Here is a 57,671-nt window from a genome sequence, read left to right as displayed (position 1 = left end):
AAGGTTGGCTTGCCGCCACTGCTCTTCGGCAAACTGTTATGTGATGGGTCGAACTTTGGTACACCGTGGTAGCCGATAGGATCTTTTTCTGCTGGCTCATAACCTTTACCTTTCTTGGTCATGATGTGCAGGAATTGTGGACCTTTCAACTCACGCATGTTTTTCAATGTCTTGACGAGCTCGTTGACATCGTGACCATCGATAGGACCGATGTAGTTGAAGCCAAGCTCTTCGAATAACGTACCAGGAACGACCATGCCTTTTAGGTGTTCTTCTGTACGACGCACCAACTCTTTGATCGGTGGGACGCCGGACAGCACTTTCTTGCCGCCTTCACGGATAGAAGTGTACAAGCTGCCAGAAAGGACTTTTGCAAGGTGATTGTTCAGCGCACCTACGTTCTCTGAAATCGACATTTCGTTGTCGTTTAGAATCACTAGCATGTCAGGGTGAACGTCACCAGCGTGGTTCATTGCTTCAAAAGCCATACCAGCCGTAATGGCACCATCACCGATTACGCTGACCACTTTACGACCTTGACCTTCTTTTTCTGCGCTAATGGCCATACCGAGACCAGCACTGATAGAAGTCGATGAGTGACCAACAGATAAAGTGTCGTACTCGCTCTCTTCGCGCCAAGGGAATGGGTGAAGCCCGTCTTTTTGACGGATAGTAGGCATTTGGTCACGACGACCTGTCAGAATCTTATGTGGGTAAGCCTGATGACCCACATCCCAGATTAACTGGTCAACAGGTGTGTTATATACATAGTGCAGAGCGACCGTTAGCTCTACTGTGCCTAAGCCAGACGCTAAATGTCCGCTAGACTGACTCACTGAATTTAGCAGATACGTGCGTAGTTCATCGCACAATGTCGGCAATGTTTCTTTCGGAAGAAGACGCAACTCCTCCGGTGTATTTGCTAACGCCAGTGTCGGGTATTTTGAAATATCAAGAGTCATATAAATGCGCGCTTATAGTTTAGTTCTTGCGCTCGATGACATATCGGGCGAACTCTTCGAGTAACTGAGTATTGTATGGGATTGCTTCCAATGCTTGAAGTGCTTCCTGTAACAGAGTGTGAGCTTTCTCCATTGCTCCCTCCAAACCCAGTAGAGATGGATAAGTGCTCTTGTTCAGCTCTTGGTCTGAGCCTTGAGGCTTACCCAGTGTTTCTGTGTCACTAATGATATCAAGAATATCGTCTTGAACCTGAAACGCCAGACCGATCGCTTTTGAGTAGCGTTCTAGGTGTGGCAATACTTCCAGGCCTTTTTCGCCTGCGGCTAACGCACCAAGTTTGACCGCACAGTTAATCAGTGCACCAGTTTTATTGCGATGAATTTCTTCTAAATCTGCGAGAGAAACTCGACGATTCTCTGCACCTAAATCTAACGCTTGACCAAGACACATGCCACTTGCACCAGAAGCTTGCGCTAGTGCTTGTACCATCTTTATACGCTGGCTTTCCGCGTTCGGATTCAGTTTACCTTCAGCAAGAATCGTGAATGCCAATGTTTGTAGAGCATCACCAGTCAAGATTGCTGTGGCTTCATCAAACTTAATGTGGCAAGTCGGTTGACCGCGACGCAGCGCATCGTCGTCCATTGCAGGTAGATCATCGTGAATCAGAGAGTAGGCGTGAATACACTCAATAGCAGACGCTGGCGTGTCGAGATCTTCTGGCTTACAACCCAGCATTTGACCAGTGATGTAAACAAGGAAAGGACGAACACGTTTGCCGCCTAGCAGCAGACCATATTTCATCGCTTGAATCAGCGGCTGTTCTTGGTGAGGCAATTGCTCAAGCCACAGATTGAGTTGTTGGTTGTTTCGTTGTTGATAAGACGTCAATGTCTCTTGCATCACATTGCTCACTACTGATTATTATTCTGACTCAGGGTTGAAGTCACTCAGTGGTGCTTCATCATCTTCGCTAAGAAGAATGCTTACGCGCTGTTCGGCGTCGCTCAGTTTTGTTTGACCAGCACGAGCCAGTGCAATGCCACGTTCAAATTTACGTAGGGCATCATCAAGGGCAAGATCGCCATTCTCTAATTGATCAACTAAGCTATCTAGCTCTTCAATTGTTGCTTCGAAGGTCATATTTTCTGGTTTCTTGACCGCCATCTTTTATCTGCCTTAATAGAGCCTCTAATAGAATGCACGCAAGTTACCTTAGCCTACTAAGTTGGTCAAATTTAACCTTATATAATTGTCACAAAATTAGCGTTAGACAGGTCTGATAAGACGATATTGATCATAGACTTCGGAGCTAAACGATCTTTTTGTGACGTATTGACCAAGATTTTTCTAAAAAAACTGTTCTAGTTGTCGATACAAGTAATAATTCGCCTGACTAGGCAATATTTAAGTATAGCGAGAGGAGTGCTTTGTGGATTTAGCAACCCTAATAGGTTTGATCGGTGGTTTTGCATTCGTCATCATGGCGATGGTGCTAGGCGGCAGCATCGGTATGTTCGTAGACGTTACCTCAATCCTAATCGTAGTTGGTGGCTCTGCATTTGTTGTGTTGATGAAGTTCACCATGGGGCAGTTCTTCGGTGCGACAAAGATCGCAGGTAAAGCGTTCATGTTTAAAGCCGATGAGCCAGAAGATCTGATCGCTAAGATTGTTGAAATGGCAGACGCGGCACGTAAAGGTGGTTTCCTCGCTCTTGAAGAGATGGAAATCAACAACAGCTTTATGCAGAAAGGCATCGATTTACTGGTTGATGGACATGATGCCGACGTTGTACGTGCAGCACTACAGAAAGACATTGCACTTACCGATGAGCGCCATACGCAAGGTACAGGCGTGTTTCGTGCATTTGGTGACGTAGCCCCTGCGATGGGGATGATCGGTACACTGGTTGGTCTGGTAGCCATGCTTTCAAACATGGATGACCCAAAAGCGATCGGTCCTGCGATGGCGGTAGCGCTTTTGACCACACTATACGGTGCGGTGCTTTCTAACATGGTGTTTTTCCCAATTGCAGACAAGCTTTCATTACGTCGCGATCAAGAAACGTTAAACCGTCGTTTGATTATGGATGGTGTTTTGGCGATCCAAGATGGTCAAAACCCTCGTGTTATCGATAGTTACTTGAAGAACTACCTCAACGAGGGTAAACGCGCTCTCGAGATAGACGAGTAATCCGGAGGTCATCTGATGGATGAAGATAACAAATGTGATTGTCCGCCACCCGGTCTCCCGCTGTGGATGGGGACATTCGCTGACTTGATGTCACTGCTGATGTGTTTCTTCGTACTGCTGCTTTCGTTTTCGGAAATGGACGTATTGAAGTTCAAACAAATTGCGGGCTCGATGAAGTTCGCTTTTGGTGTACAAAACCAACTTGAAGTGAAGGACATCCCAAAAGGTACCAGCATCATCGCTCAGGAATTTCGACCGGGTCGCCCTGAGCCGACGCCAATTGATGTCATCATGCAGCAAACCATGGACATCACTCAGCAGACGTTGGAATTCCATGAAGGGGAATCTGACCGAGCAGGTGGTACTAAACGTGACCAAGGTAAACTGACGGGGGGACAATCACCAGAAACTTCAACGCAAAACAATCAATCGGCAGAAGCAGACATGCAACAACAGCAGTCTGAACAAACGTCGCAAGAGATGGAAACCTTGATGGAAAGCATCAAGAAAGCGTTGGAGCGAGAGATTGAGCAAGGCGCTATTGAAGTAGAAAACCTCGGTCAGCAAATTGTGATTCGAATGCGAGAGAAAGGCGCGTTCCCTGAAGGGTCGGCGTTCTTACAGCCGAAATTCAGACCACTAGTACGCCAGATTGCCGAACTGGTGAAAGACGTACCGGGTATTGTTCGAGTGTCTGGACATACGGACAACCAACCGCTGGATTCTGAGCTGTATCGTTCTAACTGGGACTTGTCTTCGCAACGAGCTGTGTCGGTTGCCCAAGAGATGGAGAAAGTAAGAGGCTTCTCGCACCAACGCTTACGAGTGCGAGGCATGGCTGATACTGAGCCATTAGCGCCAAACGATTCTGATGCAAACCGCGCACTTAACCGCCGTGTTGAAATCAGCATCATGCAAGGTGAACCACTTTACAGCGAAGAAGTGCCCGTAATTCAATAAGCGGATATTTGCTCTTATACTAAAAGCGAGCGTTAGCTCGCTTTTTTTGTCATTCCATTTCGCTTAGGTGTATAATCTTGCGCCTTTGAAGTGAGCTCAGGCTACCTTTTATGACCAAAACGCACTTTTGCTGCGTATGAAGCATCGAGGTGGAGTATCACTCATTGTTGATTGCGAAACTAACCTGCGAACTAGACTATGAAATTTATTGTAAAGCCCCATCCAGAAATTTTTGTAAAAAGTGAATCTGTGCGTAAGCGCTTCACAAAGATTTTAGAGTGCAACATTCGTAACATCGTTAAGAGCCGTACGGAGTCTGTCGCGGTATTCAACCGTCGTGATCACATTGAAGTGACCTCTGAGAGTGACGAGTTCCACGCTGAAGTTTTAGAAATCCTGACGCACACGCCAGGTATTCACCATATTCTTGAAGTAAAACAAACTGAATTCAAAGACTTGCACGATATCTACGAGCAAGTGTTGGAGCTAAGCGGTTCACTGATCGAAGGCAAGACTTTCGTAGTGCGTGCTAAGCGTCGTGGTAAACACGAATTTACTTCTATTGAGTTAGAGCGTTACGTAGGTGGCGGTCTTAACCAAGCGGTAGAAAGCGCTCGAGTTAAGCTAAGTAAGCCAGACGTAACGATCAACGTTGAAGTGACTAACGACAAGCTAAACCAAGTGTTGGCACGTCACAAAGGTCTAGGTGGTTTCCCTCTAGGTACACAAGAAGACGTACTAAGCCTGATCTCGGGTGGTTTCGACTCTGGTGTTTCTAGCTACCTACATATCAAACGTGGCTCAAAAGTACATTACTGTTTCTTTAACCTAGGTGGTCCAGCACATGAAATCGGCGTTAAGCAGGTTTCTCACTACCTATGGAACAAATACGGTTCTTCAGCAAAAGTACGTTTCATCTCAGTTGATTTCGAGCCTGTAGTTGCAGAAATCCTAGAGAAAGTCGATGACGGCCAAATGGGCGTGATCCTGAAGCGTATGTTCATGCGTGCGGCAGGTATGATTGCTCAGAAGATGAAGATCGAAGCATTGGTAACAGGTGAAGCGCTGGGTCAGGTATCGAGCCAGACGCTGACTAACCTACGCCATATCGATAACGTAACAGATACTCTGATTCTGCGTCCGCTGATCAACTGGGATAAAGAAGATATCATCAACCTAGCGCGTGAAATCGGCACAGAAGACTTTGCGAAGACGATGCCAGAATACTGTGGTGTTATCTCTAAGAAGCCAACTGTTAAAGCGGTGAAAGGTAAGCTAGAAGCAGAAGAAGAGAAATTCGATTTCAGCATCCTTGAGCAAGTGGTTCAAGAAGCTCGTATGATGGACATCCGTGATATCGCAAAAGAGTCACAGGAAGCAGCACCAGAAGTTGAGCAAGTACAAGCAGTAGAAGAAAACGCAATCGTATTGGATATCCGTAGCCCTGAAGAGGAAGACGATAACCCACTAGAAATCGATGGTGTTGATGTTAAACATATTCCATTCTACAAACTGGGTACTCAGTTTGGTGATCTAGACCAAGCTAAGACATACCTACTGTACTGTGACCGTGGTGTGATGAGCCGTCTGCAAGCACTTTACTTGCAAGAGCAAGGTTTCAACAACGTGAAGGTTTACCGCCCATAATCGCGTTGTAATGCTGACAATCACAAAAGCGCAAATTGAGAAATCAGTTTGCGCTTTTTTCGTTTTAGCACGCGCAAAATTTTCCCTAATGAAGTGATAAGATTGAGCTCAATCGCACGCTTCGGGATTTGTATTGATATAACGATAATTAATCCGAAATCAGGATGAAAAGGTGATGTTGATACCAATTTCTGAAGAAGAGGGACAGTGGGATTTTTTAGATAAAAAAACACCGCCTAATAAGGCGGTGCAAGAAATTTGACAGACAGGTCAAAATAAATACAGGAAGTATCTGTTTTGTCACAGGGAGTGTGGACAAAACATATGGTAGAAATCTACCTAACTCGAAATACGAGTTTGCAAACACAACATCGCAACAACGAAGCCAATTGATTCACAAAAGGAATCAAGCCGTTCAGGCTCGTGTTGCGGGATGAAATATAGAATTTATCTGGCTGTTCGGCAACGGACATTTTATAATGTTTCAGATAAAAAAAACTAATCCTACTTGAGGTCCCATAATGTCTCGCAGATTGCCTCCGTTGAATTCACTTCGCGTTTTTGAAGCGGCTGCTCGCCATCTCAGTTTTACCCGTGCTGCTGAAGAGTTGTTTGTTACTCAAGCGGCAGTGAGCCACCAAATTAAAGCGTTAGAAGAGTTCTTATCTTTGAAACTTTTCCGTCGTCGCAACCGCTCTTTGTTGCTAACGGAAGAGGGGCAAAGTTACTTTCTAGACATCAAAGATATCTTCACTTCGATTTCAGAAGCGACCGATAAGGTATTGGAACGTAGTGAAAAAGGTGCGTTGACCATCAGTTTGCCACCAAGTTTTGCAATCCAATGGCTGGTACCTCGCTTGGCGGATTTTAATGCCCAAGAACCGGACATCGATGTGCGTATTAAAGCGGTTGATATGGACGAAGGTTCACTGACTGATGATGTTGATGTAGCTATCTATTATGGTCGTGGTAACTGGCCTGGTTTGCGTGCCGATAAACTCTACCAAGAGTTTTTGATCCCACTTTGTTCACCTTCGTTACTTTTAGGTAACAAACCATTAGAATCTCTAAGTGACCTTAAATTACATACCTTGTTACATGATACCTCTCGTAAAGATTGGAAGCAGTTCGCTCGCCAGCAGAATATCGAAGGCATCAATGTGAACCATGGTCCTATTTTCAGCCACTCGACCATGGTGCTTCAAGCTGCTGCGCACGGGCAAGGTGTCGCTCTAGGTAACAACGTGCTAGCCAAACCTGAAATGGAAGCGGGACGCTTAATCGCGCCATTTGATGAGGTATTGGTGTCGAAGAATGCCTTCTATGTGGTGTGTCACGAACAGCAAGCGGATATGGGACGTATCGCGACGTTTAGGGACTGGATGTTGGCAACCGCAAGAAAAGAACAAGAGGAAGTATTGGATGAGCCATTGGATAGCTGAGGGACCTGAAAACGGACCGCTGTTTATTTTTGCTCACGGCGCAGGGGCAGGCATGGAACACGATTTCATGACAGCCGTCGCCAAAGGATTAGTTGAGCAGGGTATACGCGTGGTGCGTTTTAACTTCCCTTACATGGTTAAGCGAGCGGAAGATGGCAAGAGGCGTCCGCCAGATCGTGCGCCAAAACTTCTTGAAGCTTATGAAGAAGTGATCGCTCACTTTACTTCTCAACCTATTGTGATTGGCGGTAAGTCGATGGGGGGGCGTATGTCGAGCTTACTCGCCGATAATGCGCTGGTGGCGGGTGTTGCCTGTTTAGGTTTCCCTTTTCATCCTCCCGGTAAACCAGAGAAATACAAAGGCGAGCATTTAGCGAGTATCGAAAAGCCAACTTTAATCCTGCAAGGTGAGCGCGATACATTCGGCAAGCGCGAAGAGTTCGAAGGCTTTGCATTATCAGAGCAGGTCACAGTGAGCTTTCTGCCAGACGGTGACCACAGCTTTAAGCCACGCAAGAGCTCTGGCTATACAGAGGCAGGTAACATTGCTTCAACAGTGGAGCAGTTAGCGACATTTATTAAAGAGGTGTCCTGTGAAAAGTAAGTGGTTACTCTCATTTACTGGTCTTTCTGGCTTAACATCAGTGGCGCTAGGTGCATTTGCTGCACATGGTTTGAAAGCAAAGTTATCGCCTTATTTACTGGGCGTCTTTGAAACCGGCGTTTTGTATCAGTTCATCCATACTTTGGCTATCGCATTTTGTGCGATTTTGCTGTTGCTCAATTTGGGACAAAAAGCACAAAAGTATTTTTTCATCGCGGCGATTTGCTTTATCATCGGCATCTTTTGTTTTAGCGGCAGTCTTTACGCGCTGGCGCTGACGGGCATTAAGTGGTTTGGACCAATTACTCCTATGGGAGGATTCTTGTTCATGATCGGTTGGTGTCTGTTCTTTTTTGCTGCGTTTAATATCAAAGAGGTCTCCAAGTGAAACAACTAATGCTCTATTGCCGTTCTGGCTTTGAGAAAGAGTGTGCTGGTGAAATTCAGGACAAAGCAACACAATTGGAAGTGTATGGCTTCCCTCGTGTGAAGAAAAACTCAGGTTATGTTGTCTTCGAATGTTACCAAGATGGAGACGCAGATAAGCTAGCAAAAGGCTTAGATTTTAGCGCACTGATTTTTGCACGTCAGATGTTTGCTGTGGCAGCCGAGTTTGAAGCGCTACCAAGCGATGACCGTATCAGCCCAATTCTTGCTGAATTGTCTGAAATCGAAGCATTCCCACGTTGTGGCGATCTGCGTATTGAAACTCCCGATACTAACGAAGCGAAAGAGTTATTGAAGTTTTGCCGCAAGTTCACGGTACCAATGCGTCAGGCGATGCGTGGTAAAGGTCTGATGTGGAACAAAGACAACGCGAAGAAGCCAGTACTGCATATTTGCTTTGTGGCTCCGGGTCATTGTTACGTGGGTTACTCATACCCAGGCAACAACTCGCAGTTCTTCATGGGTATTCCTCGCCTTAAGTTCCCTTCAGATGCACCAAGCCGCTCTACGCTGAAATTAGAAGAAGCATTCCACGTCTTCATTCCGCGTGAGGAATGGGATGAGCGTTTGGCTCCAGGCATGTGGGGTGTCGACCTAGGTGCTTGTCCGGGCGGTTGGACTTACCAATTGGTGAAACGTTCGATGTTTGTTCACTGTGTGGATAACGGCATGATGGCGGATAGCCTAATGGAAACGGGTCAAATTAAACACCACATGGTAGATGGCTTTAAATTTGAACCAGACCGTAAGAACGTTACTTGGATTGTATGTGACATGGTTGAGAAGCCAGCACGCGTTGCGCACCTTATGGGGCAATGGCTGCTAAAAGGTTGGGCGAAAGAAGCGATTTTCAACCTTAAGCTTCCAATGAAAGGTCGTTACGATGAAGTGCTGCAAGATCTTGAAAACCTAAAAATGTTCCTGATTGAGAACAAGGTGAAATTCAAGCTGCAAGCGAAGCACCTATACCATGACCGCGAAGAGATCACGATTCACATTCAATGTCTGTCTAATATCTCACCACACTAAGCTATCGTTTCTATGTGGTTGAACATTTTCAAAAAAGCGCCTAATGCAGGCGCTTTTTTATTGCGGTTTAAGAACCATGACCATTACTTAGTTGCTGGTAGGCCACATCTCTTCCCATTTTACTGATTCCATGTTGTCTTCGATGCTATCTGGCGTTTGAGCAAAAAAGTCTAATCCAGTTTGACGTTCAACTTCGTCAATGGTGGTAATAAAGTTAGCTAACTCAGAGCTTGAAACATCACGATGCGGGACAATGAACGCAATGGCTTCATCAAAGCTTGGATCAAGAATGACTTTGTAAAACGCACTCGGGATCACCACACCATTACCGATTGTTCCTTCGTTGCCTTGGTAAATCGGTCCAGTCACCACATAAAGTTCGTTGTATTCATTGGCGAGATCACGAACATGTTCTTCTAGAACGCGCCAACCAACTCGGTTAAACCCCGGAAGTTGAGGCGACATGTTGCTCATCAAAAAGCTTTGCTTCATTGACTCTCGGGTGAAGTCCATTGTCGCTGATGGCGCAAGGTGTCCTCTGTCGTAACCTGAGCCTTTGTAGTCCGCTAGGGTAGAGCGCGCGTAATCCGGCATTTCAGTGTCTTCTTTGAAGGAGTTACTGCGTTTGTTGGTGATATTCACGCTTTCAGCGGTAATGTGGTAAGCAACCCAGTCTGCGTTTTTGGTGTCGTAGTTGTACCCAACCGCATAGCCATCTCGGCAGAGGAACTGATCGCTGTTGGTTGAAGGCATACCTTTATCAAGGTGTTGACCGCAAGTTTCAGCAAGAGTAGGGAAGGATAGGAGCGTGACTAAAGATACTAAGATGATGTTTTTCATTATTTTTCTCCGTTATTGGGAGATTTGAAAATAATGAAATTACTCACTAAGACTGTGAATTAGCTTATAAACTAATCAGTATCTTGTAGGTTAATGATGAGGTAAATATCATTGCTGTGAATGTAAAGGGTTACACAACAGATTTTATAAACGTGTTGTCTAACCCAAAACTAGCAGCGTAAAAGAGATGCACTTACTCGGCTTTATTTGGTCCGGTAAAGCGAATGTCTTGCAGGTTAAAGCCGAGCTCGATGTCGCATTTCAACGCTGCTACTCGTTTGCATAGACGTGCAGATTCAATGTGTTCATCCAGCTTCTTACGATATTTCGGTACCAGCTCTTCACTTGCGTATGCCGCTTCAATGTCCTCAAACTGAGTGAGAATTTCCTTAGCGGCTTTTGGACCAACACCGGGTACACCCGGTACTTGGCTTGAGCTAATCCCTGTTAAACCCCAGTAGTCGGCAAGCTGAGTGGGTTTCACGCCAAACTCTTTTTCGATAAACGGCTCATCCAACCAACGATGTTGGAAGTAGTCTCGGATTTGCAAAGTTGGGGACAACAATTGGCAATAACCTTTGTCGGTGGAGACGATGGTGACTTTCTCTCCGTGACTTGCGACTTTAGTGGCGAGGGTTGCAACTAAGTCATCCGCTTCATCACCTTCAGATAGCAGTGAGTCGATGCCTTGCTCCCACCACGCTTGTTGAATTGCGTCTAAACCTTGCATCAGGGGCTCTGGCATAGGTTTGCGGTTTTGTTTGTAGTCTGGAAGGATTTCCGCGCGCCAACCTCGGTCTTGCTCGTGGTGATCGAATACCGCGATGATGTGCGTAGGTTGTGCCTCAGATAGGATGCGAGTCAGCGTTCTGCCTGTCGTTGTGATGGTTCTTGCTATGTCAGTTGGATCGGGTTGCGCTGAGTGCACGCGGCGGATCAGGTTTAGGGCATCAATGATAACAAGATGAATAGACATAATGACTTAGCAATAAAAAAGGGGCGGAATGCCCCTAGTGTAACGAAAGCTGAGTTATCTATCGACCACCATTTTCTCGATGGGCAATACGGTAGCATGGTTCATACGCAGTGCCACCCGGCAGTTTCATGCGGTGCTGCTCTACGAAGTCTTTCAACAGCTTGTCGAGTTTTTTCATCAAGACTGGATCGCCATTGATGGTAAACGGACCTTTGCGTTCGATTTCTCGAATCCCTTCCGCTTTAACGTTACCAGCAACAATACCTGAGAAGGCTTGGCGCAGGCTTGCAGCCAGAACTTGAGGCTGTTGGTTCAAATGCAAATCTAGGCTTGCCATCGCATCATGAGTTGGTTCAAACGGAAGTTGGAACTCTGGCTCAATTTTTAGCGACCAGTTAAAGCTGTACGCGTCGCCTTTTTCTTTACGATGCTGACGAACCTCGTCCATTGAGCGTTTCATAATACGGGCAACTTCTGCCGGATCATCGATCACGATTTGGTAGTGCTTCTGACCTTCTTCGCCCAATGTATCGGCAATAAAGGCATCGATTGAGCGGAAGTAGGCTTCACTCTCTTTAGGACCTGTAAGTACGATAGGCATTGGTTGGTCGGCATTTTCTGGGTGCATCATGATACCCAAGATGTACAGCAACTCTTCGGCGGTACCCGGACCGCCAGGGAAGATAACGATGCCGTGCGCCATGCGAACAAAGGCTTCGAGACGTTTCTCGATGTCTGGCATGATCACCAACTCGTTCACGATTGGGTTTGGTGGCTCAGCCGCAATGATTGAAGGCTCTGTCAAGCCAAGGTAACGCTGCTCGGTATAACGCTGTTTGGCGTGACCAATCGCTGCGCCTTTCATTGGACCTTCCATCGCACCAGGACCACAGCCCGTACAGATGTTCAGTTCACGTAGACCCAACTCGTTACCCACTTCGCGAGTGTATTGGTACTCTGTCGCGTTGATTGAGTGACCACCCCAACAAACCACAAGGTTCGGCTCAATGCCGGGCGTCAACGTACCAGCATTACGCAAGATGCCAAATACAAGGTTGGTGATGTGCGTGGCATTGGTGAGGTTAAGACGTTGGTTGTCCGCCAAATGCATGTTTACGTACACGATGTCACGTAAAACAGAGAATAAGTGCTCTTGAATGCCCTTGATGATCTCTCCGTCAACGAACGCATGTTCTGGCGGGTTGGCAAGCTCAAGCTTGATGCCGCGTTCGCGTCGAACTACGTTCACATCAAACGATAGGTATTTATCTAACAGCTCTTTTGAGTTGTCGGTATGGCTACCAGAGTTGAGGACCGCGAGCGTACAATTGCGATAGAGCTGGTAAAGCTCACTTGATGCGGTTTTCTTAAGACGTTCAACTTCCAGTTGTGATAGCAAATCCATGCTACCTGCGGGGCTTATATGGGTAATCATAAGGCCTCCTTGCTAGTGCTTTCTTTGAGGGAAGAAACCAACTCACCTACTTAGCTTATACGTGTCGTTCTACTCAGTGGTTGGCAGACTTTGTTTATAGCGTTTAAACAGCTTAGCAGACTGGAAGAGGAGAAACGTGATAACTCGTTGAAAATTTGAGGCAATATGACAAAACAGCACGTAAAAAGTGTTCGTTTGATTGTTTTTTGAACGCTTTTTAGTTCCAGTTGACTTGGTTGTTACCACGCTGTTTGGCGTCTTTTAGCATGTTACCAAGACGGTCGAGGACGTATTCTGGGTTGTCTGCTTCTTTAAATGATGTAGAAACCGCAGTTAAGGTGATCATGATGTTTTGTTCACGGAACTTGAATGGTAATTTGCTGATGTCACGTTGAATGTTTTTCATCAATTCAAGCGTGTATTCTTCTGATTGTTCCGGGATCAGCAAGATGAACTCTTCACCACCAAAACGCGCTACGGTTTCCGTATCTGCAATCCGCTTGTTCATCGTGCGGGCAATGATTTTTAGCGCCTTGTCACCAGCTGTGTAACCGTAGCTATCATTAACCGCTTTGAAGTTATCCACGTCAAACAGCACCACGCGCAAGTTTTGCTGTGAGCGAATCCAACGACGATATTCGAGCTCTAAACGATCGTTAAAAGCCGTGCGATTGTAGACCTTTGTAAGAGGATCAAGCAGCATACGCTGAGCTTGGTCTTCCAAGCGGCGACGGTAATCTTGTGTCGTTTCGAACACTGCTTCCAATTGATTTTTGCTGTAGCTTAGGCGTTCTTGAAGTGCTTGCTCACGCTCTTCTGTCATTCTCAAGCGCTCAGTCAGTGATGCCATTTTTGCCAGCAGTGGCGAAACTTCGCCTTTTAACTCGTCTAAGTCTTGAGCTTGCTCAAGAGACTCTTGGCTGCGTTCAACCAAAGTGGTCATCTCAGCGTTCAGCTCTTGACGATGCTCAAAGTAAGTTTGGTGCTGGTCAACATTCTGATGAACGGTTTTGAGATTGCTAGACAGTGACGTGTTTAACTGTTCTAGGAACTGTTCTGATGATTTACGCTCGTACTTGGTCGCTTCCACGACCAGTTTTAATGTGTGTAGCGTTAATTCAATCAGAGATTCAGCATTGACACCTAAAAGTAACTTAGCGCGAATATCCAACAGTTGATCGCCAGACTCACCTTCAAAATCGAGTTCCGTGATGGTGTGTTGTAGATCGCTTGCAAGGCATTCCAGTTGTGACTTATCAGGACCGTGTTCTAGCTCGCCTAGGTTAAGGCGTGAATTAGAGGTGATTATCTTGAGTGCGCGCTCGTAGATGCTCAGTAGCTTAGTGGCTTGATCGACTTTCTTACCAGCATGGACTTCCGAGAAGCTCATCAGGTTACGCAATTCACGTTTTAACTGCGCAGGCAAGCCGGTGATACGTTGAAGCGTTTCACCACTGTGTTTGATTTGTTCGTCGAGATAACCGTTTTGTTTTTCCATCGTCTTAGATTGCTGTTTGAGCATTCTTTCTAGCACTGCTAAGCGAGGGATCAGCGTACTTACATCTTTATGATGTTCAAGCTCTTGCTGAATTTCGCGCAGGTAGTTGGATACTTGAGAGTTTGAACCCTGACAAGCAGAAGACAATGATGCCACAACTCGCTTAAGAACTTGCTGCTCACGTTGAAATTTGAGCGAAGTATCACGATGAGTCAGCCTGAGTTGGTCAAGTTGACAACTCAGCTGATGAAGCTGCGACTGAATATCGGATTCCAAGATTCCCATGAAGTGACTACGGTTAAGTCCATGTACTACTGACGATTATTTGATAATAACAAAAAACTTTATAGCGTCATCACTGATCACGCTCAACCGTTGTTTAATTATCCGTTTTTTAATATTTTTTTGATGTCGTCCTCATTCTTGTACGAAGAATGAATCTTTATTAGCCCTTGATTGATGGCATGTTGGCAAGCTGTCCTTATGTCACCGGTTGCAAAGCTCGCGGCAGGTGCATTATCAATGGCCTTTAAGAATACCCAATGACTGTGCTTATCTTTCAAACTAACTTCACGTGCAATGTGTGTCGCAAGCAATAGTAGATCGAGCAGTTCTTCATCGTTAATCGCGGTGTAAGCACGCGGCAAGAATGGGTAATCACTGATGCCCATACGAATGATGCGATTGACGTTGTGCTGTGCTGCGAACTCGTCCACCCAGCCTTGGAATTTATCAAAGGTGGCTTCTGCGGAGGCATCGCGATCGGCATTTGGCTCAATGTACAACAAGTTTGCATCTGAGAAATGGTACAAACGTGTTGGCTTCTGAATGCGTTCTGCTAGGAACTCACCAAATGCACGTTCTAACTCTAAGCCAGCTTTGTAACCATGTTGAACGTACATGCTGCGCAAGAATGGCAAATCGATCATCACAAAGCGTAAGCGGTCATTCAACGGCTCGTGGATAAGTTCACCCATTTGCCATTGTTCGAATGTGTCGCTCGACTTCTTCAATGAACGCGATAGCTTGACGTTGAGCATACGTAAGTTACGCAGGCGTGAGCGAGAGTGAGTGAACAGATCATTACGCAGCTTTTCAATCTCAGCTGTTTGACGTTGGTTGATAACACCACGACGCATGATGAATAAGAACATCACCAAAACGGTAATAAACAGTGCGAACGAGATCTTTTGGAATTTACGATGCTCCATTTCAACTTGAGCTAGCTTGTCTGCCTGACCTACATAGTGGATGCTTTGCTCAGCAAACTCTTTTTGTTGGCGGAAGGCATCTTCACTGATTTGGTTAAGCTGCTTTTGCTCTAGGCGCACTAGGCTGATGTATTTTTTGTACGCTTGAAGGGATAACTGGTATTCGCCAGCTTGCTCATACCCCAAACCCAGTAAGCGATAGCTTTGCTGTTTAATGAAGCCCGTATCTTCTGGTGCTTTCTCTATCAGGTCTAGCGCTCTCTTGGCATTGACGATCACATCTTTACTGTCATTTTGATGGTATGCCAGACCTGATTTAAGCAGTGCAGCTTTGGCTTCTAGCTGAGGTAAATCAGCGTATTCCAATAAGTCTTTGGAACGGTCTAGGTACTGCTCTGCTAACGCATAGTTGTAAAGCTGAAGGTAAGTGGCAGCTAGGCTCAAACGTATTTTAATGATGCGGTTGATATTCTTACTGGTGCTGTCGTGATCAAGTACATTGAAGTAATGCACTAGCGCGAGGTTAAACTTACCTTGGTAGAAGTAGATATCGCCCATCTGTTCTAGCACGTCAGCCAAAATTGGGGAGCTTGGGTAACTGTCGTAAAAGTCTGCCGCCTGAGAGAGGTATTCAATTGCTTTGTCGTAAACGCGGCGCTCTTGGAATAGTCGAGCTAATAGACGGTTTACCTTCGCTAGTCTGGCTCCACTGTCGCTCTCGATAGATTGCCAGTAACCGTAAAGCAGTTCTGAAAGCGCAAGGTTGTATTTCTTGTTGTTGAGGTAAAATTCGCCTACCGCTGTGTGGTAGTCAATCAGAGTCAGGTCTGAGCGATTGTCTTCCAACATGGTTTTAGCTTTAGCATACAAACGCTCAGCGTTTACGGAGTCACCGCTGTTTGCTGCGAGCAAGGCTCGTTGCATCACTAAGCGGTAACGAACGCTGTCGGTACGCTGTAAAACCGGATTTGCTTCTTCAATCTGCTTTTCGATCTGGTCGAGTTTTTGTTCTGCTGCGGTGTAGTTTTTGTCGTACATCCAAATCATTTGGTTGCGCATCAGTTGCACATCCAAATTCATGTACGGCAATTGGTATTCTTTGGCTAGACGTTCTGCTTCATCAAGGTTGTTGATGGCAGAGCGAATGTTGCCCATTGCATAATCGGCTTGTGCAATGATTTTGTGCGCCTCAATCGTGCTGCTCGGGGTGCGGATACTGCGGTCGGTCTCTTCACGAGACATCGCGGAAGGGCTGCCATTCTCTTGGCGTTCAATCAGCTCGCGTTGCAAAAGGTAGTTTTTGGCCGCTTGTTTTGCTTGTGAAGGTTCGATCTCAGCCAATTGCTGAGCTTCATTGAGCAAAGCGGAAGATAAAATGGTCGCGTGAAGTGGCTGTGCTAACAATAAGCAAAGAAAGCCAATCAGCCTTAATAGACGCGAACTGTCCCAAAACATCCTTTTCGTTCCCTCGAACTGTGTCGTTTTTGAATAAACAATATTAGAGAAAAACGCCCAGCAATCCAACAGATAGCTGGGCGTTTTTGAGTATTTAAGCAATGAGTGTTGAGTATTTAGCTCATTCGCTTTTGATTAAGTACTCAGATTATTGACGAGCCATGCGATTATTGTGCGCTGGCTTGTCTTGTTCCGTTGAGCGGTAAGGGTTGATATCCAAACCACCACGACGCGTGTAACGTGCGAATACGGTTAGTTTCGTTGGTTGGCAGTACTTCATCAAGTCAGTGAAGATACGTTCAACACATTGCTCGTGGAACTCATTGTGTTCACGGAATGAAACTAAGTAGCGAAGCAGCTTCTCACGATCAAGCTTAGCGCCTTGGTAGCGAATTTCTACGCTGCCCCAATCTGGCTGGTTGGTGATCAAACAGTTTGATTTTAGTAAATGGCTGTGAAGTACTTCTTCCACTTGCTCGTTACCTGCAGCGCCGTCTAGAAGCGCTGCATCAAAGTCGTAGCTAGTGATTTCGATGTCTTGATCGTCAATGCATTCACCTTCCATCGTGACAATAGGTTGGTTGGTGTAGTGACTAACTGGATTCACTTCCACAAGTACTTTCTCGCCAGCGCATGCTGATAAATCTTGCGCTAAACGCTCAGTGACTTCTTCCCAAGTAGCAAAACGCGTTTGGTTGTAGCTGTTTAGGTACAACTTGAACGACTTTGACTCAATTAAGTTTGCGCTGGTTGCTGGGATGTAGACTTCGCCAACGGCAACTTGAGGCAAGCCTTTACTGTTTAGCCAAGATAGCTCGTACAGCGTCCAAATATCGTGACCCATAAACGGTAGGCTGTCGCCAAGTTCAAGGTCATCACGGTTTAGGCTGCGAGGTACAGGTTGCAGCAAGCTTGCGTCGTATTGATTTGCGTACTCGGTCTTTTTACCCAGAGTTAGGCCAGCAAGCTCTTTAGCGTCAGAATATTTGCTCATACTTTGTGGTCATTTTCGATTAGAATGGCGAGAATTTTACTGAATCCGCTGATTAATTGCCATCCGGCAGACACCGCGACCTGATAAAAACTAACCAGGAGACCTTCATGACCCAAACCGTTACTCAGGCTCTACAGGACTTTAGCCTGCGCTACCAACAAGCTTGGCAAGACGAGCATAACGAACTGCCACGCAGTGAAGAGCTTGCTGATCTTGTTTCTCCATGTGTAGAAGAGAAACGCGACGGGGCCGTATTGTGGAAAGCATTCCCACGTGAAGAAATGGCGGATTTCACTAACGTTGAGAACGCAATTGAGCTGACGCTGCATGAAGACATCAAAACCTTTTACGGTTCTCAGTACAGCGCTGATATGGACGCAACTTGGCAAGGTAACGAACTGACGTTGCTGCAAGTATGGAGTGATGATGACTTTACTCGTCTGCAAGAAAATATTCTTGGTCATCTAGTCACTCAGCGCCGTCTAAAACTAAAGCCGACGGTATTTATCGCAGCGACAGATGCAGAGTTGGATGTTATTTCTATCTGTAACTTAACCGGTAATGTGATTCTTGAGCGCTTAGGCTCAGACAAACGCGACGTACTGGCTGAGACGCTCACCGAGTTTCTAAGCAAACTAGAGGCTGCAGTGTAAGCATGTACGTTGTTGAGTTGCAGTTTGAGTGTTTTGATAACACTACCGTAAGCGCGGTTGATAAAGCGATTAATGGTCTGATGGACGCATTGCGCTACAACGGTCAGGTGCTTGGTCGTGAGTTTCCTATCGTGATGGGTGATGGCGAGTTTTATGTTCGCGTGGTTTGCCCAGAGCAAAACAGTTTGCACCCTCGTTACCATTCTGATTTCGTCAAAGTGTGCATGAATCGTTTGTCGGAAGCCTCGTTGCTTGCGCCGAAAATGCGCATGTTGGGTCGTGATTTGAACTCAGAAGAAGCGGCGGAAGAAGAGACGCCTAGCTGGCAAGTGCTGTACACCACGTACGTTCATACTTGTTCTCCACTGCGCAGCGGCGAGACACTGTTACCAATTCCGCTTTACCGTAATGGTGCTACGTTGAATGGTGACCACAAAGCGGTGGTGAAATGGCAAACCGAATGGCAAGCGTGTGATGAAATCCAAATGGCAGGTGGCTGTCGTGCTGAACACGCTGCGCTGCATGAAATTTGCGACGCTGACAGTGTGCTGTTCCGTCGAGGTTGGGATTTGCGTGGTCGTATTGAATACATCACCAAGATCCCGACTTATTACTACCAATACCGAGTTGGTGGTGAGTCACTGGAAGCGGAAAAAGCGCGCAAGTGTCCCAAATGTGGTGGTGACTGGTTACTAGACGAACCGCTACACGACATCTTCTACTTTAAGTGTGACGATTGCCGAATTGTCTCCAATATCTCTTGGGATCACATCAAGTAGTCTATTTTTAAAAAGCTGGCGTCTATGCCAGCTTTTTTCTATCGCTATAAATGAATCAGGGTTGATTGGTAAAATTTTTTATTATTTATTTTATCAATACATTGATTCGAAAAGCATTTTCATTGACCATTTCTCTCATCCCCTTGATTGTGATCTTTGTTCATGTTCAAAGAAAAATGTAACTTAGTTGCATGGTTTATAAGCATTGAAACGTTTGCTTCTCAAAAATTTCAAATAATATCCATATCCTTTTTGAGGTTTTGGGAAGAGGGCCCCTTCCGAAAATATATATAAAAAAATAATCTGGAAGGAATTGAGATGACTTTATTTAAACGAAGCCTAATCTGTATTGCAGTTGTCGGCTTGATGGCTGGTTGTAACGATGATGAAACCAAATACGTAGAGGTACCATCAGATTACAGTCCAGTGGTCGCAGAGGGTAAAACGCTAACTAACACACCTGACGTCGTCGTCAAAGGTGAAGCAACGCAAGCTGACGAAGTCACTATTGCTATCGCGGCGACATCGGATTTACATGGTCGCTTGTTTGGTTTTGACTATGCGCTAAATGCCGTAGACGATGACGCTGGTATTACCCGCATCGCAACCTTGCTTGCTGGCCAAAAAGCGGCACATCCAAATATGATCCTGATTGATATCGGTGATACGGTTCAGGGCAACTCCGCGCAGTTATTCAACGATGACCCAACTCACCCTGTGGTTGAGAGCATGAACTCTCTTGGCTTTGATGTTTGGGTACCAGGCAACCATGAATTTAACTTTGAGCGTTCGTTTGTCGATCGCAACCTCGATCATTTTAATGGTGCGGTCCTGTCTTCTAACATCAAGTGGGAAAGTAACGATGTGAACTACATTCGCGCGTTCCAAATGTTTGAAGTGGAAGGTGTGAAAGTGGCGATCGTTGGTCTAACGCCATCGAACGTGCCGAACTGGGAAGCCTCAGCTCCGGATCACTTCAAAGGTTTGAAGTTTGAGAACGAATTGGACGCAACCAAAGAAGCGGTTGATCAACTGGTGTCTAAGTACAATCCAGATGTGATCGTGGGTGCGCTTCACCTTGGTCGCCAAGAAGACGGTGGTGTGGGCGTTTATGAAATTGCGTCTGCAATGGCGGATAAATTCGACGTTATTCTAGCGGGTCACGAACACGCGAACTACATCGAGCAAGTGAATGCGGACGGCACAGTCACACCAATCAGCAAATCAACATCAGAAATCGGCGGCGAAAATACGTTGATTGAAGATAAAGCCAAGTCTGGCGAATACACTCAAGATAACCGAGCACAAAGCGTGAAAATCATTGAGCCAGGTAAGTGGGGTGCTTACCTTGCCAAAGCTGAGATTCAACTGAAGAAAGTCGATGGTAAGTGGACAATGGAAGATACCACGTTAACCAACATCGGCACGAAGAAGGTCAAAGAAGAGCAGGCTCTACAAGCGAAATTCCAATACGTGCATGATATTTCGGTTGAAGACGCGACGCGCGAGCTTGGTCGTGTAACGGGCAACTTCACACCAAGCGCAACAGGCTTCCCAGATGAAGCGACCGCGACGGATTACAACTACACCGCAGAGCGTCTGTACTCGACGATTCACCTTGCGAAAGTGGTTGATACACCATTGATGGATGTGATTAACCAAATCCAAATACAGCAAATCGAAGCGGCGATGGGTAAAGGTAACGGCGCGATAGTCTCTGCAGCATCTCTGTTCTCTGATCAATCTAACTTAATAGACAACGAAGTGTACACCAAAGGTAAGTCGACTAACTTGTATAAATACGACAACACCTTGCTTGGTGTGGAGATGACAGGTGCCAACCTAAAACGCTTCATCGAATGGTCTTACTCTTACTTCAACCAATACCAACCGGGTGACATTACCGTTTCGTTCAAGAAAGGCGCTCCTGCTTACCTATACGACCAATTTGATGGTGATATCGAATTTACTGTGGATCTGAGTAAGCCGTCTCTTGAGTTGGATGAAAACAATACAGTGACGAATGAAGGCAGCCGCGTCAACATCATTAGCATTGGCGGTGAACAGTTCGATCCTAATGCAACTTACAAAGTGGCAATGAACAGCTACCGCTTTGGTTCGCAAATCCAGAAGTTTGGTTGGGCGAGCAAAGATGACGTGTTCTACGACTCAGTGAATGAGCCGGTATACGCAATCCGCGATATGTTGACGGCTTATGTTGAGAAGAACAAAGGCATCAACGTGGCAGATTTTAATGGCAACGTTGGTAACTGGTCGTTCACGCAATACCTGCCAAGTGGTGAAATTACGACACTAAGAGAAGGTAAAGGCAAGGCGCTGTGGGATCAATTGAAGAACATGGAAATCTGTGTCTCGATTGATTTGGAAAACCCAAAATACCCTGCAATTGTTAAGTCTGTGAACATCAATGATTCGTCTAGTTATGTTGATAATCCTAACAAAGACGCGGCGACGCTTGATGAGAAAGTCGCAGGTTGTAACCCAACTCATTAATCCTGCATATGGGCGCGGTAAGTATTACCGCGCCTAATTTTACTCGCTTGAGGTAAAGACTGTTTGAGTGAGTGATGTAGAAGAGCGCTTCATGATCAAAAGAATTTATAACCGATGGGGTTTTACCCTACTGATTACCCTTATTTCCACGCTTATCTTTCAGTTTTCGTCGTCGTGGAGTGAAGATTTCCGTCCTAAATCTCGTCAGCAACAAGAGTTTGTTGAAGCGACCGTCACTCGTTCGATTTCAAACCATGTTGCGCCTGATCCGCTTGTGCCGGATGTGATGACTGGTAAGCAAGTCTTCATGGCAAAAATCCTTGAGGGAGAGAGCAAAGGTTTAGAGGTGGAAGTCACCAACCCTCTTAGTCGCCAGCACAATGTGTACGTTGGTGAAGGCGATACTTTCATTATGATGATCCGCGAAACCACCAATGGCACCGTTTATTGGGCGTATAACCACAAACGCTCAGACGCGATTTACCTGATGCTTGTGCTGTTCTGTGCGCTGTTACTGAGCTTTGGCAAGAAAGAGGGCATCAATTCCATGGTCGCGCTCTATTTTACTGCGGCATTGATCGTTGGCGTGTTGGTGCCGAGTATTTTTGCGGGTTGGAATCCGATGTTGGTCAGCATCTTATTGATGGTGGTGATCATTGTAGTCAGCTTTATTCTCGTCTCTGGCTATAACCGTAAGAGTTTATGTGCCATGGGCGGCACATTATTGGGTGTGATCGCCGCGGGTGTAATGGCGCAGTGGTTCGGTGAAATGGCGCACTTGTCGGGCATTTACCTCGACAAGGGCGAAGACGTGATTTACCTAACGTCGGTAAAGATGGGCATCCGTTGGTTGATGTTCGTGACGATTGTCGTTGCTGCACTTGGCGCTGTTATGGACGTTGCGATTTCGATTGCATCGGCGTATGCGGAGCTGCAACAAACCGACCCGAAACTCAAACCAAAGCAGTTGGTTAGAGCGTCGATGAACATTGGTCGAGACATCATGGGCACCATGACTAACACCTTGATTTTGGCGTTTGCTGGTGGCTCATTGACGACTATCATGATGGTGTGGGGTCTTAACATGCCAGCGAGCCAGTTTATGAATATGCCGCTGGTGGGACTTGCAGTGGTGAATGCGTTAGCGGGCAGTGTAGGCATTGTGCTTACTATCCCGTTTACTGCGTTTTTAGCGCCTTATGTGTTTAAACATCCGCAAGTGGATACGCAGCAAGAACAGGAGCAAAAGAAGCTTGAGCAAGACGAAGTTCAGCTGTTCTAGCGATATAAAACCGCAATGAAAACAAATGCAAAAAGGGCGCTCCGATGAGCGCCCTTTTTAAGTTTCAAGTGTTGTAGAAAGAGGGGATTACCAACCTTTCACTACACCACCTTTGAAGATGTCTTTCGCTGCTTCGTAAACTTCATCTGTTTGGTATGCTTTCACGAAGTTTTGTACGTTAGCTGCTTGAACGTTGTCTTCACGAGCAACGATAAGGTTTACGTATGGAGACTCTTTGTCTTCTACGAAGATACCGTCACGCTCAGGTGTTAGGTCAATTGAACTTGCGTAAGTTGTGTTGATGATAGAAACCGCAACGTCATCAAGAGAACGTGGAAGCTGTGCTGCGTCTAGTTCAACGATAGTGATGTTTTTCGGGTTACCTACGATGTCACGTACTGTTGCCAGGAGACCAACGCCATCGCGCAGTTCGATCAGACCTTGTTGCTCAAGAAGTAGAAGAGAACGACCTAGGTTAGTTGGATCGTTTGGAACCGCGATGCGAGCACCATCTTCGATTTCATCCACTGATTTCACTTGCTTAGAGTAACCAGCGATAGGGTATACGAAAGAGTTGCCTGCAGTTACTAGCTTGTAGCCACGATCTTTTACTTGCTGATCTAGGTATGGCTTGTGTTGGAACGCGTTTGCGTCGATTGAGCCATCATCTAGTGCTGCGTTTGGTGTTACGTAATCGGTAAAGGTAACCAACTCAACATCCAGGTTATATTTCTCTTTAGCAACTTTTGCTGCAACTTCCGCAACTTGAGCTTCAGCACCTGCCATTACGCCAACTTTTACTTTGTTCACGTCAACTTCTTTGTCACCACAACCAGCAAGAACCAGTGCAGAAGCGGCAGTTGCAACAGTCAAAAGACTCTTAAGGCTAAATTTCATCGTTATCTCCTTATAATTGGTATTTTCAATTCTTATCTGTGGTCTACACGGCGTACGATTGCATCACCGATAGACTGAATAATTTGTACTAGAACAATCAGCATCACGACCGTTACTGCCATGATGACTACGTCGTAACGGTGGAAGCCATAACGGATAGCTACGTCACCAAGACCGCCGCCGCCTACCGTACCCGCCATTGCTGAGTAGCTTACAAGTGTTACTAGGGTAATCGTTACTGAGTTAACAATAGTCGGCATTGCTTCAGGAAGCAGAACTTTTGTGATGATTTGTGTTGGTGTTGCGCCCATAGATTGTGCAGCCTCAACCAAACCTGATGGTACTTCCAGCAGTGCACCTTCAATGAGACGCGCCACAAATGGGATTGCACCGATAGTCAAAGGAACAATCGCTGCTGTTGTACCGATAAAGGTGCCAACCAACAGTTTGGTTACTGGAATAATCGCAACCATCAGCACTAGGAAAGGAACCGAGCGACCAATGTTAACGATGGCGCCAAGCACGCGATTAAGTTTAGTGTTCTCCAGCAAGCCACCTTTTTTAGTGGTGTGCAAAATTACGCCTAGTGGAATACCAACAGCAAAACCAACGATGCCAGCAACCGCAACCATGTATAGGGTTTCCCATGTTGCGCCCAAAAGTAGGTTGCTGTTTAGGCTCAGCCATTCAGAAATCGTATTAAAGGACATAGCCAAGTACCTCTACTTTCACGTTGTGCTCACGCAGGAACTCAATCGCTGCGTTATCGTCTTCTTCGTTACCAAACAGCTCTGCGACCATCATGCCGAACTTCACGCCGCCAGCGTAATCCAGATCAGAGCTTAGAATGCTCACGTCGATGTTGTACTTACGAGCGATCTGCGTCATCAGAGGGGCATCCACGGTTGCGCCAGTAAATTCTAAGCGAATCAATGGGTAGCTGCTTTCTACGCGCGTAGTTTGTAAGCGTGCTTGGTAATCTTCTGGGATAGAAAGATCCAAAGTAGAGCGAATGAACTCATGCGCCAGTGCAGTCTTCGGATGCGCGAAGATTTCACCAACGGTGCCTTTTTCCACTAGCTCACCATCACCGATGATCGCCACTTCGTGACAGATGCTCTTAACCACTTCCATTTCGTGAGTGATCAGAAGAATGGTGATTTCGAGCTTGCGGTTGATTTCTTTTAGTAGTTCTAAGATGGACTGAGTCGTTGCTGGATCCAGCGCACTGGTTGCTTCGTCACACAGCAGAACGCTAGGGTCTGATGCCAGTGCACGAGCAATCGCCACGCGTTGCTTCTGACCACCACTTAGGTTTGCTGGGTAGCTTTCATGCTTGTCTGAAAGACCAACGAGTTTAAGTAGCTCAGTCACTTTTGTTGTGATTTGTGCTTTGTCTTTGCCTGCTAGCTCAAGAGGGAGTGCGACATTGTCGAAAACGGTGCGAGACGACAGCAGGTTAAAGTGTTGGAAGATCATCCCGATGTTACGGCGAGTTTCTCCCAATTGCTTTTTGCTTAATTTGGTTAGATCAACGCCATCTACGATGATGGAACCCGATGTCGGGGCTTCCAGCATGTTCACACAGCGGATTAGGGTACTTTTACCCGCGCCCGATGAGCCAATAACACCGAAGATGGTGCCCTTCGCGATATCTAGATTAATGTCCTTAAGGGCAAGAATTTCCTTACTGCCTTGGTAGAACACTTTATTGACGTTTTTTATTTCTATCATGTTTCAACCTGCAAAGAGATACTGGGAACTTCGCTGTTAAAAACGGCTTTTAACAGGAGTAAATTTTGAACTCTATCTCAATTCTCAGTTGATGCTATGGGTTAAGTAGTATTAAGTCAATAGATATTTTTACGTCTAGACGTCTAAATGTATGGATGTTCTGTTGGGAAAGGAAAACAGAGAATGTTTGGCGGAAGGGCATATATAAGAGGGATACTCAAGATTTACCGATTCTCGGGCGACAAATCAACTGTTTTGTCGCCCACTCACACCAATTAGATAGTGTGAGTGCTTATAAGGTATGTAATAATCTGATAAAACCGAGTAAATAGAGAAATACGTTTTGGCAAAACCTGCTGTTTTTATCGACCGTGACGGCGTGATCAACGTTGACCACGGCTACGTTCATGACGAACATGATTTTGAGTACATTGACGGTGTCTTTGAAGCGACAAAAGCGCTGAAAGATAAAGGCTACCTGCTGGTGCTTGTGACCAATCAATCTGGCATTGCACGTGGTAAATTCAGCGAAGACCGTTTCTTGTCTCTGACTCAATGGATGGACTGGAACTTCGCTGATAATGGCGTTGAGTTCGACGGCATCTACTACTGCCCGCATCATCCGGAGCATGGCATTGGCGAGTACAAGCAAGATTGTGATTGTCGTAAGCCAAAACCAGGTATGTTTATTTCTGCGCGTGACTTCTTGAAGATCGACATGGAGAAATCTGTGATGATCGGCGACAAAGCCGAAGACATGATGGCAGCAGAAGCGGCAGGCGTTGGCACTAAGATTTTGGTTCGCACTGGTAAGCCAGTAACAGAACAAGGCGAAGCGATTGCAACGGTAGTATTAGATAGCATTGCAGACGTGCCTGCGTACCTAAACAAGTAATCTTCATTACTGACTGAGATAAGGGAAGCCGCTGCTTCCCTTTTGTTTGATTCCTTCTTTTAGTCTGAACACTTATGAGCAAAAAACTCACCATTCTTGATATCGCGAAACTGGCTGGCGTAGGCAAGTCGACGGTCAGTCGTGTGCTTACCAATGATCCCAAGGTAAAACCGCAAACGCGTGAGAAGGTAGAGCAAATCATTCGTGAATCAGGTTATGTGCCCTCAAAATCGGCTCAGTCGATGCGTGGCGGCAGCCAAAAGGTGATCGGTGTGATCATCTCTCGTCTGGATTCACCATCAGAAAACCGCGCTGTTGGGACCATGCTCAACGCTTTGTACTCAGCCGGATACGATGTCGTGATCATGGAGAGCCAGTTCGATCGTGATAAAACCAATGAGCATTTGGATGTGCTTAAACGTCGCAATGTCGATGGGGTGATCGTGTTTGGCTTTACTGGATGTGATGAGCAAGCGTTAGCGGAGTGGGGCAATCGCATTGTCGTGATCGCGATGGACACACAAATGGTTTCCTCGATCAACTACGACAACCAAGGCGTTATCGATATGGCGCTCTCCCACCTGGAACAACAATCTATTTCTCGTATTGCCTACATTGGTGTTGATCCAGAAGACCGCACTACAGGTCTCGCTCGCCTAAATGCTTACCAAGCTTGGTGTGAGAAAAAGCGCATCGAACCATGTTTTAAAACTGGCAAGCTTAGCCACGAAAGTGCGTATCAGCTGGTGGATCACGTTCTTCAATCCGATACACAAGCCATTGTTTGTGCCAGTGATACCATCGCTCTAGGTGTGATTAAACGTCTGCAAGAAGTGGGACGTGAAGATGTGGTGGTTACCGGTGTCGGTGGTAACGAATTGCTTTCTTTTCTCTTCCCGAAGGTCTTTAGCGTGGATCCAGGCTACGCTCATGCTGGTGAAAAAGCCGCTAACATGCTGATAAATCAATTAAATGGTGATGAGTCTGTGGTGCATTTTACCCAGCAACCTATCCGTCATTAATCCTCCTTTCGATGATCTGCTCTAAAATTATACTGTGATCATTCTCAATTTATGGGACTGTTCCCATTTTGTTTTTGAATGCGAGATGGCACTATTAAAATCATCAAATGGGAATGTTCCCATTATAAAAATAAAACGATGAATTGAATGTATCCAATACAGGGTGGACAAAGTTATGAGTAAGATTGCGCGTCAAGATGTACAGCGTCTTATTGAGCTGGTCGGGGGATCGGACAATATTGCCAGTGTAAGCCACTGCTTAACTCGCTTGCGTTTCGTGTTGAATGACACTGACAAAGCCGATACAAAACAGTTAGATGCACTGCCTATGGTGAAGGGCTGCTTTACCAATGCCGGTCAATTTCAGGTCGTTATCGGCACTGAAGTTGATGAGGTTTACAAAGTACTGATCGAGCTTAGCGGCAAAAGTGAATCGAGCAAAGATGAATCTAAGAACGCTGCTCGTCAAAATATGAACATCGTTGAGCGTGGTATTTCCCACCTTGCTGAAATCTTTGTACCACTGCTACCAGCGATCATCACCGGTGGTTTGATTCTTGGTTTCCGTAACGTGATTGGCGACATCAAGATGTTTGATGGTCAAACGCTAACGGAAATCAGCCAGTTTTGGGCAACGGTACACTCTTTCCTATGGCTAATTGGTGAGGCGATCTTCTTCTTCCTACCGGTGGGCGTGTGTTGGTCGACAGTGAAAAAGCTTGGCGGTACTCCGATTCTGGGTATCACATTGGGCGTGACGCTGGTTTCGCCACAGTTAATGAATGCCTATTTAATTGGTAAGCAAGTGCCTGAAGTATGGGACTTTGGCTTATTCGCCATCGAGAAAGTAGGCTATCAAGCGCAAGTGATTCCAGCGATGCTTGCTGGTATGGCTCTGGCGTTTATTGAAACCAACTTAAAACGCATCATTCCTTCTTACCTCTACCTAGTGGTCGTGCCGTTTGTTTCTATCATCGTGTCTGTGATTCTTGCGCACTCTATCATTGGTCCATTTGGTCGTATGTTGGGTGACGGCGTTGCTTTCGCAGCAAAAGCAGCCATGACGGGTGACTTCGCAATGATTGGCTCAACCATCTTCGGTTTCCTATATGCGCCATTGGTAATTACCGGTATTCACCACACCACCAACGCGGTTGATCTTCAACTGATGCAAGAGCTAGGTGGCACGCCAATTTGGCCTTTGATTGCACTTTCAAATATTGCTCAAGCGTCTGCAGTAGTCGGCATCATTATCATCAGTAAAAAACACGGTGAGCGTGATATCTCGGTGCCTGCGGCTATCTCTGCTTACCTTGGTGTGACTGAGCCAGCGATGTACGGCATCAACTTGAAATACAAATTCCCAATGCTGAGCGCGATGATCGGTAGTGCGATTGCCGCTGCTATCTGTGGTAGTGCAGGTGTGATGGCGAACGGCATCGGTGTGGGCGGTTTGCCGGGCATCTTGTCTATCCAACCGCAGTTCTGGGGCGTATTTGCTCTGGCGATGTTGGTGGCGATTGTCGTCCCAGTAGCGCTGACGCTTGTGTTGTATAAGCGCGCACAGATGAAAGGCGAGTTAGAAACCGCTAACGCGTAATTCAAACTGAGGCCGCGATTTGGCTGCCTCGTTTATCTCCTCTATTTTTTTAAGATTTTTAAGTTTCCGTTTAATGGTAAGTGAGCGTTAGAAATGGCAATGACCAAGCATGATGAGAGCTGGTGGAAAACCGCAACCATCTACCAAATTTACCCAAAAAGCTTTTGTGACAGTGGAAGTAAAGGCACGGGCGATATTAAAGGGATCATTTCTAAGCTGGATTATCTAAAACACCTTGGTGTGGATGCGATTTGGCTGACGCCGGTTTATCAATCACCAATGATCGACAACGGTTATGACATTTCCGATTACTATGCGATCAACCCAGATTTCGGCACTATGCAAGATTTCGATACCCTGTTGGCTGAGGCTCACCAGCTGGGTATTCGAATCATCATGGATATCGTGGTGAATCATACTTCGACAGAACACAAATGGTTCCAATCGGCATTGGGTGATAAAAACAGCCCATACCGTGATTACTACATCTGGAAAGATCCGGTTGATGGCGCAGAGCCAAACAACTGGCAATCTAAGTTTGGTGGCAACGCTTGGGCGTTGGATGAAAAAACGGGTCAGTACTATTTGCACCTTTTTGCTAAAGAGCAAGCGGACCTAAACTGGGAAAACCCGGTAGTGCGTGAAGAAGTGAAAGAAGTCATCAGCTTCTGGGCAGAAAAAGGTGTCGATGGTTTCCGTCTTGACGTTATCAACCTGATTTCCAAGCAGCAAGATTTCCCAAGTGATGATATTGGTGATGGTCGCCGTTTCTACACTGACGGTCCTCGTGTACATGAATACCTTCAAGAGATTAGTGAAGCCGTGTTCCAAAAATATGGCAGCGTGACGGTGGGTGAAATGTCTTCCACCACGCTAGAGCATTGTCAGCAGTATTCAGCGCAAGATGGTAAAGAGCTATCAATGGTGTTCAACTTCCACCACCTAAAAGTTGATTACCCAAATGGTGATAAGTGGACGAAAGCGCCGTTTGATTTCATCCAACTGAAACAGATCTTCAACCATTGGCAAACTGGCTTAAATGGCAAAGGGTGGGGCGCGCTATTTTGGTGTAACCACGACCAACCACGCGTTGTGAGCCGATTAGGTAACGACGAACAATACCGTGTTGAATCTGCCAAAATGCTTGCGGCATCGGTACACATGATGCAAGGCACACCTTATGTTTATCAAGGTGAAGAGATCGGCATGACCAACCCGGGCTACACCGAAATCAGCCAATATCGCGATGTTGAAAGCACTAACATGTACGAAATCATGGTTAATCGCGATGGTGTATCTCACGACGATATGATGGCGATTTTGGCGCAGAAGTCGCGTGATAATTCACGTACCCCAATGCAATGGAACAGCGCGAAACATGCGGGTTTTACTGAAGGCACGCCGTGGCTAGAGGTGGCTCAGAACTATTCTGCAATCAACGCGGAAGCGGCGATTGCTGATTTGAACTCGGTGTTCTACTTCTACAAACGTCTGATTGAACTGCGTAAACAGGTTCAAGTAATCACTGATGGTCGTTACGAGGACTTGCTGCCAGAGCACAAACGTATTTTTGCTTACGCACGTCAGAACGATAAGCAAACGCTGCTATGTATCAACAACTACTACGGTGAAGAAGTGGAGTGCGTACTACCAGATCGTTTTGATATGAGTAAAGCCAAGAACCTGCTTTCCAACTATCAAAATGCGACCAGCGCGATTGCTTCTAGTCATCAGGTATTGCGTCCTTACGAAACTCGCATCTTGCTGATTGAAGAGTAAAAATTAAGCTTCCCCTAAGGATTTCGGTCCTAAACAAAAGGCTTTGGAGTGCTCCCCAAAGCCTTTGCTTTTTATCTAAATAAGATTTGATGGCTGAATTAAGCTTTTTCGATCTTATTCAAAGTTACTTTCGTTTCTCTCACTTGAATCTGTTCACTCTTTAGCAGTTCTACTTGCTCAATGAATCCTAGAGTTGGGTTAAACCAGCGTTCAGCAGAACTCTCAAACTCTTTTGAATCGATCAATTCCATACCGTCACATACAAGGTTATAAGTATTTTTCTCGGTTAGGTATGCCGCTTCAACCGATTTACCGGAGACATTAAACGTCTTACGGGCACCTGTTTCCCCAACTTGTTGGCTCCAAGTGGTTTTACACTGAGCGTTATCAGCTAACGCGTTTACCCAAGGATTATCATCAAAGGAATCAAGCATGCGTTTCACTTGCTCTCCTGGCAAATCTACGATTACAGATACAAGATGTTTGCTGATATTAATGTTTGGATCCTTCTCTTTCACCGTTGACCCCTCTAACCGAAATAGAGGACTGCTGTTCATCATCATGACGTTGGATAGAGAGTCAATGAGATAAAGGTCGGTAACTTCATGCAGCGCACCGTCAATACCAGCGAAGTAAATGGTATTACCTTCTTGCTCGCTACTGTCTAGGTAGAACTGTGTAATGCCGTTGTTTTCCAGAAGTTGGATAACGGGAATAAAAGGGTCATCTTGCTGGGTGTCGCGTAGTCGGTCGATGAGCTTTTGAACAGCCATTGGCTCAAAGCTTATCGTTATAGGTTCGCCCTGTTGACCGTCAGCAGAAGTGACGTAGTGAAGCTTTGTACTTGCTTCAGGTTTGAAAGATGAGTTTTGGATTGGGTAGTCGAAGCTTGATTGTGGACCTTTGCTTTCGCTTGTAGAACCAGAAGAAGAACCGCCCCCTCCACAGCCGTAAAGTGCGATCGTAGCTGCTGTGAGAAGTGTCATTTTTTTAAGCATGAGTTTACATTCCTAATTTTAGAAGGCTGATAAATCGAGCCGTTATTTGAATGTCGCCATGCTAAGTTTTGAGTGAGAAAAAGGGCAAAAAACAAAAACTAATAGAGTTAAATGAAAGCTTAATTTTATATTTAGGTCTTTGTTTTTTCTGGGTTAATATCTTCTTCGATATTGGTGCAGTATTCTTCAATTAATGCCTTCCAGCGCATCACAATTTCCTTTTCTTTAATACTGACACGCAACTTCTTCCAAGGCTGTAAGCAGGTTTCTTTCGATTCCGGCTGAGACAAACGACTGAATAACTCTTCAGAAGGCATAACACGTAAAAGAGCTACGAGCGATTCCATGTAATTTAAGCGGAACTGATCAAGTTTATTTTGCTTGTAGGCAATATGAGATACAAAAGTGTAAATCAGGGCATTCTGAATTAATGAGTCTCCCGCCGGTGTCGTCAATAAGGTTTTCGCCTTATCAAGATTGCCGAGTTTGTAATTGAGGATACCCATCCATAAGTTAAGCTCATCGGGTAAGGCATCGAACTCGGACTGTACTTGATAAAGAAACCCTTCGAGTTTGGTTTGATTTTGTTCGTACAACGCGAGATGGCGAGCTATCGTGATGGCAGTAAACTCATCCATGTTTTTAATACCATCCATTGAGAATTGCTCATCCAGTAGCATTTTCTTGTGTGCATCGGTTAACTGCCAATTGCTCTGAGAAGGTGCAGGCAAATTAAAGTATTGAGCGATATCTGCATGCATACGAAAGATATCTGATTGTAGATGGCTGATACGGAGCTCGTATTGATTACGAAACGCCAATTTGCCCGTCGCTGGGTAAATTAGGTTCATTTGTGCTTTGAGTCCCCCTTCTGTGGAGTCATCTTTTAGCTCAATGTTGAGCTGATAATCGCTGGTTTGCATGTTTCGTGCGCCAGGGAAATAAGGGGTTTCATTAATTGGATCGAGAAAGTAGCTCGGCGCATCTTGGTTAGCGATATCGGTATAAGGATACTCGACTTGTTGCTGCAGCAAGATCGCTTTCACTAGAGTTCGGTACTCACGAGCAGTGGTGCCTATAGCATCAACACGGTTCAGCAACAATTCTACTTTAGGGATTAAGAGTTGGTTTCGAGTTTGCTGAGTTGAAATGCCTTGCTGCTGCCACAGCGTCACCCCAAGCCCAATACTCATTAGCGCAAGTGCGGCGCATAAGCCATAAACAAGTTTGAATTTGTGAGACGCAGGGGCAAGGTTGCTCTTAGCAGGTTCTTTGGTTTGCTGAGCCTTCTGGGCTGGAGGTAGCAATTGAATATTGGCTGGATTAAGGAAGTAACCTTTACGTGGGTAGGTGACCAACAATTTGGCTGCATCGTGCTCCGGCAAGTGTTCTTGAAGCAAAGCTCTGAGTGTACTGATTCGGTTGGTTAGGACATTCTTTGAAATGAACTTACTTTGCCAAATGGTCTCGATGATAGTTTCAGCAGAGAGTGGGTGTCCAACACTGGTGAGCAACAGCTCCAGTAACTCGACGGTACGCGGCTCAAGATCGATACTGACTGCTTGTTTATGCAGAGTTTGAGTCTCTGGATTGTAGATAAGCTCGCCAATAGCAATCTGACTTTTGGTTTGTTTGGCTTGTTGTAGAAAGTCTCGCATACCATCATGAGTGATTAGTGAATGGCGAGATATTATATAGTCATTGGAGCGCAAAATCTTATAAATTGCGCTCCAATCATCATGGAAAGGCTATGAACCGTAGCTCACCGAATAGCGATGCGGTTTATGGTTCATCGCAAGCACGAGGTTCAGTGCGAAGGCTCCAAGTATCGACAACCCAATAACCCAAGGCGTGACGAAGAAGAAAGACGCAAACAAGATACATGCGTCAATTGCCATCTGGGATTTACCTACAGAAATACCGAACTTATCTTGGATGAATAAGCACAATACGTTAAAGCCGCCCAAGCTTGAACGATGACGGAATAGGATCAACATACCCAAGCCCATCAGCAAGCCACCCGCTACCGCGCAGTAAATTTCGTTGATTGATTCCAATGAAATCAGTAAATACAGGTGATCAGCAAAGATAGAAACCAAAGCGCCAGAAATTGCACTGTTAATGGCAAAGTGACGACCGAAGCGTTTCCATGCGAGCAAGTAAAAAGGACAGTTGGCTAAAAAGTAAAGCACACCAAACGTAAAAGGTGTAAATTGGCTAATAAGCAGAGCCAATCCGGTTGTGCCTCCGGTTAAGAGGTTCGCGGATTGGAGAAAGAAAACGCCTTGAGCTACCAAAAAGGTACCTGTAAGAATTGCCATCCAGTCTTCTTTTCTTGAGTGTTTTTCCATCTAATATGCAGTCGTTTGTGATAATTCGGGCGTGCATAGTAGTAAAAAGATGATCTTTTCGGTAGCTAGAGGGTAAAATTTGCGGTAAACCTATGTAATTGTTGTTTTACAGGGTGTAAAGCACAAAATTGACAGTCAGGGAATCATGGTTAAACGATTGCAACATCGTCATGATATTTCTTGCTTGTCACCATGAAAAAACTGCATGAGAAAAATTGTAAATTTCTCTTTATGACCTAGATCAAATTATGTAGAATGCGCGCCATTAGGTCGACGAAAACGTTTGCGTTAGGTCGTTATTCAGTTTTTTTGCAACTTTCAGTACCAATCTGAGTCAGGAGATACAGATGCTTAAGCGTGATATGAACATCGCAGATTACGATGCGGAACTGTTCGCAGCTATCCAGGAAGAGACTCTTCGCCAGGAAGAACACATTGAACTTATCGCTTCTGAAAACTACACAAGTCCACGTGTAATGGAAGCTCAAGGTTCTCAGCTAACGAACAAATACGCTGAAGGCTACCCAGGCAAGCGTTACTACGGCGGTTGTGAGTACGTAGATAAAGCTGAAGCACTAGCAATCGATCGTGCATGCCAACTATTTGGTTGTGAGTACGCGAACGTACAGCCTCACTCAGGTTCTCAAGCAAACAGCGCAGTTTACATGGCGCTTCTAAACCCAGGCGACACAGTTCTAGGTATGAGCCTAGCGCACGGTGGTCACCTAACTCACGGTTCACCAGTAAACTTCTCTGGTAAGCACTACAACGTTATTCCTTACGGTATCGACGAAGCAGGTCAAATCAACTACGACGAGATGGAACAGCTAGCGCTTGAGCACAAGCCTAAGATGATCATCGGTGGTTTTTCTGCTTACTCGCAAATCGTTGATTGGAAACGCATGCGTGAAATCGCAGACAAAGTTGATGCTTACCTATTCGTAGACATGGCGCACGTTGCTGGTCTAATCGCAGCAGGCGAGTACCCGACTCCAGTTCCACACGCTCACGTTGTGACAACAACGACGCACAAAACGCTAGCGGGTCCTCGTGGCGGTCTTATCCTTTCTAACGAAGGTGAAGAGCTGTACAAGAAGCTGAACTCAGCAGTATTCCCTGGCGGTCAAGGTGGTCCTCTAATGCACGTTATCGCTGGTAAAGCTGTAGCGTTCAAAGAAGCGATGGAGCCTGAATTCAAAGCTTACCAAGCTAACGTAGTGAAAAACGCGAAAGCAATGGTTGGTCAATTCCAAGAGCGTGGCTACAAGATCGTTTCTAACGGTACAGAGAACCACCTATTCCTAGTTGACCTAATCGACAAAGACATTACAGGTAAAGATGCAGATGCAGCACTAGGTGCAGCAAACATCACAGTAAACAAGAACTCGGTTCCAAACGACCCACGCAGCCCATTCGTAACGTCTGGTATCCGTGTTGGTACGCCAGCAATTACTCGCCGCGGCTTCACTGAAGATGACGCGAAAGAGCTAGCAAACTGGATGTGTGACGTTCTAGATAACATCGGCAACGAGGAAGTTATCGAAGCGACGAAGCAGAAAGTTCTAGAGATCTGCAAGCGTCTACCAGTTTACGCATAGTTCTCTGTGTAAATTCGCTTTCTTTGCAAAGTAGTACAGGCTGACTCGTTCTACTTCTGCGATTCAGTGTGATAATTTGATTGATGAAAGGTCCTCGTTTGAGGACCTTTTTGTTTTTCTAGCGTATGGAAATATCAGCTTAGGCTTTTCGAAATAGCGTGCTTTGGTCTCTGAGAAACAAGTTGTTATGTGGAGGCTTGGGAGTATTTGAGTTGAAAACGAAAGAAGTTATTAGGTTCTGAATATACTTTTGATTTGCTCAGGAACCCAACGTCGTCACTCCCTACAAGCGAGGAACGAGCGGGATAGGGAATCTCTAATTATCGTTGTTACTTAGAGCGTGTTGAAACAAGATATCCTGATATCTCGTAGGTTCTTCGAAATAGCGAGTTTGGTTTTAACCAGTAGGGTTATTGTTCGAACGACGATGCTTTATGTTCTATGGAGACAAAAAAGGTTGGCACAGAGCCAACCTTTTCTTATCAAAACAAGCGAGAGCTTATTTCACTTCAATACCTTGAGCCTGCATATCAGCATGGTAAGAAGAGCGAACAAATGGACCACACGCCGCGTGGGTGAAGCCAAGTTCTAGTGCAATCTCTTTTAGCTCATCAAACTCTGAAGGTGGAACGTAACGTTCTACTGGCAAGTGGTGACGGCTTGGTGCTAGGTACTGACCAAGTGTCAGCATAGTTACGCCATGTGCACGAAGATCTTTTAGTACTTCGACGATCTCTTCTTTGGTTTCACCAAGACCCATCATTAGACCTGATTTCGTCGGTACATTTGGATGCTGCTCTTTGAATTTTTGCAGCAATTGCAATGACCACTTGTAGTTCGCGCCTGGGCGAGCTTTACGGTAAAGACGAGGGGCGGTTTCTAGGTTGTGGTTGAAGACATCCGGCGGGTTGTCTTTCATAAGATCAAGTGCCACGTCCATACGACCACGGAAGTCAGGAACCAGAGTTTCAATCTTGATGTGCGGGTTTAGTTCGCGGATTTCGCGGTTACAGTTAGCAAAATGCTCTGCACCACCATCACGCAAATCATCACGGTCAACAGAAGTGATTACAACGTACTTCAGTTTCATGTCTGCGATGGTTTTCGCAAGTTTCTTTGGTTCTTCAGCTTCAACAGCAAGCGGACGACCATGGGCAACGTCACAGAAAGGACAACGGCGAGTACAGATCGCACCAAGGATCATGAAAGTTGCCGTACCGTGGTTAAAACACTCAGCTAAGTTAGGGCAAGACGCTTCTTCACATACAGAGTGAAGGTTGTTCTTACGCATTGCTGATTTGATGTCTTGAATACGTTGGCTGTCGGCTGGTAGCTTGATCTTCATCCAATCAGGCTTACGTAGCACTTCTTTCTGCTCTGTTGGCATGTTCTTTACGGGAATCAATGCCATCTTGTCGGCGTCGCGGTATTTAACGCCTTTTTCCATCTGGATTGGTTTGCTCATGCTTTGTTACCTTGAGAAGGTGCTTCTGTGCTGAAATCTACTTGCTCGTAATCAAGCAAAGTAACGAGTTCTTGTATTAGTTGTTTTTCCACGGCTTCGATCTCTTCAGGACCGCCAACTTGGCTGACTTGAACCATCTCCATTCCTTCGTAGCCACATGGGTTAATACGTAAAAAAGGACCTAAGTCCATATTAACGTTCAACGCTAGACCGTGGAATGAGCACCCTTTTCGAATGCGAAGTCCGAGAGAACATATTTTTTTACCGCCGACATAAACGCCAGGGGCATCAGGTCGTGCAGCAGAATCGATATTGTATGCCTTAAGAGTGTTAATAACGAGGTTCTCGATGTGCGTAACGAGATCTCGCACTCCTAATTTTTTGCGACGTAGGTTGATCAAGAAGTACGCGACTAATTGACCCGGACCATGATAAGTCACCTGACCGCCACGATCGCTTTGAACAACAGGAATATCTCCGGTATTAATCAGGTGCTCGGCTTTACCTGCCTGACCTTGAGTGAATACTGGGTTATGTTCTACCAACCAAACTTCATCAGGCGTGTCGTCTGTGCGTTGGTCAGTAAACTCATGCATCGCCTTCCATACAGGCTCATAATCTTGGCGTCCAAGTCGTTTCACAACAAGTTGGTGTTGCATGGGAATTCCTGTCGATAATATATAAAGTTTTTGGATTATAAACCGGATGACCCTGATGCTCTACAGCTGAGTAACAGATTTTTAACTGAAAGTTCGAGTGGTTTGTATTATCTGTATGATAAATAAAAAGAAAGCAGCCGAAGCTGCTTTCAAAAAAAATTTAATTTATCAAAAAATTATAGAACCATGCGTACGATGTCGATTTCACCCAGTTCTTTGTATAGGGTTTCAACCTGCTCGATAGACGTTGCAGTGATGTTGATAGACACCGAGTGGTAGTTGCCCTTAGCACTTGGTTTTACTGTTGGGCTGTAGTCACCTGGAGCATGGCGCTGGATAACTTCTAGAACTAGCTCTGGAAGCTCAGGCTTTGCATGACCCATTACCTTGTAAGTAAATGAACAAGGGAACTCAAGCAGGTCTTTCAATTTTGCATCAGAGTTGATGGTTAGCATATCGGTAACTCCAGTTGGTATTCGTTGCGGTGCGAAATAGTACAGTCAAATTAGGGTGAACTCAAGATTAACAAAGCCGCCCTAGTTGGCGGCTTTGTAGACTTGTTTGTTGGTCAGAAGCGACTGTTAGAAGAAGCTCTTAAACAACAATACGATGTAGTCCCACATGCGGCTAAATAGGCTGCCTTGGTCTACTGTTTCCAGTGCCATTAGTGGGTACTCAGCAATATCTTCACCATCAATTTGATAGTATAGCTTACCAACTACATCACCTTTCTTAATTGGGGCTTCAAGTTCTTTTTCAAGTACGAAGCTTGCTTTTAGGTTCTTTGCTTCGCCGCGAGGTAGGGTTACGTAGGTATCTTGGTCAAGACCCAGAGCAATGGTGTCTTTGTTACCCATCCAGATTTTTTCTTCTACGAAAGTTTCACCCGCTTTATGAGGTGCCACTGTTTCGAAGAAACGGAAACCGTAGCTCAGAAGCTTTTTGCTTTCTGATTTACGTGCATTCGCATCTTTTGTACCCATCACAACCGCAACTAGGCGCATTTGACCTTCTGTTGCAGAGCTTACTAGGCTGTAACCAGCATTGCTTGTGTGACCCGTTTTGATACCGTCAACATTCATGCTCTTATCCCACAGTAGACCGTTACGGTTGTACTGAGTGATGCCGTTGTAAGTGAATTTCTTTTGAGAGTAAATACGGTACTCGTCTGGTACGTCACGGATCAGTGCTTTACCAAGCAGTGCCATATCGTAAGGTGTTGAGTATAGGTTAGGGTTGTCTAGACCGTGAACGTTCGCAAAGTGCGTGTTCGTCATACCGATCGTATCCGCCCAAGCATTCATTAGATCAACGAATGCGTCTTCTGAACCAGCAATGTGTTCAGCCATTGCCACACACGCATCGTTACCAGATTGGATGATGATGCCACGGTTCAGGTCTTTTACTTTTACCGTCGTGCCAACTTCAATGAACATTTTTGAAGAGTCAGGGAAGTTTTTCGCCCAAGCATTCTTACTGATGGTTACATCATCGTCTTCTGAAATATTACCACGCGCTAGCTCTTGGCCAATTACGTAGCTGGTCATCATTTTTGTCAGACTAGCAGGAGACAATTTTGTGTTCATCTCTTTCTCAGCCAGAACTTTACCTGAGTTGTAATCCATAAGTACGTAGCCTTTGGCTGCGATTTGAGGAGCATCTGGGACAACAACTGGTGAAGCAAAAGCAGATTGAGCGATGGTTGCTGATAGTGCAACCGAAGAAACGAGAATAGATTTCACAAACTTATTTTTATTCATGGTAATTCAAATTTTTTGGTTAACTGCCGACATCTTAACAGAATCCCCACTTATGTAAGAGGGGCTCTGCATAGAAAATCATGACACCAAGGTCATTTGCCAGTTTTGTGTTTTTTAATAAATGCGGACGAATAGCCGAGCAACTTTACTTTATCCAGTGTGGCTTGCGTCAGAGAATAGTCAGTATATGGACCTAACAACAAGCGATACGAACCTTCCGTGGACTCCAAGAAAGTTTCCGTATCCAGCTTTTGACCAAGCTCTTGGCCTAAAGTTCGCGCTCGATCTTCATATTTTGAAGAAGCAACCTGAATGACGTACTTAGGATGGGCCGCTAACGACTTTTCATCGGTCGGTTTATCCACCATGATGACTTCGATCTCTACGTTCGCCGTCCCAGTTTTCACTACGTCAAGCTTGTAAGCTGCCGCGTAGCTCAAATCAATGATGCGACCCTCATGGAAAGGACCTCGGTCGTTAACTCGCACAACCGTGGATTTACCATTGTCGGTATTGGTGACTTTCACGTAGCTCGGTAATGGCAGCGTTTTGTGCGCAGCAGTCATCGAGTACATGTCGTAAATCTCGCCATTCGAGGTTAAATGACCTTGGAACTTCTTGCCGTACCAAGAGGCACGACCTTTTTCCGTAAAGCCTTTTGCATCACGAACGATTTTGTAGTCTGAACCTCGAAGGTTGTAATCGCTGTTACCACCTAAGCTGTATGGTTCGTATTTTGGGTGCGCATCCTCAATGTGCTCGACTGATAATGGCTTTTCTGGAGCTACATCAGATTCAAGTTCATAACGTCCTTCCTGCGTTTTTTGATCGGTGGATGAACAACCCGCCAAAATCAAAGCAGAAAAAACTAAGGAATATAAAGCGCGTTTTTGCATGGTCTAGGTCGCCTTAGAGAATGCTTTTCGGTGTGTATGGATCGACATAAGAATGCCAAAACCAGCCATCAGTGTCACCATTGAAGTACCACCATAACTGATCAACGGTAAAGGTACGCCTACTACAGGTAGGATGCCACTTACCATGCCGATATTTACAAAAATATACACGAAGAAGCTGAGTACAATACTGCCCGCCATCATTCGACCAAACGCTGTTTGTGCTTGGCTTGCGAGGTAGAGACCTCGACCGATAATAAATAGGTAGATGGCTAATAGGCAAAGGAAGCCAATCATACCCCATTCCTCAGCGATTACTGCAAAGATAAAGTCAGTGTGTCGCTCTGGAAGAAATTCTAATTGAGATTGTGTACCTTGCAGCCAACCTTTGCCTGAAATACCACCAGAGCCGATTGCTATCTTACTTTGGATAATGTGATAGCCGGCACCAAGAGGGTCTGACTCTGGATTAAATAGAGTGCGCACACGTACCTTTTGGTATTCGCGCATCAGGAAGAACCACAAAATAGGAATAAAACCACCCAGAGCAATGGCGGCTGCGGCAATGATTTTCCAACTAATACCCGCAAGGAAGATAACGAAAATACCAGAAGCGGCGATCAGAATTGAAGTACCAAGGTCTGGCTGTTTTGCAATAAGAATGGTTGGTAGACAAACCATGATTAGTGCAACAATGAGCGTTTTGAACGTCGGAGGAAGTGGTTGACGACCGATGTAGCGCGCCACCATTAAAGGTACGGCAAGCTTAAGGAGCTCTGAGGGCTGGAAACGAACAAAGCCAAGATTGAGCCAGCGTTGGGCGCCTTTGGAGGCTTCACCAAAGAAGAGCACGCCAAACAACAGAATAACGCCACCAACAAACATTAATGGAGCAAGGCTCTCATAGGTTCTGGGCGAGATTTGTGCCAATACGATCATGACAACCAGTGATAGCACCATGCGCATTGCTTGACGATCCATCATCGCCAAACTTTGACCACTGGCACTGTACATGATGACAAGACCAAAGCCCATCAAAGCAAAGATGCCGAGTAACAACGGCAAGTCGATATGGAAGCGTTCAAACAGAGCACGGTTTTTGCCTGTAGAGGGATCCATTTTCATCACTGCGCTACCTCTTTCTTCGCATTGTTTTGTTCTTCATCTGGCTCGATTTTTTCAGGACCAAGGATGACACGGTCGAAGATCTTTCTCACAACAGGCGCGCCGTTACTCGAACCACCACCTGCGTTTTCCAGTACCACTGATACGACAACTTTTGGATCATCGAATGGCGCAAAACCGGTAAACAACGCGTGGTCACGTAAGTGTTCTGCGACTTCATCTGCGTTGTACTCTTCGTCTTCTGCAAGACCAAATACCTGAGCGGTCCCTGACTTACCACCAGTTTGGTAATCCATATTATAGAAAGAGCGACGAGCAGTACCTTTTGGACCGTGGTTAACCAAACGCATGCCTTCCTTCGCCATATTCCAGTATTTGTCTGGCACATTTTGGATAGGAGGGTAGGTTTCGTATTCAGAGCTTTCTTGCTCCTCAAAGTCGCCACCGTTGTCGATGGTTGCTTTTAGCAAGTGAGGTGCTGTTACAGCGCCTTCGTTAACCAATACTGAGGTCGCTTTCGCTATCTGCATTGGTGTTGCTGTCCAGTAACCTTGCCCAATACCAACAGGGATAGTGTCGCCCTTGTACCAAGGTGTTTTATGACGAGCCATTTTCCATTCACGAGTTGGCATATTTGCCTTACTTTCTTCGTAAATGTCGATGCCCGTATAATCGCCAAAACCAAACATCATCATCCAATTCGATAGGCGATCAATGCCCATGTCGTAGGCAATTTGGTAGAAGAAGGTATCGACGGATTCTTCAATTGATTTGATGATGTCGACGCGACCATGACCCCAACGTAGCCAGTCACGGAATGGACGAGTATCTGAATTTGGAATTCGCCAGTAACCAGGATCGTTTCGGGTGGTTTTCGGTGTCACAACACCTTCTTCCAGAGCCGCTACAGCAATGAAGGGTTTGATGGTTGAAGCTGGTGGGTAAATGCCAAGCGTTGTGCGGTTCACCAATGGACGGTTTTTATCGTTTAATAGTGCTCGGTATGCTTTACCTGAGATCCCGTGTACGAACGCATTTGGATCGTAGCTTGGGCTAGAAACCATAGCCAATACACCATTGTCTCGAGGGTCGAGCACTACCGCGCTACCACGACGTCCATCTAATAACTGATGCACATAGAGCTGTAGGTTGATATCGAGGTTTAAGACGATGTCTTTACCTGGCACAGGTGGAACGTATTTCAAAGTACGAATGACACGTCCGCGGCTGTTTACTTCCACTTCTTGGTAACCCGCCGTACCGTGCAATAGGTCCTCGTAGTACTTCTCGATACCTAACTTACCGATGTCACGAGTTGCTTGGTAGTTGGCGTCTTTTTCTTCGCGCACTAAGCGCTGCATGTCGCGGTCGTTAATACGAGAAACATAGCCAATCACATGGGTCAGTACTTCGCTGAATGGGTAGTAACGCTTTAGCGTAGCGCTAATCTCAACGCCCGGGAAACGGTATTGATTGACAGAGAAAATAGCAACTTGGTTTTCATCCAATTGAGTCAACAACGGAACTGACTTGAAGCGACGAGTACGCTTACGCTCACGTTGGAAGCGTTCGATTTGCTCTGGTGTGATTTCAAGGATGGTTTGTAGCTCTTTGATGGTGCCGTCAATGTCTTTGATTTTTTCTGGGGTCAGTTCCAGGTTAAAGACGGGGCGGTTTTCAGCGAGCAGAACACCATTGCGGTCGTAGATCAAACCACGGTTTGGTGCAATAGGAACCACTTTAATGCGATTGTCATTAGAACGGGTTTTATAGTCTTGGAACTGGTTTACCTGAATGTTGTACATGTTGGCAACCAGCAAGCCCATCAAAATTACGATACCTATAAATGCAACAATAGCGCGACTAGAAAATAGACGCGCTTCTGCTTGGTAATCTCGAATTTGACTGCGGCGTTTACGAATCATTAACGCTTGTCTCTACAGCTAAGTAGCGATTATTCGCGGTGGTAAGGGTGGTTAGCAGTAATGCTCCACGCTCGGTATAAACTCTCTGCCATCACGATACGCACAAGTGGGTGTGGTAGTGTCAGTGCTGACAGTGACCAACTTTGATCTGCTGCGGCTTTACAAGCTGGCGCTAAGCCTTCAGGACCACCGATTAGGATCGACACGTCACGACCATCTAGTTTCCATGCTTCTAGCTGTTCTGCTAGCTGTGGGGTATCCCACTTTTTCCCTGGAATATCGAGAGTGACGATACGCGCACCTTTAGGTACCGCAGCCAACATCGCTTCGCCTTCTTTTTGTAAGATGCGTGCGATGTCTGCATTTTTGCCACGTTTGCCCGCAGGGATTTCAACCAACTCAAGTGGCATATCATGTGGGAAGCGACGACGGTATTCTTGAAAACCTTCTTCGACCCATTTTGGCATTTTGGTGCCAACGGCAATTAGTTGAATTTTCAAAAGATTAACCCCAGAGTTTTTCTAGTTGGTATAGCTCGCGATGCTCTTCTTGCATCACGTGAAGCATTGCGTCGCCCATGTCTAGGACAACCCATTCACCTTCATTTTCGCCTTCCATACCTAGTGGCTCTAGACCAGCTTTCTTCACTTCAGATGCAACGTGATCAGCGATAGATGAAACGTGACGCTTCGACGTGCCAGTACAAATGATCATGTAATCTGTCACGCTTGATTTGCCTTCAACATTCAGAATAACAATCTCTTCCGCTTTCATGTCGTCGGCTTTATCGGCTAAAAAGTCTTTAAGTTCTTCGCGAAGCACTCGGTTTTCCTCGGTATTTTCTTTTTTGTCTGTGGGCGTTTTAATCTCGTTGAGTTAAAACTGGTCGCGCACTATATCACGCTTTGAAAGCTAAATTGCCAGCTTAATATCAGGAGAGCAGGTTTCTAGGCTCAATTGATGGATAGTTGGCCACACAGATTCATCGTATTGGGTTTTGGCTTTTATCTCAGCATGTGTGAGCAAGGATAAAAGGGCACAAATTCTTGAGGCTGACAGGCGAGTCAGCGCAGCATTATAGAATGGGCGTTTATTTTGCCACACTCGATGCTTTTCAAACACCTGACTCATGCCCATTTGGGTAAGGTCTCGATGCATGTTAAGTAATTGGTTGAACTCTTTCTGTACACTACGGATAAGGATGACTGTCTCTGTGCCTTCGGCTTCAAGCTGGCGCAAAATGCGTTGTGCTCGGTTGGCTTTCCCAGCAAGGAGAGCGTCAATCCAATGGAAAGTCGTAAAGTGGTTGTGTCGGCTCAAGGCTTCTTCAAGACGCACAACCGTCAGTTCGCCATCTGGGTAGAGTAAAGCGAGCTTCTCTAAGCTTTGTGAGAGCGCGAACAAGTTCCCTTCATGCCACTGTGCCAACATTTGCAGTGATTGCTGATCTGCTTTGAGCCCTAATGTGCGGCAACGAGCCTGTACGAACATCGGCAAACGTTGCAGATCTGGTGTTTGGCAGCTTACCCAATCACCTTTTGCACTCAGCGCTTTAAACCATTTTGCGTTTTCTTGGGCTTTTGTCAGTTTACTGCCCACGATCACCAGCATAATGTCGTCGTGTAGCATTTCACATAGGGTTTGCAGTTCTTTACTAACTGTTGTCGTTACGCCGCTTTCTGGTAGCTCAAGTTCAATTAGTTGGCGACTGGAAAATAGGCTTAGTGCTTGGAAACAATCATATATTTGGTTCCAATCTAAACTAGCGTCAACCGCGAAACGGTGTCTTTCTTCAAAACCTTGCTGGTGCGCCATTGTTTGGATCGCTTGGCGACTTTCTTGAATAAGCAGAGGTTCATTACCAAAAATCAGGTAAACTTGTTTGATGTGTTTCGCTAGATGGTCAGCCAGCTTGTCGGCAAAAATTCGCATTCTGATTAAGAGTTAGTGTTCGTAGAGTTAGTCTTCATCACATCAGGGGTAGGTTGACCTTGTTCGTATTCCGCACGAACTCGACCTAGCTGACGCATCATTTGACTCGCCGCTTGTTGACGCATTTCGTCTTCGATAACGTCACGTTCTACCGACTTCGCCAATGCTGTTAATGGGTTATCAAGGTAGTTGCGGTTTACGGTTGTTTTGAAGTCTTTTGCACCGAAGCCAGGAATGGTCACACGGTATTTCACTACATAAGTCAGTTCTTTCTCTGCCGCACGACTGTTTTGGTACAGCGATAGTGTACGTTCGTCGATAGTCGCTTCGATCAGGTGCAGATTTGGTGTACTTGAAGATGGTTGTACTAAATCTACTTTGTTCAATTCAAGTTGAGCGCGAATATAACGCGTCAATGGGCTGTATTCATCGTAGCTAGTGAAAGACATGGTATGCAGTTCTTCCGGAACCGAGTATTCGCCACGAAGGTGGAAACCACAGGCAGAAAGAAGCCCCGCTAATACCAATACCACTGGTAGTTTAATCAAAGAGAAAAAGCGCATTGATTGTATTCATCCTAAATTGAAGGGGTTATTTACCTTAAACCACTCAGCATGAATGGCTTGAGGTAAATAAACAGGGTAGCGAACTACCCTGTTTAATGACTCTTTACAGGCGAATAAGTTCGCTCTGCTTTGAGTTATTGCTATCTACGTATCGTTTGTCGTGAAAGACTAGTTAGCAACGATGTTCAACAGTTTACCTGGTACGTAAATTACTTTACGGATTGTTAGACCATCTGTGAACTTAGTAACGTTTTCGTCATTTAGACCAAGCTCTTCAACTTGTTCTTTCGTTGCGTCAGCCGCTACAGTCAGTTTCGCACGCAGTTTACCGTTAACTTGAACAACGATAGTCTTCTCGTCTTCAACAAGTGCTTTCTCGTCGAACGTTGGCCATACAGCATTGTCGATGTCTGCTTCACCTAGCGCAGCCCATAGTTCGTATGAGATGTGCGGAGTGATTGGGTAAAGCATTGCAACAACAGCTTTTAGAGCCTCATCAAGGATTGCACGATCTTGCGCAGATTCTTGAGGCGCTTTCGCTAGCTTGTTCATCAGTTCCATGATTGCAGCGATTGCTGTGTTGAACGTTTGACGACGAGCAATATCATCAGTCACTTTCGCGATAGTTTTGTGAACGTCACGACGAAGAGCTTTTTGGTCACCAGAAAGTGCTGCTGCATCTACTGCTTCTGCTGCACCTTTTGATGTGTGTTCGTTTACTAGTTTCCAAACACGTTTCAGGAAGCGGTTAGCACCTTCTACGCCAGACTCTTGCCACTCAAGTGTCATGTCTGCTGGAGACGCGAACATCATGAATAGACGTACTGTGTCTGCGCCGTACTTGTCTACCATCTCTTGAGGGTCAATACCGTTGTTCTTAGACTTAGACATTTTGATCATGCCTGAGTGTTCAACGTTGCGACCTTCGTTATCCGTGGCAGAAGTGATGCGACCTTTACCGTCACGTTCAACTTTAACGTCAGTTGGTGCAACCCACTCTTTACCGCCTTTCTCGTTCTCGAAGTAGAACGCGTCCGCTAGTACCATGCCTTGACACAGTAGTTGCTTGAACGGCTCGTCAGACGTTACGTAGCCTGCATCACGCAGCAGTTTGTGGAAGAAGCGAGAGTACAGTAGGTGCATACAAGCGTGCTCGATACCACCGATGTACTGGTCTACCGGTAGCCAGTAGTTTGCTTTTTCTGGATCTAGGATGTCATCAGCTTGTGGTGAACAGTAACGAGCGTAGTACCAAGAAGACTCCATGAACGTATCGAATGTATCTGTCTCACGTAGAGCAGGTTCGCCGTTAAAGGTTGTCTTTGCCCACTCTTTGTCTGCTTTAATTGGGCTAGTAACGCCATCCATTACTACGTCTTCTGGAAGAATAACAGGTAGCTGGTCAGCGGGTACTGGGTGAACTTCACCGTCTTCAGTGGTTACCATTGGGATTGGTGCACCCCAGTAACGTTGGCGAGATACACCCCAGTCACGTAGACGGAAGTTAACTGTCTTAGTGCCTTTGCCTTCTGCTTCTAGCTTCGCTGCGATTGCATCGAATGCCGCTTGGAATTCTAGACCGTCGAATTCACCTGAATCGAACAGTACACCTTTCTCAGTGTATGCCGCTTCAGAGATGTCTAGCTCGCTGCCATCAACCGGCTTGATAACAGGCACGATGTCTAGACCGTACTTAGTTGCGAACTCGAAGTCACGTTGGTCGTGTGCAGGTACTGCCATTACAGCGCCTGTACCGTAGTCCATCAGTACGAAGTTTGCTACGTAAACAGGAACTTCACGACCGTTCAATGGGTGAATAGCAGTAAGGCCAGTCGCCATACCTTTCTTCTCCATTGTCGCCAGTTCAGCTTCTGCTACTTTGGTGTTCTTACACTCTTCGATGAACGCAGCAAGTTCTGGGTTGTTCTCAGCCGCGATAGTCGCTAGAGGGTGACCTGCAGCGATACCAACGTAAGTGACGCCCATTAGCGTGTCTGGACGTGTTGTGTAAACTTCTAGGTCTTGTTGACCCTTGACTTCAAACTTGAGCTCAACACCTTCAGAACGGCCGATCCAGTTGCGCTGCATGGTTTTCACCATTTCTGGCCAACCTTCAAGTTTGTCTAGATCGTCCAGCAACTCTTGAGCGTATTCTGTGATCTTGATGAACCACTGAGGAATTTCTTTTTGCTCTACTGGAGTGTCACAACGCCAGCAGCAGCCATCTTCAACCTGCTCGTTCGCAAGAACAGTTTGGTCGTTTGGACACCAGTTAACAGAAGAAGTCTTTTTGTAAACCAGCCCTTTCTCGTAAAGCTTAGTGAAGAACTCTTGTTCCCAACGGTAGTACTCAGGTGTACATGTTGCGAATTCACGGTTCCAATCGTAACCAAAGCCAAGAAGCTTAAGTTGGTTCTTCATGTATTCGATGTTTTCGTAAGTCCATGGTGCAGGTGCAGTGTTGTTTTTCACTGCCGCGTTTTCTGCAGGTAGACCAAATGCATCCCAACCGATTGGTTGCATTACGTTTTTGCCTTGTAGGCGTTGGAAACGAGATACTACGTCACCGATGGTGTAGTTGCGCACGTGACCCATGTGCAGTCGACCACTTGGGTATGGGAACATGGATAGACAGTAGAATTTTTCTTTATTTGGGTCTTCACTTACAACAAAGGTCTTGTTGTCATCCCAGTGCTTTTGAACTTTCTGTTCAAGGTCTTGTGGATTGTATTGTTCTTGCATCGATGGTATCCGGTTATCTTGGAATTTGTGAGTTCGGTTAGAACAGACTTAAATAGATCGTCATAGAATACCTAAAGCTAGGGATCACAACAATAGCCAATCTGTACCCATACGCCTTGAAGTGGTGCTTGGTAGTAGAAAGATGGAGGTCAGTTATGCCTAAACGTAAAGCAGGTTATGAGGAAATGCTCGAGGATGTGATTGAAACCTTGAAGCACAGTCCGGATGAAGTTAACAAAGTATTCGAAACGTCGGGCAAAGTGGTGGATGCTGCCAACGACATGACCAAAGACGAACTCTCACTGATATCAGCTTATGTCAAAGCCGATTTAAAAGAGTTTTCTGATAGCTATGAAGAAGGTAAGAGTGGACCCTTCTATCTCACAATTGCCGATTCCGTTTGGCAAGGTTTGCTCGAAATTACAGACCGAACCAAAGTGGAGTGGGTTGAACTGTTTGATGATTTAGAACATCAAGGTCTTTATGAGGCGGGAGAGGTGATTGGACTTGGCACATTGGTCTGCGATGAATGTGGTCATAAGACGACATATAACCACCCAACTGTGATCATTCCATGCATTAAGTGCAATCATACTGGCTTTAGTCGTCAGTCTCTCAAGCCATAAGAACAGCTTTAACAAACGTAAAAAAAGAGGCCTAAGAGCCTCTTTTTCACTTATGACTTTTTCTTCCTTGATAACCACCAAGCCAACATCAAACTTAATCCAGCCCAAATATACAGAGGCCAAGTGCCGACGATGCGATACGGAGTTTGACCATCGGTAGGAACAAGTTCTGCGCGAAGCACTGCGGTTTCAAATTGAGGGATTTGTTCAATCACCTTACCTTTATGGTCGGTCACTGCGGTTACGCCATTGTTGGTCGAACGAATAAGTGGCTTACCCAGCTCTAGAGCACGCATTCGAGCGATTTCCATGTGCTGTAGTGGACCAATTGAATGACCGAACCAAGCGTCGTTAGAAAGCGTTAGAATGAAATCAGTATCGTCGGTCACGTTCTGACGAACTTGTTCGCTAAAGATGATTTCATAACACAGTGCAGGATCCATGTGCTTTCCATTCGCCACGATGTTTGGCTGAATGAAATCGCCACGGCTGAAGGAAGACATTGGCAAGTTGAAGAATGGTGCAAGTGGGCGCAATACGTCTTCAAACGGCACGAACTCACCAAACGGAAGTAAGTGGTGCTTGTGGTAGCGCTTGTCCATATCAAAGCTGTAATCACCGTATGGATTTACACCCAGCGATAAAATGCTGTTGTAGAATTGACCGTCTTTTCCTTGGTTTACCACACCCGTAATAATGGCGCTGTTGTTCATTTTCGCCGCAGTATCGATGTTTCTCAAGAACGACGGGACTTCAATTTCAAATGCAGGAATGGCAGCCTCTGGCCATACGATGATGTCAGCATCCCAGTTCTCACGAGTGAGGTCTGCGTATTTCATGATGGTTGGCCAGCGTTGGCTCGGTAGCCATTTTAGGTTCTGGTCAACGTTACCTTGGATCAGCGCTACTTTGGTTGTGTCTTCAATGCGAGGAGTTACCCAATCGTATTGGCGAATACCAAAGCCTGCACTTAACAGTACCGCAGGGATGATGATCATTAACCATTGCTTGTGAATCCAAGCATACGCCAATGCACCAGCACTGATCATGATGAACAGTGTTAGTAGTTCTACACCACCGATGGGTGCAAAGCTGGCAAATGGTGCGTCAATTTGACTGTAGCCAAGCCATAGCCAAGGGAAACCTGTCATAACCCAGCCACGTAGCCAGTCGGTCACTAGCCATAACGCAGGAGCAGCAAGCAATGCTTTGCTTAGGGTAAATTCAGGGAAAAACTTGTTAGTGAGCCACGCAAATAAACCGGTGTATATGGATAGGTAGGCGATTAACAAGCCCATGAGGAATAGGTTTGCAATCAGCGGCATGCCGCCAAAGCCTGCAATGCTAACGTAAACCCAGCTTACTCCTGTCGCAAATTGCCCTAAACCCCATGAATAACCGATCCAAAGCGCACGCCTAGGTGATTGGTCTGCAAGAAGAATAAGTAGGATAGCAGGGCTAAGTATGGCAAGCGGCCATAGCTGATAAGGAGCAAATGCTAGGGTAGTGGAGGCGCCAACAAAAGCGGCCACTAAGGGCCGCTTGAGGCGATGAAAGAGTACATTCATCATTTTATTTTTCTGATATTCCCGATGTTAGGGTATCGCGTTACTCTTGAGTGGCTTCAACCAGCTTTTCTTCGTCTGGAATCGTCACTTGAAGTTGAATGACACGACGGTTGTCGGCTGCCGTTACTTTGAAGCTGTATGCTTCAATATCCACGACTTCGCCACGCGATGGTAGGTGACCAAAAGCAGTCATTACCATGCCGCCAACGGTATCCACTTCTTCATCACTGAAGTTGGTACCGAATGTCTCATTAAACTCTTCAATGGTTGTCAGAGCTCTGACAGCAAACGTGTGTTTGCTCAGCTTACGGATATCGGTTTCTTCATCATCATCGAACTCATCTTCAATATCCCCTACGATTTCTTCAAGGATATCTTCGATAGTTACAAGACCAGAAACACCGCCGAATTCATCGACAACAATCGCCATGTGATAACGTTCTTCACGGAATTCTTTTAGCAGGCGGTCTACACGTTTACTTTCCGGTACTACGACTGCTGGTCGAATCACTTCTTCGATATCAAATGGGTTACTGCCTGAGCCCAAGTATTTGAGTAAGTCCTTCGCTAGTAGAATGCCTTCCACATGGTCTTTATCTTCGCTGATCACAGGGTAGCGAGAGTGTTGAGCATCAGTGATCAGTGCGATCAAAGTATCAAGATCGTCTGTGCGCTCAACAGTAACCATTTGCGAACGCGGGATCATGATGTCACGCACGCGCATTTCGGAGATTTCCATTACACCTTCAAGCATGTCGCGGGTGTCGTGGTCAATCAGGTCATTGATTTCAGAGTCGCGGATCACATCCACAAGCTCTTGGCGGTCTTTTGGTTCGCCTTGAAATAGTTGACCTAGACGTTCAAAGAAGGACTTTCTACTCGGACCTTCTGCCTTTTCTTTCTTGCCTTCATTAGAAGAGGGAGAATTATCTTCGTTCATTGTTTCTCAATTAAGTAACGCTATCAGATGTGTGATAGCTCACATAGAAAGACGAGTACGAGATGGTTATCTGGGTAGTTCGCCTTTCCCTGTCGAGCAACCAAAGCTACTCTTTTTCAGCAATATATGGGTCTTCATAACCCATACCTTGCATGATTTCTGTCTCGAGGGATTCCATCTCTTCAGCTTCATCATCCTCGATATGGTCATAACCTAGCAGATGCAAGCTGCCATGTACAACCATATGCGCCCAATGTGCTAGTAGAGGCTTGTTCTGCTCTACTGCCTCTTTTTCAACGACTTGGCGACAGATAATCAAATCGCCCAGTAGGTCCATTTCCATACCCGGTGGTACTTCGAATGGGAAAGATAGCACGTTGGTCGGCTTGTCTTTACCACGGTATTCGTGGTTTAGCTCGTGACTTTCTTGCTCGTCGACAATACGAATCGTCAGTTCCGCTTGTGGTTGGAAAAGAGGAATGGTCTTATCTAGCCACAATTGGAAATCTTGCTCAGAAGGTAAGCCTTCTTCATTTTCGACTGCCAGTTGCAAATCAAGTTCAATTGCCATGGTTATTCCTTAGTTGCCGCGACTTGTGCGCTCAGTTCTGCTTTTGCTGCTTCTAGCAATTTGGCATCACGCTCTTCACGACGGCGTTTTTCGAACTCTTTACGTTCTTTCTGGTCTTGCGCTTCCCACTTCTCATAAGCGTTAACGATACGAGCAACCACTGGGTGGCGCACTACGTCGTCAGCTTGGAAGAAGTTAAAGCTGATGTCGTCAACTTCGCTCAGTACCTCAATGGCATGACGAAGACCTGATTTCGCGCCGCGAGGTAAGTCAATCTGTGTGACGTCACCAGTGATAACCGCACGAGAGTTGAAGCCAATTCGCGTTAGGAACATCTTCATCTGCTCGACGGTGGTGTTTTGGCTCTCATCAAGAATGATGAAGGCGTCGTTTAGAGTACGACCACGCATGTAAGCAAGAGGTGCTACCTCAATCACGTTACGTTCAATCAGCTTTTCTACGCGCTCAAAGCCCAGCATTTCAAATAGGGCATCGTAGAGAGGGCGTAGGTATGGGTCGACTTTCTGGCTCAAATCACCAGGTAGGAAGCCCAGTTTCTCGCCCGCTTCAACCGCTGGACGAGTAAGTAAAATACGGCGGATCTCTTGGCGCTCTAGTGCGTCGACGGCTGCTGCAACCGCGAGGTAAGTTTTACCTGTACCAGCAGGACCGATACCGAAAGTGATATCGTGCGTCACCATGTTCATCAGGTATTGACCCTGATTTGGTGTACGAGGCTTGATCACGCCTTTTTTCGTTTTAACAAAGACTTCTTTACCGTGTTCGAAATGTGACTCGGTGTTTTGCTCCAGTACACCTGATTCTTTGATTGCCAGATGGATCTGCTCTGGTTCGATATCAGGCGTTTCGCCGCGGACAGGAGCGGTGTCTACGTAAAGGGTTTTCAGGATATCCAGCGCAGCAGCTGCGGTATGAGGTTTACCGACAATGGTGAAAAGGTCGCTACGGTGGTTAATTTCAACGCCTAGACGACGTTCTAAATGCTTGATGTTGTCATCGAATGGACCGCACAGGCTTGCTAGTCGGCGGTTGTCTGAAGGTTCTAGATTGATTTCTAGCGTTACGATTTTATTGCTCAATGTTGCCTCTCATTTTATGCCACTTAACGAGAGCCTGATAACGACCAGGCTCTCAATGGCTATTTGTACGAGCTTATGGCGTAAAAGTAGCTACACCTAGCTCATCTTCGCGACGTGTTTTCGCCATCATTTGCGTTGGTGAAATCACACTACGAAGGTCCATGTCTTTTTCAGTACGTACTAGCTCACCACGTAGCGAGTTAGCAAATACATCCGTAATCTTCACGTCAACGAACTGACCGATTAGGTCTGCGCTACCTTCAAAGTTTACTACACGGTTGTTTTCTGTACGAGCGCGAAGCTCCATTAGGTTCTTCTTAGAAGGACCTTCAACCAGAACGCGTTGCTCAGTACCAAGCATTAAACGAGAGTAGCGCATTGCTTGTGCATTTACGGTTTGTTGTAGCTCGTATAGACGCTCTTTCTTCACTTGCTCTGATAGGTCACAAGGGTAGTCTGCCGCTGGCGTACCTGGACGTGGAGAGAAGATGAAGCTGAAGCTCATGTCAAAGTCTACGTCTTTGATTAGCTTCATTGTGTCTTGGAAATCTTTGTCTGTTTCACCAGGGAAACCAACGATAAAGTCTGAACTGATTTGGATATCAGGACGTGCTTTACGCAGTTTACGGATAATCGACTTGTACTCAATCCCAGTGTGAGGACGTTTCATCATAGTCAGCACTCGGTCACTACCACTTTGTACCGGTAGGTGAAGGAAGCTTACTAGCTCAGGTGTGTCTTCGTATACTGCGATGATGTCATCAGTAAACTCTAATGGGTGGCTTGTTGTAAAGCGGATACGATCAATACCATCGATAGACGCAACCAAACGAAGCAGTTCTGCAAATGAACAGATTTCGCCGTCGTGCATAGGACCACGGTACGCGTTTACGTTTTGACCCAGTAGGTTTACTTCACGTACGCCTTGATCTGCTAGCTGTGCGATTTCGAACAGTACGTCATCCATTGGACGGCTTACTTCTTCACCACGAGTGTACGGTACTACACAGTAAGTACAGTACTTAGAACAGCCTTCCATAATAGAAACGAATGCTGTTGCACCTTCAGCACGAGGCTCTGGTAGACGGTCAAACTTTTCGATTTCTGGGAATGAAATGTCCATTACTGGTGCTTCATCCGATTGAGATTGTTTAATCATCTCAGGAAGACGGTGAAGAGTTTGTGGACCAAAAATTACGTCAACGTATGGAGCACGCTGACGGATGTGATCCCCTTCTTGAGTTGCTACACAACCACCTACGCCGATAACTACGCCAGGTTTTTTATCTTTTAGTGTCTTCCAACGACCAAGCTGGTGGAAAACTTTCTCTTGCGCTTTTTCACGGATCGAACAGGTGTTAAGTAGAAGTACGTCTGCTTCCTCTGGCTCTTCGGTCAGCTCATAGCCGTTTGCAGCATTAAGCAGGTCGGCCATTTTTGATGAATCATATTCGTTCATCTGGCAGCCCCAGGTTTTAATTAGCAGTTTCTTACTCATCTCACTTTCGCTCGTTCAGTTGTACTTAAATCGGAGAGCTATTGCTCAAATTATAGCCGCCATCTCGGCGGTAAGCGGCGTATTGTACTGCTTTAAAAAGCACCTGACTAGTGATCTGACGAATTCTCTGCAAACCCTGATGAAATCTAGTTTTTTGCCCTATATACAGCAAGGTTTTTTGTTAAACAATTTTGTAAAAATAGCCATGGAACGTACAATTAAAAAACGCCAATTAATCAATATGATGAAGAGCAAAAAATGAACAAGTATGACATCGCCGTAATCGGTGGCGGCATGGTCGGGGCAGCGGTGGCTGTTGGGTTTGCCAAGCAAGGCAGAAGCGTTGTAATGGTAGAAGGCGCAGAGCCAAAGGCGTTTGAGGCTTCTCAAGCGTTGGATATTCGCGTTTCCGCGATTTCTCATCAGTCGGTGAAGCTACTTGATTCATTAGGTGCATGGTCCGTGATTGAAAGCATGCGTGTGTGCCCTTATCGTCGTTTGGAAACGTGGGAACATCCTGAGTGCCGTACTCGTTTTCACTCTGATGAACTGTCATTGGAGCAGTTAGGATACATTGTTGAAAACCGCCTAATCCAACTGGGGCTTTGGCAAATTTTCGCACAATACGACAACTTAACGGTGATGTGTCCAGAGCGATTGAAAGATATAGAATTTGCCGAGGTAAACCGTGTAACGCTAGAAAGTGGCGAGCAGTTTGAAGCTAGCTGGGTGATTGGCGCTGATGGCGCGAACTCGAAAGTTCGTCAATTGGCGGGTATTGGCGTAACCGCATGGGATTACCGTCAACACTGCATGTTGATCAACGTAAAAACCGAACTTCCTCAACAAGACATCACTTGGCAGCAATTTACTCCCTCAGGTCCACGTTCGTTCTTGCCGTTATGCTCACTAGCTGAGGATGGTAAAGAAGTCGGGCAGGGGTCGCTGGTGTGGTATGACTCGCCAAAACGCATTAAACAATTGTGTGCGATGACGAAACCTCAGTTAAAAGAGGAGATCCTACGTCATTTCCCTGCTGAGTTAGGCGATATTGAAGTTTTACAATTTGGCTCATTCCCACTCACTCGTCGCCATGCCCAAAGCTATTCAAACAAGAATTGCGTGTTAGTGGGGGATTCTGCTCATACAATCAACCCACTTGCTGGGCAAGGTGTGAATCTCGGCTTCAAAGATGTTGATGTTCTGCTTTCGGTTACCAATCTGCAAGAGCAACTTAATGATGCTTTGCTCGCCAAGTATGAGCGCGCCCGTCGACCAGATAACTTATTAATGCAAACGGGCATGGATGTGTTCTACAAAGGCTTTAGTAATGATTTAGGTCCATTGAAGTTCGCTCGTAATGCAGCATTGAAGCTGGCGGAAAACTCAGGGCCGATCAAAGCGCAAGTATTGAAGTATGCGCTAGGTATGTAAAAGACTTCTGATCACATAGAAAGCGGTCGATAGGAAAGCAATAGATAGAAAAAAAGCGAGCCATGAGCTCGCTTTTTTAATTCGATAAATCAGAGATCTACCGAGTCCAGAATCAGAAAAAAGAAAAAACCCAGCAAACTAATGCTGGGTTTCTTAAGAATGGTGCGGAAGGAGAGACTTGAACTCTCACACCTTGCGGCGCCAGAACCTAAATCTGGTGCGTCTACCAATTCCGCCACTTCCGCAACTTATTCTGTAGTTATCAAGGTAATTGGTAAAACCTCAACAACGTTGTGTAATGGCAGGGCTACCTGGATTCGAACCAGGGAATGGCGGCATCAAAAGCCGCTGCCTTACCGCTTGGCGATAGCCCTACTAGTCTTAGCCTTTCAACTAAGTGCTTTCCGATAAAGGAAAGTATGGTGCGGAAAGAGAGACTTGAACTCTCACACCTTGCGGCGCCAGAACCTAAATCTGGTGCGTCTACCAATTCCGCCATTTCCGCAAAGTATAGATTATTTTTAGATGGTGCGGAAGGAGAGACTTGAACTCTCACACCTTGCGGCGCCAGAACCTAAATCTGGTGCGTCTACCAATTCCGCCACTTCCGCATCTAAAATCTATATTAATGGTGGCTACGACGGGATTCGAACCTGTGACCCCATCATTATGAGTGATGTGCTCTAACCAGCTGAGCTACGTAGCCATTCTATATTCTTTAATCAAGTATGGTGCGGAAGGAGAGACTTGAACTCTCACACCTTGCGGCGCCAGAACCTAAATCTGGTGCGTCTACCAATTCCGCCACTTCCGCAACTTGATCTGTAGTTATTGATGTAATTGGTAAAACATCAATAGCATTGAATATGGCAGGTCTACCTGGATTCGAACCAGGGAATGGCGGCATCAAAAGCCGCTGCCTTACCGCTTGGCGATAGACCTACGGGCGATAGTCCTAAGACATATCAAATAATGGTGCGGAAGGAGAGACTTGAACTCTCACACCTTGCGGCGCCAGAACCTAAATCTGGTGCGTCTACCAATTCCGCCACTTCCGCATAATTACT

At 45.9% G+C, this 57,671-nt stretch carries 50 protein-coding genes and 8 tRNA genes (1 of these 58 running past the window's edge); 18 read left to right on the top strand and 40 right to left on the bottom strand.

Annotated elements, in window-relative coordinates:
* The 3 genes in view from dxs to xseB are tightly spaced (at most 21 nt apart) and all read right to left on the bottom strand, a layout consistent with a single transcriptional unit that may run on beyond the window.
* A protein-coding gene (dxs, locus tag MHO32_RS06685) for a 1-deoxy-D-xylulose-5-phosphate synthase (protein ID WP_188015369.1) crosses the window boundary here: on the bottom strand, positions 1-962 show its 5' portion. Its footprint begins 904 nt before the window's first position; 962 of the gene's 1,866 nt are visible here — the first part of the coding sequence; the start codon lies at positions 960-962; its stop codon lies beyond the left edge, outside the window.
* Positions 963-981: 19 nt separating this feature from the next.
* Positions 982-1,866, bottom strand: a complete 885-nt coding sequence (ispA, locus tag MHO32_RS06680; RefSeq protein WP_005447589.1) for a (2E,6E)-farnesyl diphosphate synthase — start codon at positions 1,864-1,866, stop codon at positions 982-984.
* A gap of 21 nt (positions 1,867-1,887) precedes the next feature.
* The gene (gene xseB / locus MHO32_RS06675; RefSeq protein WP_005427560.1) at positions 1,888-2,130 is read right to left on the bottom strand and encodes an exodeoxyribonuclease VII small subunit; all 243 of its coding nucleotides are present in this window, start codon (positions 2,128-2,130) and stop codon (positions 1,888-1,890) included.
* 265 nt (positions 2,131-2,395) lie between these two features.
* Between xseB and pomA the strand changes: the two genes are divergently transcribed.
* From pomA to rlmM, 7 genes are all read left to right on the top strand, one after another.
* The gene (gene pomA / locus MHO32_RS06670) at positions 2,396-3,157 is read left to right on the top strand and encodes a flagellar motor protein PomA (protein WP_005427558.1); all 762 of its coding nucleotides are present in this window, start codon (positions 2,396-2,398) and stop codon (positions 3,155-3,157) included.
* A 15-nt stretch (positions 3,158-3,172) separates the two neighbouring features.
* Complete coding sequence (locus MHO32_RS06665) at positions 3,173-4,117, top strand: flagellar motor protein MotB (protein WP_005447588.1); 945 nt, start codon at positions 3,173-3,175, stop codon at positions 4,115-4,117.
* Positions 4,118-4,315: 198 nt separating this feature from the next.
* Positions 4,316-5,764 (top strand): tRNA uracil 4-sulfurtransferase ThiI, encoded by a 1,449-nt coding sequence (gene thiI, locus MHO32_RS06660; protein ID WP_005447587.1) that lies wholly within the window; start codon positions 4,316-4,318, stop codon positions 5,762-5,764.
* Positions 5,765-6,285: 521 nt separating this feature from the next.
* Positions 6,286-7,206: a transcriptional regulator GcvA gene (locus tag MHO32_RS06655; RefSeq protein WP_009697724.1), complete on the top strand. Its 921-nt coding sequence runs from the start codon at positions 6,286-6,288 to the stop codon at positions 7,204-7,206.
* A complete protein-coding gene (locus tag MHO32_RS06650) occupies positions 7,187-7,810 on the top strand; it encodes an alpha/beta fold hydrolase (protein WP_239210978.1) in 624 nt (207 codons plus the stop codon). Before MHO32_RS06655 ends, MHO32_RS06650 begins: the two co-directional genes overlap by 20 nt.
* Positions 7,800-8,198 (top strand): DUF423 domain-containing protein, encoded by a 399-nt coding sequence (locus MHO32_RS06645; RefSeq protein ID WP_005447577.1) that lies wholly within the window; start codon positions 7,800-7,802, stop codon positions 8,196-8,198. The genes MHO32_RS06650 and MHO32_RS06645 overlap by 11 nt, the downstream gene beginning before the upstream one ends.
* Complete coding sequence (gene rlmM, locus MHO32_RS06640) at positions 8,195-9,286, top strand: 23S rRNA (cytidine(2498)-2'-O)-methyltransferase RlmM (protein ID WP_005447575.1); 1,092 nt, start codon at positions 8,195-8,197, stop codon at positions 9,284-9,286. Before MHO32_RS06645 ends, rlmM begins: the two co-directional genes overlap by 4 nt.
* An 87-nt stretch (positions 9,287-9,373) precedes the next feature.
* Here the strand turns inward: rlmM and MHO32_RS06635 are convergent, their stop codons facing one another.
* The 6 genes from MHO32_RS06635 to queF form a co-directional block, all read right to left on the bottom strand.
* Positions 9,374-10,126, bottom strand: coding sequence for a DNA/RNA non-specific endonuclease (locus MHO32_RS06635; protein WP_009697728.1), 753 nt, complete (start codon positions 10,124-10,126; stop codon positions 9,374-9,376).
* A gap of 193 nt (positions 10,127-10,319) precedes the next feature.
* Positions 10,320-11,102 carry a flap endonuclease Xni gene (gene xni / locus MHO32_RS06630; RefSeq protein WP_005447572.1) on the bottom strand — a complete coding sequence of 261 codons (783 nt, stop codon included), beginning with the start codon at positions 11,100-11,102 and terminating at the stop codon, positions 10,320-10,322.
* 58 nt (positions 11,103-11,160) lie between these two features.
* On the bottom strand, positions 11,161-12,537 hold the full coding sequence (ppnN, locus tag MHO32_RS06625) for a nucleotide 5'-monophosphate nucleosidase PpnN (RefSeq protein ID WP_005447570.1): 1,377 nt from the start codon (positions 12,535-12,537) through the stop codon (positions 11,161-11,163).
* Between the two features lie 217 nt (positions 12,538-12,754).
* Positions 12,755-14,320, bottom strand: a complete 1,566-nt coding sequence (locus tag MHO32_RS06620; protein WP_005447568.1) for a GGDEF domain-containing protein — start codon at positions 14,318-14,320, stop codon at positions 12,755-12,757.
* Between the two features lie 98 nt (positions 14,321-14,418).
* Positions 14,419-16,701 (bottom strand): tetratricopeptide repeat protein, encoded by a 2,283-nt coding sequence (locus MHO32_RS06615; protein WP_239210977.1) that lies wholly within the window; start codon positions 16,699-16,701, stop codon positions 14,419-14,421.
* Positions 16,702-16,849: 148 nt separating this feature from the next.
* Positions 16,850-17,695 carry an NADPH-dependent 7-cyano-7-deazaguanine reductase QueF gene (gene queF / locus MHO32_RS06610; RefSeq protein ID WP_005447565.1) on the bottom strand — a complete coding sequence of 282 codons (846 nt, stop codon included), beginning with the start codon at positions 17,693-17,695 and terminating at the stop codon, positions 16,850-16,852.
* Between the two features lie 107 nt (positions 17,696-17,802).
* On the opposite strand from queF, the gene syd reads away from it, so the two are divergent.
* From syd to MHO32_RS06590, 4 genes are all read left to right on the top strand, one after another.
* Positions 17,803-18,348, top strand: a complete 546-nt coding sequence (gene syd, locus MHO32_RS06605; RefSeq protein WP_005447560.1) for a SecY-interacting protein — start codon at positions 17,803-17,805, stop codon at positions 18,346-18,348.
* Between the two features lie 2 nt (positions 18,349-18,350).
* Positions 18,351-19,127 carry a Zn-ribbon-containing protein gene (locus MHO32_RS06600; RefSeq protein WP_114092044.1) on the top strand — a complete coding sequence of 259 codons (777 nt, stop codon included), beginning with the start codon at positions 18,351-18,353 and terminating at the stop codon, positions 19,125-19,127.
* Positions 19,128-19,445: 318 nt separating this feature from the next.
* On the top strand, positions 19,446-21,641 hold the full coding sequence (locus MHO32_RS06595) for a bifunctional metallophosphatase/5'-nucleotidase (protein WP_239210976.1): 2,196 nt from the start codon (positions 19,446-19,448) through the stop codon (positions 21,639-21,641).
* Between the two features lie 91 nt (positions 21,642-21,732).
* The gene (locus tag MHO32_RS06590) at positions 21,733-22,923 is read left to right on the top strand and encodes a YibE/F family protein (RefSeq protein ID WP_239210975.1); all 1,191 of its coding nucleotides are present in this window, start codon (positions 21,733-21,735) and stop codon (positions 22,921-22,923) included.
* An 87-nt stretch (positions 22,924-23,010) separates the two neighbouring features.
* On the opposite strand, the gene MHO32_RS06585 is transcribed toward MHO32_RS06590, so the two are convergent.
* Genes MHO32_RS06585 through metN form a run of 3 tightly spaced genes read right to left on the bottom strand, consistent with a single transcriptional unit; the run spans position 23,011 to position 25,554 of the window.
* A complete protein-coding gene (locus tag MHO32_RS06585; protein ID WP_005447551.1) occupies positions 23,011-23,820 on the bottom strand; it encodes a MetQ/NlpA family lipoprotein in 810 nt (269 codons plus the stop codon).
* A gap of 32 nt (positions 23,821-23,852) precedes the next feature.
* Positions 23,853-24,530, bottom strand: a complete 678-nt coding sequence (locus MHO32_RS06580) for a methionine ABC transporter permease (protein WP_005432672.1) — start codon at positions 24,528-24,530, stop codon at positions 23,853-23,855.
* Entirely contained in the window at positions 24,520-25,554 is a 1,035-nt protein-coding gene (metN, locus tag MHO32_RS06575; RefSeq protein ID WP_017188438.1) for a methionine ABC transporter ATP-binding protein MetN, read from the bottom strand. The genes MHO32_RS06580 and metN overlap by 11 nt, the downstream gene beginning before the upstream one ends.
* Before the next feature lie 343 nt (positions 25,555-25,897).
* Between metN and gmhB the strand changes: the two genes are divergently transcribed.
* The 4 genes from gmhB to treC all read left to right on the top strand — a co-directional run bounded on the left by gmhB (position 25,898) and on the right by treC (position 30,850).
* Positions 25,898-26,449: a D-glycero-beta-D-manno-heptose 1,7-bisphosphate 7-phosphatase gene (gene gmhB / locus MHO32_RS06570; RefSeq protein WP_005447547.1), complete on the top strand. Its 552-nt coding sequence runs from the start codon at positions 25,898-25,900 to the stop codon at positions 26,447-26,449.
* Between the two features lie 74 nt (positions 26,450-26,523).
* A complete protein-coding gene (gene treR / locus MHO32_RS06565) occupies positions 26,524-27,471 on the top strand; it encodes a trehalose operon repressor TreR (protein WP_239210974.1) in 948 nt (315 codons plus the stop codon).
* A gap of 175 nt (positions 27,472-27,646) precedes the next feature.
* A complete protein-coding gene (gene treB, locus MHO32_RS06560; RefSeq protein WP_005440120.1) occupies positions 27,647-29,071 on the top strand; it encodes a PTS trehalose transporter subunit IIBC in 1,425 nt (474 codons plus the stop codon).
* Positions 29,072-29,164: 93 nt separating this feature from the next.
* Entirely contained in the window at positions 29,165-30,850 is a 1,686-nt protein-coding gene (gene treC, locus MHO32_RS06555; RefSeq protein ID WP_239210973.1) for an alpha,alpha-phosphotrehalase, read from the top strand.
* A 98-nt stretch (positions 30,851-30,948) separates the two neighbouring features.
* Here treC and MHO32_RS06550 read toward each other — a convergent pair whose 3' ends face one another.
* The 3 genes from MHO32_RS06550 to MHO32_RS06540 all read right to left on the bottom strand — a co-directional run bounded on the left by MHO32_RS06550 (position 30,949) and on the right by MHO32_RS06540 (position 34,199).
* Complete coding sequence (locus MHO32_RS06550) at positions 30,949-31,848, bottom strand: hypothetical protein (protein ID WP_239210972.1); 900 nt, start codon at positions 31,846-31,848, stop codon at positions 30,949-30,951.
* A 131-nt stretch (positions 31,849-31,979) separates the two neighbouring features.
* Entirely contained in the window at positions 31,980-33,506 is a 1,527-nt protein-coding gene (locus tag MHO32_RS06545) for a winged helix-turn-helix domain-containing protein (RefSeq protein ID WP_045488645.1), read from the bottom strand.
* Positions 33,507-33,596: 90 nt separating this feature from the next.
* Entirely contained in the window at positions 33,597-34,199 is a 603-nt protein-coding gene (locus tag MHO32_RS06540; protein WP_005447540.1) for a YitT family protein, read from the bottom strand.
* 347 nt (positions 34,200-34,546) lie between these two features.
* On the opposite strand from MHO32_RS06540, the gene glyA reads away from it, so the two are divergent.
* The gene (gene glyA, locus MHO32_RS06535) at positions 34,547-35,797 is read left to right on the top strand and encodes a serine hydroxymethyltransferase (RefSeq protein ID WP_005440106.1); all 1,251 of its coding nucleotides are present in this window, start codon (positions 34,547-34,549) and stop codon (positions 35,795-35,797) included.
* A gap of 499 nt (positions 35,798-36,296) precedes the next feature.
* Here glyA and lipA read toward each other — a convergent pair whose 3' ends face one another.
* The 12 genes from lipA to leuS form a co-directional block, all read right to left on the bottom strand.
* Positions 36,297-37,262 carry a lipoyl synthase gene (lipA, locus tag MHO32_RS06530; RefSeq protein ID WP_005447535.1) on the bottom strand — a complete coding sequence of 322 codons (966 nt, stop codon included), beginning with the start codon at positions 37,260-37,262 and terminating at the stop codon, positions 36,297-36,299.
* Positions 37,259-37,921: a lipoyl(octanoyl) transferase LipB gene (gene lipB, locus MHO32_RS06525; RefSeq protein ID WP_239210971.1), complete on the bottom strand. Its 663-nt coding sequence runs from the start codon at positions 37,919-37,921 to the stop codon at positions 37,259-37,261. Before lipB ends, lipA begins: the two co-directional genes overlap by 4 nt.
* Positions 37,922-38,097: 176 nt before the next feature.
* Positions 38,098-38,376 carry a DUF493 family protein YbeD gene (ybeD, locus tag MHO32_RS06520; RefSeq protein ID WP_005384135.1) on the bottom strand — a complete coding sequence of 93 codons (279 nt, stop codon included), beginning with the start codon at positions 38,374-38,376 and terminating at the stop codon, positions 38,098-38,100.
* A gap of 126 nt (positions 38,377-38,502) precedes the next feature.
* Complete coding sequence (locus MHO32_RS06515; RefSeq protein WP_005447533.1) at positions 38,503-39,681, bottom strand: serine hydrolase; 1,179 nt, start codon at positions 39,679-39,681, stop codon at positions 38,503-38,505.
* Positions 39,682-39,773: 92 nt separating this feature from the next.
* Positions 39,774-40,577 carry a septal ring lytic transglycosylase RlpA family protein gene (locus MHO32_RS06510; RefSeq protein ID WP_009697737.1) on the bottom strand — a complete coding sequence of 268 codons (804 nt, stop codon included), beginning with the start codon at positions 40,575-40,577 and terminating at the stop codon, positions 39,774-39,776.
* Between the two features lie 3 nt (positions 40,578-40,580).
* Positions 40,581-41,702 (bottom strand): rod shape-determining protein RodA, encoded by a 1,122-nt coding sequence (gene rodA, locus MHO32_RS06505; RefSeq protein WP_005447521.1) that lies wholly within the window; start codon positions 41,700-41,702, stop codon positions 40,581-40,583.
* Positions 41,702-43,627 (bottom strand): penicillin-binding protein 2, encoded by a 1,926-nt coding sequence (mrdA, locus tag MHO32_RS06500; protein WP_239210969.1) that lies wholly within the window; start codon positions 43,625-43,627, stop codon positions 41,702-41,704. The genes rodA and mrdA overlap by 1 nt, the downstream gene beginning before the upstream one ends.
* A 29-nt stretch (positions 43,628-43,656) precedes the next feature.
* Positions 43,657-44,127 (bottom strand): 23S rRNA (pseudouridine(1915)-N(3))-methyltransferase RlmH, encoded by a 471-nt coding sequence (gene rlmH, locus MHO32_RS06495; RefSeq protein ID WP_005447517.1) that lies wholly within the window; start codon positions 44,125-44,127, stop codon positions 43,657-43,659.
* A 4-nt stretch (positions 44,128-44,131) separates the two neighbouring features.
* Entirely contained in the window at positions 44,132-44,449 is a 318-nt protein-coding gene (gene rsfS, locus MHO32_RS06490; protein ID WP_009697738.1) for a ribosome silencing factor, read from the bottom strand.
* Positions 44,450-44,539: 90 nt separating this feature from the next.
* Positions 44,540-45,559, bottom strand: coding sequence for a DNA polymerase III subunit delta (holA, locus tag MHO32_RS06485; RefSeq protein WP_199479902.1), 1,020 nt, complete (start codon positions 45,557-45,559; stop codon positions 44,540-44,542).
* A gap of 5 nt (positions 45,560-45,564) precedes the next feature.
* Entirely contained in the window at positions 45,565-46,122 is a 558-nt protein-coding gene (locus tag MHO32_RS06480) for an LPS-assembly lipoprotein LptE (RefSeq protein ID WP_009697740.1), read from the bottom strand.
* Between the two features lie 171 nt (positions 46,123-46,293).
* Positions 46,294-48,867, bottom strand: a complete 2,574-nt coding sequence (leuS, locus tag MHO32_RS06475; RefSeq protein ID WP_009697741.1) for a leucine--tRNA ligase — start codon at positions 48,865-48,867, stop codon at positions 46,294-46,296.
* 155 nt (positions 48,868-49,022) lie between these two features.
* On the opposite strand from leuS, the gene MHO32_RS06470 reads away from it, so the two are divergent.
* Positions 49,023-49,493, top strand: a complete 471-nt coding sequence (locus tag MHO32_RS06470) for a zinc ribbon-containing protein (protein ID WP_005447499.1) — start codon at positions 49,023-49,025, stop codon at positions 49,491-49,493.
* 50 nt (positions 49,494-49,543) lie between these two features.
* On the opposite strand, the gene lnt is transcribed toward MHO32_RS06470, so the two are convergent.
* The 5 genes from lnt to miaB all read right to left on the bottom strand — a co-directional run bounded on the left by lnt (position 49,544) and on the right by miaB (position 55,170).
* Entirely contained in the window at positions 49,544-51,064 is a 1,521-nt protein-coding gene (gene lnt / locus MHO32_RS06465; RefSeq protein WP_017818929.1) for an apolipoprotein N-acyltransferase, read from the bottom strand.
* 37 nt (positions 51,065-51,101) lie between these two features.
* Positions 51,102-52,001 carry a CNNM family magnesium/cobalt transport protein CorC gene (gene corC / locus MHO32_RS06460; RefSeq protein ID WP_005425551.1) on the bottom strand — a complete coding sequence of 300 codons (900 nt, stop codon included), beginning with the start codon at positions 51,999-52,001 and terminating at the stop codon, positions 51,102-51,104.
* A 106-nt stretch (positions 52,002-52,107) separates the two neighbouring features.
* Complete coding sequence (gene ybeY / locus MHO32_RS06455) at positions 52,108-52,572, bottom strand: rRNA maturation RNase YbeY (RefSeq protein WP_005425552.1); 465 nt, start codon at positions 52,570-52,572, stop codon at positions 52,108-52,110.
* A 2-nt stretch (positions 52,573-52,574) separates the two neighbouring features.
* Positions 52,575-53,672, bottom strand: a complete 1,098-nt coding sequence (locus MHO32_RS06450) for a PhoH family protein (RefSeq protein WP_005447495.1) — start codon at positions 53,670-53,672, stop codon at positions 52,575-52,577.
* Positions 53,673-53,745: 73 nt separating this feature from the next.
* Positions 53,746-55,170, bottom strand: a complete 1,425-nt coding sequence (miaB, locus tag MHO32_RS06445; RefSeq protein WP_005438595.1) for a tRNA (N6-isopentenyl adenosine(37)-C2)-methylthiotransferase MiaB — start codon at positions 55,168-55,170, stop codon at positions 53,746-53,748.
* Positions 55,171-55,428: 258 nt separating this feature from the next.
* Between miaB and MHO32_RS06440 the strand changes: the two genes are divergently transcribed.
* Positions 55,429-56,604, top strand: coding sequence for a 2-octaprenyl-3-methyl-6-methoxy-1,4-benzoquinol hydroxylase (locus MHO32_RS06440; RefSeq protein ID WP_239210967.1), 1,176 nt, complete (start codon positions 55,429-55,431; stop codon positions 56,602-56,604).
* A 160-nt stretch (positions 56,605-56,764) separates the two neighbouring features.
* Here the strand turns inward: MHO32_RS06440 and MHO32_RS06435 are convergent.
* The 8 genes from MHO32_RS06435 to MHO32_RS06400 all read right to left on the bottom strand — a co-directional run bounded on the left by MHO32_RS06435 (position 56,765) and on the right by MHO32_RS06400 (position 57,662).
* Positions 56,765-56,849: transfer RNA gene (locus tag MHO32_RS06435), tRNA-Leu, on the bottom strand.
* A gap of 54 nt (positions 56,850-56,903) precedes the next feature.
* Positions 56,904-56,978, bottom strand: a tRNA-Gln gene (locus MHO32_RS06430).
* Positions 56,979-57,024: 46 nt separating this feature from the next.
* A tRNA-Leu gene (locus tag MHO32_RS06425) sits at positions 57,025-57,109 on the bottom strand.
* A gap of 21 nt (positions 57,110-57,130) precedes the next feature.
* A tRNA-Leu gene (locus tag MHO32_RS06420) sits at positions 57,131-57,215 on the bottom strand.
* 18 nt (positions 57,216-57,233) lie between these two features.
* A tRNA-Met gene (locus MHO32_RS06415) sits at positions 57,234-57,310 on the bottom strand.
* A gap of 23 nt (positions 57,311-57,333) precedes the next feature.
* Positions 57,334-57,418 (bottom strand) — tRNA-Leu (locus MHO32_RS06410).
* A 53-nt stretch (positions 57,419-57,471) separates the two neighbouring features.
* Positions 57,472-57,546, bottom strand: a tRNA-Gln gene (locus MHO32_RS06405).
* Between the two features lie 31 nt (positions 57,547-57,577).
* Positions 57,578-57,662: transfer RNA gene (locus MHO32_RS06400), tRNA-Leu, on the bottom strand.
* Positions 57,663-57,671 lie beyond the last annotated feature (9 nt).

It is taken from the genome of Vibrio sp. MMH1-50, from assembly GCF_022347645.1.
GTDB lineage: Bacteria > Pseudomonadota > Gammaproteobacteria > Enterobacterales > Vibrionaceae > Vibrio > Vibrio harveyi.
Note: the sequence above shows the minus strand (reverse complement) of the source record. Positions and strands in the feature narration are given on the sequence as shown.

Excerpts from the sequence above, each read along its gene's own strand:
- ispA (WP_005447589.1), bottom strand. The coding sequence starts at position 1,866 with ATGCAAGAGACATTGACGTCTTATCAACAACGAAACAACCAACAACTC.
- xseB (WP_005427560.1), bottom strand. The coding sequence starts at position 2,130 with ATGGCGGTCAAGAAACCAGAAAATATGACCTTCGAAGCAACAATTGAA.
- MHO32_RS06665 (WP_005447588.1), top strand. The coding sequence starts at position 3,173 with ATGGATGAAGATAACAAATGTGATTGTCCGCCACCCGGTCTCCCGCTG.
- thiI (WP_005447587.1), top strand. The coding sequence starts at position 4,316 with ATGAAATTTATTGTAAAGCCCCATCCAGAAATTTTTGTAAAAAGTGAA.
- MHO32_RS06655 (WP_009697724.1), top strand. The coding sequence starts at position 6,286 with ATGTCTCGCAGATTGCCTCCGTTGAATTCACTTCGCGTTTTTGAAGCG.
- MHO32_RS06650 (WP_239210978.1), top strand. The coding sequence starts at position 7,187 with ATGAGCCATTGGATAGCTGAGGGACCTGAAAACGGACCGCTGTTTATT.
- MHO32_RS06635 (WP_009697728.1), bottom strand. The coding sequence starts at position 10,126 with ATGAAAAACATCATCTTAGTATCTTTAGTCACGCTCCTATCCTTCCCT.
- xni (WP_005447572.1), bottom strand. The coding sequence starts at position 11,102 with ATGTCTATTCATCTTGTTATCATTGATGCCCTAAACCTGATCCGCCGC.
- ppnN (WP_005447570.1), bottom strand. The coding sequence starts at position 12,537 with ATGATTACCCATATAAGCCCCGCAGGTAGCATGGATTTGCTATCACAA.
- MHO32_RS06620 (WP_005447568.1), bottom strand. The coding sequence starts at position 14,320 with ATGGGAATCTTGGAATCCGATATTCAGTCGCAGCTTCATCAGCTGAGT.
- MHO32_RS06615 (WP_239210977.1), bottom strand. The coding sequence starts at position 16,701 with ATGTTTTGGGACAGTTCGCGTCTATTAAGGCTGATTGGCTTTCTTTGC.
- queF (WP_005447565.1), bottom strand. The coding sequence starts at position 17,695 with ATGAGCAAATATTCTGACGCTAAAGAGCTTGCTGGCCTAACTCTGGGT.
- syd (WP_005447560.1), top strand. The coding sequence starts at position 17,803 with ATGACCCAAACCGTTACTCAGGCTCTACAGGACTTTAGCCTGCGCTAC.
- MHO32_RS06600 (WP_114092044.1), top strand. The coding sequence starts at position 18,351 with ATGTACGTTGTTGAGTTGCAGTTTGAGTGTTTTGATAACACTACCGTA.
- MHO32_RS06595 (WP_239210976.1), top strand. The coding sequence starts at position 19,446 with ATGACTTTATTTAAACGAAGCCTAATCTGTATTGCAGTTGTCGGCTTG.
- MHO32_RS06590 (WP_239210975.1), top strand. The coding sequence starts at position 21,733 with ATGATCAAAAGAATTTATAACCGATGGGGTTTTACCCTACTGATTACC.
- MHO32_RS06585 (WP_005447551.1), bottom strand. The coding sequence starts at position 23,820 with ATGAAATTTAGCCTTAAGAGTCTTTTGACTGTTGCAACTGCCGCTTCT.
- MHO32_RS06580 (WP_005432672.1), bottom strand. The coding sequence starts at position 24,530 with ATGTCCTTTAATACGATTTCTGAATGGCTGAGCCTAAACAGCAACCTA.
- metN (WP_017188438.1), bottom strand. The coding sequence starts at position 25,554 with ATGATAGAAATAAAAAACGTCAATAAAGTGTTCTACCAAGGCAGTAAG.
- treR (WP_239210974.1), top strand. The coding sequence starts at position 26,524 with ATGAGCAAAAAACTCACCATTCTTGATATCGCGAAACTGGCTGGCGTA.
- treB (WP_005440120.1), top strand. The coding sequence starts at position 27,647 with ATGAGTAAGATTGCGCGTCAAGATGTACAGCGTCTTATTGAGCTGGTC.
- treC (WP_239210973.1), top strand. The coding sequence starts at position 29,165 with ATGGCAATGACCAAGCATGATGAGAGCTGGTGGAAAACCGCAACCATC.
- MHO32_RS06550 (WP_239210972.1), bottom strand. The coding sequence starts at position 31,848 with ATGCTTAAAAAAATGACACTTCTCACAGCAGCTACGATCGCACTTTAC.
- MHO32_RS06545 (WP_045488645.1), bottom strand. The coding sequence starts at position 33,506 with ATGCGAGACTTTCTACAACAAGCCAAACAAACCAAAAGTCAGATTGCT.
- MHO32_RS06540 (WP_005447540.1), bottom strand. The coding sequence starts at position 34,199 with ATGGAAAAACACTCAAGAAAAGAAGACTGGATGGCAATTCTTACAGGT.
- glyA (WP_005440106.1), top strand. The coding sequence starts at position 34,547 with ATGCTTAAGCGTGATATGAACATCGCAGATTACGATGCGGAACTGTTC.
- lipA (WP_005447535.1), bottom strand. The coding sequence starts at position 37,262 with ATGAGCAAACCAATCCAGATGGAAAAAGGCGTTAAATACCGCGACGCC.
- lipB (WP_239210971.1), bottom strand. The coding sequence starts at position 37,921 with ATGCAACACCAACTTGTTGTGAAACGACTTGGACGCCAAGATTATGAG.
- ybeD (WP_005384135.1), bottom strand. The coding sequence starts at position 38,376 with ATGCTAACCATCAACTCTGATGCAAAATTGAAAGACCTGCTTGAGTTC.
- MHO32_RS06515 (WP_005447533.1), bottom strand. The coding sequence starts at position 39,681 with ATGAATAAAAATAAGTTTGTGAAATCTATTCTCGTTTCTTCGGTTGCA.
- MHO32_RS06510 (WP_009697737.1), bottom strand. The coding sequence starts at position 40,577 with ATGCAAAAACGCGCTTTATATTCCTTAGTTTTTTCTGCTTTGATTTTG.
- rodA (WP_005447521.1), bottom strand. The coding sequence starts at position 41,702 with ATGAAAATGGATCCCTCTACAGGCAAAAACCGTGCTCTGTTTGAACGC.
- mrdA (WP_239210969.1), bottom strand. The coding sequence starts at position 43,627 with ATGATTCGTAAACGCCGCAGTCAAATTCGAGATTACCAAGCAGAAGCG.
- holA (WP_199479902.1), bottom strand. The coding sequence starts at position 45,559 with ATGCGAATTTTTGCCGACAAGCTGGCTGACCATCTAGCGAAACACATC.
- MHO32_RS06480 (WP_009697740.1), bottom strand. The coding sequence starts at position 46,122 with ATGCGCTTTTTCTCTTTGATTAAACTACCAGTGGTATTGGTATTAGCG.
- leuS (WP_009697741.1), bottom strand. The coding sequence starts at position 48,867 with ATGCAAGAACAATACAATCCACAAGACCTTGAACAGAAAGTTCAAAAG.
- MHO32_RS06470 (WP_005447499.1), top strand. The coding sequence starts at position 49,023 with ATGCCTAAACGTAAAGCAGGTTATGAGGAAATGCTCGAGGATGTGATT.
- lnt (WP_017818929.1), bottom strand. The coding sequence starts at position 51,064 with ATGATGAATGTACTCTTTCATCGCCTCAAGCGGCCCTTAGTGGCCGCT.
- corC (WP_005425551.1), bottom strand. The coding sequence starts at position 52,001 with ATGAACGAAGATAATTCTCCCTCTTCTAATGAAGGCAAGAAAGAAAAG.
- ybeY (WP_005425552.1), bottom strand. The coding sequence starts at position 52,572 with ATGGCAATTGAACTTGATTTGCAACTGGCAGTCGAAAATGAAGAAGGC.
- miaB (WP_005438595.1), bottom strand. The coding sequence starts at position 55,170 with ATGAGTAAGAAACTGCTAATTAAAACCTGGGGCTGCCAGATGAACGAA.
- MHO32_RS06440 (WP_239210967.1), top strand. The coding sequence starts at position 55,429 with ATGAACAAGTATGACATCGCCGTAATCGGTGGCGGCATGGTCGGGGCA.